The sequence below is a fragment of the Natronospirillum operosum genome (assembly GCF_004768465.1).
GTDB classification, from domain to species: Bacteria; Pseudomonadota; Gammaproteobacteria; order Pseudomonadales; family Natronospirillaceae; genus Natronospirillum; species Natronospirillum operosum.
On sequence record NZ_SRMF01000004.1, the window covers coordinates 226,245 to 283,019 of the forward strand.

54 protein-coding genes (2 of these 54 running past the window's edge) are annotated in these 56,775 nt (G+C 61.4%); 26 read left to right on the top strand and 28 right to left on the bottom strand.

Annotation, left to right across the window (positions count from 1 at the left end):
* The 7 genes from E4656_RS12330 to E4656_RS12360 all read right to left on the bottom strand — a co-directional run.
* A protein-coding gene (locus tag E4656_RS12330) for an ABC transporter substrate-binding protein (RefSeq protein ID WP_135483575.1) crosses the window boundary here: on the bottom strand, positions 1-1,208 show its 5' portion. Its footprint begins 55 nt before the window's first position; 1,208 of the gene's 1,263 nt are visible here — the first part of the coding sequence; it begins with the start codon at positions 1,206-1,208; its stop codon lies off the left edge, out of view.
* Positions 1,209-1,213: 5 nt separating this feature from the next.
* Complete coding sequence (locus E4656_RS12335) at positions 1,214-2,227, bottom strand: LacI family DNA-binding transcriptional regulator (protein WP_135483576.1); 1,014 nt, start codon at positions 2,225-2,227, stop codon at positions 1,214-1,216.
* A gap of 239 nt (positions 2,228-2,466) precedes the next feature.
* Entirely contained in the window at positions 2,467-2,871 is a 405-nt protein-coding gene (hepT, locus tag E4656_RS12340) for a type VII toxin-antitoxin system HepT family RNase toxin (RefSeq protein ID WP_135483577.1), read from the bottom strand.
* A 3-nt stretch (positions 2,872-2,874) separates the two neighbouring features.
* Positions 2,875-3,228 carry a DUF1801 domain-containing protein gene (locus E4656_RS12345; RefSeq protein ID WP_135483578.1) on the bottom strand — a complete coding sequence of 118 codons (354 nt, stop codon included), beginning with the start codon at positions 3,226-3,228 and terminating at the stop codon, positions 2,875-2,877.
* Positions 3,229-3,253: 25 nt separating this feature from the next.
* Positions 3,254-3,862, bottom strand: coding sequence for a DNA-3-methyladenine glycosylase I (locus tag E4656_RS12350; RefSeq protein ID WP_135483579.1), 609 nt, complete (start codon positions 3,860-3,862; stop codon positions 3,254-3,256).
* Positions 3,863-3,881: 19 nt separating this feature from the next.
* Positions 3,882-4,172, bottom strand: a complete 291-nt coding sequence (locus E4656_RS12355; RefSeq protein WP_135483580.1) for a YciI family protein — start codon at positions 4,170-4,172, stop codon at positions 3,882-3,884.
* A gap of 12 nt (positions 4,173-4,184) precedes the next feature.
* On the bottom strand, positions 4,185-4,748 hold the full coding sequence (locus tag E4656_RS12360) for a TetR/AcrR family transcriptional regulator (RefSeq protein ID WP_135483581.1): 564 nt from the start codon (positions 4,746-4,748) through the stop codon (positions 4,185-4,187).
* Between the two features lie 333 nt (positions 4,749-5,081).
* Between E4656_RS12360 and E4656_RS12365 the strand changes: the two genes are divergently transcribed.
* Positions 5,082-6,209, top strand: coding sequence for a Fic family protein (locus E4656_RS12365; protein WP_135483582.1), 1,128 nt, complete (start codon positions 5,082-5,084; stop codon positions 6,207-6,209).
* Here E4656_RS12365 and E4656_RS12370 read toward each other — a convergent pair.
* Positions 6,206-7,213 carry an AraC family transcriptional regulator gene (locus tag E4656_RS12370; protein ID WP_205849194.1) on the bottom strand — a complete coding sequence of 336 codons (1,008 nt, stop codon included), beginning with the start codon at positions 7,211-7,213 and terminating at the stop codon, positions 6,206-6,208. The genes E4656_RS12365 and E4656_RS12370 overlap by 4 nt on opposite strands.
* 113 nt (positions 7,214-7,326) lie before the next feature.
* On the opposite strand from E4656_RS12370, the gene E4656_RS12375 reads away from it, so the two are divergent.
* The 5 genes from E4656_RS12375 (at position 7,327) to E4656_RS12395 (ending at position 10,116) form a co-directional block, all read left to right on the top strand.
* Entirely contained in the window at positions 7,327-8,172 is an 846-nt protein-coding gene (locus tag E4656_RS12375; protein WP_135483583.1) for an NmrA family NAD(P)-binding protein, read from the top strand.
* The gene (locus E4656_RS12380; RefSeq protein WP_135483584.1) at positions 8,136-8,576 is read left to right on the top strand and encodes a DUF4345 family protein; all 441 of its coding nucleotides are present in this window, start codon (positions 8,136-8,138) and stop codon (positions 8,574-8,576) included. The genes E4656_RS12375 and E4656_RS12380 overlap by 37 nt, the downstream gene beginning before the upstream one ends.
* Positions 8,577-8,669: 93 nt before the next feature.
* Positions 8,670-9,065, top strand: a complete 396-nt coding sequence (locus tag E4656_RS12385; protein WP_135483585.1) for a DUF6463 family protein — start codon at positions 8,670-8,672, stop codon at positions 9,063-9,065.
* Entirely contained in the window at positions 9,062-9,598 is a 537-nt protein-coding gene (locus tag E4656_RS12390; protein ID WP_135483586.1) for a TetR/AcrR family transcriptional regulator, read from the top strand. The genes E4656_RS12385 and E4656_RS12390 overlap by 4 nt, the downstream gene beginning before the upstream one ends.
* A gap of 74 nt (positions 9,599-9,672) precedes the next feature.
* Positions 9,673-10,116 carry a DUF6455 family protein gene (locus E4656_RS12395; protein ID WP_135483587.1) on the top strand — a complete coding sequence of 148 codons (444 nt, stop codon included), beginning with the start codon at positions 9,673-9,675 and terminating at the stop codon, positions 10,114-10,116.
* Positions 10,117-10,228: 112 nt separating this feature from the next.
* On the opposite strand, the gene ipdC is transcribed toward E4656_RS12395, so the two are convergent.
* Complete coding sequence (gene ipdC / locus E4656_RS12400) at positions 10,229-11,878, bottom strand: indolepyruvate/phenylpyruvate decarboxylase (RefSeq protein WP_135483588.1); 1,650 nt, start codon at positions 11,876-11,878, stop codon at positions 10,229-10,231.
* 12 nt (positions 11,879-11,890) lie between these two features.
* A complete protein-coding gene (gene ubiT / locus E4656_RS12405) occupies positions 11,891-12,457 on the bottom strand; it encodes a ubiquinone anaerobic biosynthesis accessory factor UbiT (RefSeq protein ID WP_167856048.1) in 567 nt (188 codons plus the stop codon).
* A 141-nt stretch (positions 12,458-12,598) separates the two neighbouring features.
* On the opposite strand from ubiT, the gene ubiU reads away from it, so the two are divergent.
* Together ubiU and E4656_RS12415 are read left to right on the top strand one after the other, a co-directional pair.
* Complete coding sequence (ubiU, locus tag E4656_RS12410; RefSeq protein WP_135483590.1) at positions 12,599-13,603, top strand: ubiquinone anaerobic biosynthesis protein UbiU; 1,005 nt, start codon at positions 12,599-12,601, stop codon at positions 13,601-13,603.
* Between the two features lie 8 nt (positions 13,604-13,611).
* Positions 13,612-14,514 carry a U32 family peptidase gene (locus E4656_RS12415; RefSeq protein WP_205849195.1) on the top strand — a complete coding sequence of 301 codons (903 nt, stop codon included), beginning with the start codon at positions 13,612-13,614 and terminating at the stop codon, positions 14,512-14,514.
* A gap of 14 nt (positions 14,515-14,528) precedes the next feature.
* On the opposite strand, the gene E4656_RS12420 is transcribed toward E4656_RS12415, so the two are convergent.
* The 4 genes from E4656_RS12420 to E4656_RS12435 form a co-directional block, all read right to left on the bottom strand.
* The gene (locus E4656_RS12420; protein WP_135483591.1) at positions 14,529-14,807 is read right to left on the bottom strand and encodes a hypothetical protein; all 279 of its coding nucleotides are present in this window, start codon (positions 14,805-14,807) and stop codon (positions 14,529-14,531) included.
* 33 nt (positions 14,808-14,840) lie between these two features.
* On the bottom strand, positions 14,841-16,112 hold the full coding sequence (gene moeA, locus E4656_RS12425) for a molybdopterin molybdotransferase MoeA (RefSeq protein ID WP_205849196.1): 1,272 nt from the start codon (positions 16,110-16,112) through the stop codon (positions 14,841-14,843).
* Between the two features lie 32 nt (positions 16,113-16,144).
* Complete coding sequence (gene hemN / locus E4656_RS12430) at positions 16,145-17,554, bottom strand: oxygen-independent coproporphyrinogen III oxidase (protein WP_135483592.1); 1,410 nt, start codon at positions 17,552-17,554, stop codon at positions 16,145-16,147.
* Between the two features lie 79 nt (positions 17,555-17,633).
* Positions 17,634-18,386, bottom strand: coding sequence for a hypothetical protein (locus tag E4656_RS12435; protein ID WP_135483593.1), 753 nt, complete (start codon positions 18,384-18,386; stop codon positions 17,634-17,636).
* 99 nt (positions 18,387-18,485) lie between these two features.
* Between E4656_RS12435 and glnE the strand changes: the two genes are divergently transcribed.
* The 4 genes from glnE to E4656_RS12455 all read left to right on the top strand — a co-directional run bounded on the left by glnE (position 18,486) and on the right by E4656_RS12455 (position 24,137).
* Positions 18,486-21,332 carry a bifunctional [glutamate--ammonia ligase]-adenylyl-L-tyrosine phosphorylase/[glutamate--ammonia-ligase] adenylyltransferase gene (gene glnE, locus E4656_RS12440; RefSeq protein ID WP_167856049.1) on the top strand — a complete coding sequence of 949 codons (2,847 nt, stop codon included), beginning with the start codon at positions 18,486-18,488 and terminating at the stop codon, positions 21,330-21,332.
* Entirely contained in the window at positions 21,332-22,276 is a 945-nt protein-coding gene (locus E4656_RS12445) for an LpxL/LpxP family acyltransferase (protein ID WP_135483595.1), read from the top strand. The genes glnE and E4656_RS12445 overlap by 1 nt, the downstream gene beginning before the upstream one ends.
* Positions 22,273-22,776 carry a GNAT family N-acetyltransferase gene (locus E4656_RS12450; protein ID WP_167856050.1) on the top strand — a complete coding sequence of 168 codons (504 nt, stop codon included), beginning with the start codon at positions 22,273-22,275 and terminating at the stop codon, positions 22,774-22,776. The genes E4656_RS12445 and E4656_RS12450 overlap by 4 nt, the downstream gene beginning before the upstream one ends.
* A gap of 98 nt (positions 22,777-22,874) precedes the next feature.
* Entirely contained in the window at positions 22,875-24,137 is a 1,263-nt protein-coding gene (locus E4656_RS12455) for a 3-deoxy-D-manno-octulosonic acid transferase (RefSeq protein ID WP_135483597.1), read from the top strand.
* 105 nt (positions 24,138-24,242) lie between these two features.
* On the opposite strand, the gene E4656_RS12460 is transcribed toward E4656_RS12455, so the two are convergent.
* Positions 24,243-25,601, bottom strand: coding sequence for a TolC family outer membrane protein (locus E4656_RS12460; RefSeq protein ID WP_135483598.1), 1,359 nt, complete (start codon positions 25,599-25,601; stop codon positions 24,243-24,245).
* 223 nt (positions 25,602-25,824) lie between these two features.
* Between E4656_RS12460 and E4656_RS12465 the strand changes: the two genes are divergently transcribed.
* The 8 genes from E4656_RS12465 to E4656_RS12500 all read left to right on the top strand — a co-directional run bounded on the left by E4656_RS12465 (position 25,825) and on the right by E4656_RS12500 (position 35,039).
* Entirely contained in the window at positions 25,825-26,484 is a 660-nt protein-coding gene (locus tag E4656_RS12465; protein ID WP_135483599.1) for an NUDIX domain-containing protein, read from the top strand.
* A complete protein-coding gene (locus tag E4656_RS12470; RefSeq protein ID WP_135483600.1) occupies positions 26,481-26,930 on the top strand; it encodes a DUF1249 domain-containing protein in 450 nt (149 codons plus the stop codon). The genes E4656_RS12465 and E4656_RS12470 overlap by 4 nt, the downstream gene beginning before the upstream one ends.
* Positions 26,931-27,199: 269 nt before the next feature.
* Complete coding sequence (cpdA, locus tag E4656_RS12475) at positions 27,200-27,997, top strand: 3',5'-cyclic-AMP phosphodiesterase (RefSeq protein ID WP_135483601.1); 798 nt, start codon at positions 27,200-27,202, stop codon at positions 27,995-27,997.
* 46 nt (positions 27,998-28,043) lie between these two features.
* The gene (gene parE, locus E4656_RS12480; RefSeq protein WP_135483602.1) at positions 28,044-29,939 is read left to right on the top strand and encodes a DNA topoisomerase IV subunit B; all 1,896 of its coding nucleotides are present in this window, start codon (positions 28,044-28,046) and stop codon (positions 29,937-29,939) included.
* A gap of 298 nt (positions 29,940-30,237) precedes the next feature.
* Positions 30,238-31,713, top strand: coding sequence for an IMP dehydrogenase (gene guaB / locus E4656_RS12485; protein WP_135483603.1), 1,476 nt, complete (start codon positions 30,238-30,240; stop codon positions 31,711-31,713).
* Between the two features lie 27 nt (positions 31,714-31,740).
* Positions 31,741-33,315 carry a glutamine-hydrolyzing GMP synthase gene (guaA, locus tag E4656_RS12490; RefSeq protein WP_135483604.1) on the top strand — a complete coding sequence of 525 codons (1,575 nt, stop codon included), beginning with the start codon at positions 31,741-31,743 and terminating at the stop codon, positions 33,313-33,315.
* A complete protein-coding gene (gene tadA / locus E4656_RS12495) occupies positions 33,312-33,836 on the top strand; it encodes a tRNA adenosine(34) deaminase TadA (RefSeq protein WP_135483605.1) in 525 nt (174 codons plus the stop codon). The genes guaA and tadA overlap by 4 nt, the downstream gene beginning before the upstream one ends.
* Before the next feature lie 3 nt (positions 33,837-33,839).
* Positions 33,840-35,039: an MFS transporter gene (locus E4656_RS12500; protein ID WP_135483606.1), complete on the top strand. Its 1,200-nt coding sequence runs from the start codon at positions 33,840-33,842 to the stop codon at positions 35,037-35,039.
* On the opposite strand, the gene glgA is transcribed toward E4656_RS12500, so the two are convergent.
* From glgA to argF, 4 genes are all read right to left on the bottom strand, one after another.
* Complete coding sequence (gene glgA / locus E4656_RS12505) at positions 35,025-36,503, bottom strand: glycogen synthase GlgA (RefSeq protein WP_135483607.1); 1,479 nt, start codon at positions 36,501-36,503, stop codon at positions 35,025-35,027. The two genes, E4656_RS12500 and glgA, sit on opposite strands and share 15 nt — an antisense overlap.
* 7 nt (positions 36,504-36,510) lie before the next feature.
* Positions 36,511-37,740: a glucose-1-phosphate adenylyltransferase gene (gene glgC, locus E4656_RS12510; protein WP_135483608.1), complete on the bottom strand. Its 1,230-nt coding sequence runs from the start codon at positions 37,738-37,740 to the stop codon at positions 36,511-36,513.
* Positions 37,741-37,747: 7 nt separating this feature from the next.
* Positions 37,748-37,957 (bottom strand): hypothetical protein, encoded by a 210-nt coding sequence (locus E4656_RS12515; protein ID WP_135483609.1) that lies wholly within the window; start codon positions 37,955-37,957, stop codon positions 37,748-37,750.
* Between the two features lie 97 nt (positions 37,958-38,054).
* Positions 38,055-38,957 (bottom strand): ornithine carbamoyltransferase, encoded by a 903-nt coding sequence (argF, locus tag E4656_RS12520; RefSeq protein WP_135483610.1) that lies wholly within the window; start codon positions 38,955-38,957, stop codon positions 38,055-38,057.
* A gap of 280 nt (positions 38,958-39,237) precedes the next feature.
* Between argF and grxD the strand changes: the two genes are divergently transcribed.
* Both grxD and E4656_RS12530 read left to right on the top strand, forming a co-directional pair.
* A complete protein-coding gene (gene grxD / locus E4656_RS12525) occupies positions 39,238-39,567 on the top strand; it encodes a Grx4 family monothiol glutaredoxin (RefSeq protein WP_135483611.1) in 330 nt (109 codons plus the stop codon).
* Between the two features lie 10 nt (positions 39,568-39,577).
* Entirely contained in the window at positions 39,578-40,666 is a 1,089-nt protein-coding gene (locus E4656_RS12530) for a LacI family DNA-binding transcriptional regulator (RefSeq protein ID WP_135483612.1), read from the top strand.
* A gap of 5 nt (positions 40,667-40,671) precedes the next feature.
* Here the strand turns inward: E4656_RS12530 and E4656_RS12535 are convergent, their stop codons facing one another.
* The 8 genes from E4656_RS12535 to araD all read right to left on the bottom strand — a co-directional run bounded on the left by E4656_RS12535 (position 40,672) and on the right by araD (position 50,114).
* Positions 40,672-41,424, bottom strand: a complete 753-nt coding sequence (locus E4656_RS12535) for a sulfite exporter TauE/SafE family protein (protein ID WP_135483613.1) — start codon at positions 41,422-41,424, stop codon at positions 40,672-40,674.
* A gap of 2 nt (positions 41,425-41,426) precedes the next feature.
* Positions 41,427-43,457, bottom strand: coding sequence for an alpha-glucosidase (locus E4656_RS12540; protein WP_135483614.1), 2,031 nt, complete (start codon positions 43,455-43,457; stop codon positions 41,427-41,429).
* Positions 43,458-43,520: 63 nt separating this feature from the next.
* Positions 43,521-44,291, bottom strand: coding sequence for an SDR family NAD(P)-dependent oxidoreductase (locus E4656_RS12545; RefSeq protein ID WP_135483615.1), 771 nt, complete (start codon positions 44,289-44,291; stop codon positions 43,521-43,523).
* 11 nt (positions 44,292-44,302) lie between these two features.
* Positions 44,303-45,751 carry an NAD-dependent succinate-semialdehyde dehydrogenase gene (locus E4656_RS12550; protein WP_240753977.1) on the bottom strand — a complete coding sequence of 483 codons (1,449 nt, stop codon included), beginning with the start codon at positions 45,749-45,751 and terminating at the stop codon, positions 44,303-44,305.
* 26 nt (positions 45,752-45,777) lie between these two features.
* Complete coding sequence (locus tag E4656_RS12555; protein WP_135483616.1) at positions 45,778-46,671, bottom strand: SMP-30/gluconolactonase/LRE family protein; 894 nt, start codon at positions 46,669-46,671, stop codon at positions 45,778-45,780.
* Positions 46,668-47,573, bottom strand: a complete 906-nt coding sequence (locus tag E4656_RS12560) for an aldose 1-epimerase (RefSeq protein WP_135483617.1) — start codon at positions 47,571-47,573, stop codon at positions 46,668-46,670. The genes E4656_RS12555 and E4656_RS12560 overlap by 4 nt, the downstream gene beginning before the upstream one ends.
* Entirely contained in the window at positions 47,573-48,373 is an 801-nt protein-coding gene (locus tag E4656_RS12565) for an HpcH/HpaI aldolase family protein (RefSeq protein ID WP_135483618.1), read from the bottom strand. Before E4656_RS12565 ends, E4656_RS12560 begins: the two co-directional genes overlap by 1 nt.
* 10 nt (positions 48,374-48,383) lie before the next feature.
* Complete coding sequence (gene araD, locus E4656_RS12570; RefSeq protein ID WP_135483619.1) at positions 48,384-50,114, bottom strand: L-arabinonate dehydratase; 1,731 nt, start codon at positions 50,112-50,114, stop codon at positions 48,384-48,386.
* Between the two features lie 439 nt (positions 50,115-50,553).
* Here araD and E4656_RS12575 point away from each other — a divergent pair, with 439 nt between their 5' ends.
* The 4 genes from E4656_RS12575 (at position 50,554) to E4656_RS12590 (ending at position 55,773) form a co-directional block, all read left to right on the top strand.
* The gene (locus E4656_RS12575; RefSeq protein ID WP_135483620.1) at positions 50,554-51,105 is read left to right on the top strand and encodes a TRAP transporter small permease; all 552 of its coding nucleotides are present in this window, start codon (positions 50,554-50,556) and stop codon (positions 51,103-51,105) included.
* A 3-nt stretch (positions 51,106-51,108) separates the two neighbouring features.
* Positions 51,109-52,398 (top strand): TRAP transporter large permease, encoded by a 1,290-nt coding sequence (locus tag E4656_RS12580; RefSeq protein ID WP_135483621.1) that lies wholly within the window; start codon positions 51,109-51,111, stop codon positions 52,396-52,398.
* Between the two features lie 31 nt (positions 52,399-52,429).
* Positions 52,430-53,500 carry a TRAP transporter substrate-binding protein gene (locus tag E4656_RS12585; protein ID WP_135483622.1) on the top strand — a complete coding sequence of 357 codons (1,071 nt, stop codon included), beginning with the start codon at positions 52,430-52,432 and terminating at the stop codon, positions 53,498-53,500.
* Between the two features lie 248 nt (positions 53,501-53,748).
* On the top strand, positions 53,749-55,773 hold the full coding sequence (locus tag E4656_RS12590; protein WP_135483623.1) for a methyl-accepting chemotaxis protein: 2,025 nt from the start codon (positions 53,749-53,751) through the stop codon (positions 55,771-55,773).
* Here the strand turns inward: E4656_RS12590 and E4656_RS12595 are convergent, their stop codons facing one another.
* Positions 55,774-56,775: the 3' portion of an MFS transporter gene (locus E4656_RS12595; RefSeq protein ID WP_135483624.1), read on the bottom strand. The gene runs 210 nt beyond the window's last position; the window shows 1,002 of its 1,212 coding nt (coding positions 211-1,212); the start codon falls outside the window, past its right edge; its stop codon occupies positions 55,774-55,776.

Consider the following 56,775-nt stretch of genomic DNA (forward strand, 5'->3'; position numbering starts at 1 on the left):
GCTGCTCGATCCAGTGCCTGCTGCACATTGGCGCCATCCAGAATTCTCTGAATCGCCTGGCCATAGCTGTTGCTGATCACCGGGTAGGCCGGGTGCACCGGACGAACCACGGCAATATCGGACGCCTGTTGGGTCATGATTTCCAGTTCACCGCCCGGGGCGAAGGCCGGCACCAGTTCCAGTGATGAATGGCGGCTGGGAACATAGCCGGTGTATTCACCGTACTTCGCTACCTGCTCGGTGGACAGCACATGGTTCAGGAACAAGCTGAGCGCCTCGTTCTCGGTGCTGCTGCTGGGCACGGCCCAGGCCCAGCCACCATTGGGGGAGGCCGCACGGTCACCGAATTTCGGGGCCGGAATCACCACCAGGTCATCACCCAGACCTTCACGGTGGCTCGGCCACATCCAGTTGCCCACCCAGCTCAGGGCCGACGTCTTGGAACCGAAGAAGGAGTTGTCACCGGCCGAAGACGGCACGATCCAGCCATTTTGGGCCCAGGACTGCAGGCGCTCCAGAGACTCGACCGAAGCCTCCGAGTTCAGTGTGCCGTCGGCCGTCCAGGTGTCGCGGTCGATCAGGTCCGACCCGACGGACTGCAGGAAGGGCGCAAAACCATAGCTGAACCACTCGCCGTCATAGTTGCGTTTCAGGTCCAGCGGCCAGCGCACGCCGTCTACCTCGGCCAGGGCGGCCAGTGCCTCTTCGAATTCGTCATAGGTCCAGGCGTCATCGATGGACTCCGGAATGCGCACACCAGCGGCTTCCAGATAGGCGCGGTTGCCCCACAGCACCACCGAGGAATCATAGGGCCCCAGGGCGTAGATCTTGCCGTCCGGGCCGTAGGTGCCCTGGTCGATGATGGGCCGCAGCATGTCGTCCAGAATGCTGTTGTCGACCAGATCATCCAGTGGCTGCAACTGCCCGCCCCACACCATGGACGCCATGTTGGGACCGTCGACCATGATGATGTCGGGCAGGTCGTTGGAGCGGTAGGCTGATTGGATGGCATCGTTGTAGCCCGGAATCGGCACGATATCCACGCTGATGCCCTGCTCGGCATAGCGCTCGTTGAAGGTATCCTCGGCCTGGTTGAAGAAGGGCCGCTCGGCGGCACCATCGATTACCCAGGCGGTGATGGACGTGGCCTGTGCCAGGGGCGCCAGCATCAGGACGGAAATCAGGGGAAGGGTATGCACTGCTTTCATTGTTGTTATCCTCGATCTGAGTGAGCCACGGCGCTGTCACGCACGACCAGGCGTGGCATGAGCAGCAAGGGCTCGGTGGACATGTCATGGTGGTCGTGTTCAAGCGTCTTCAGCATCCGGGCACACGCCAGGCGACCCAGCTCGCGCATGGGCTGAGCGATACTGGTGAAATTCATCACCTTGGCCAGCACGGTATTGTCAAAACCGACCACCACCAGATCCTCGGGGATGCGGACACCCCGTGCGGACAGTATTTCGATGGCCAGTTGTGCCGAAAGATCGTTGAACACGAATAACGCGGTAAAAGGCAGTTCATCATGCTGTTGCAGGAAATCCTCCAGGCAGGACTGCACGTCCTGCCCCGGAGCCAGATCCAGTGTGGTCAGCCGTGACGGATGCAGACTCTGGGCATGTTCAAACAGGCGCTGTTGAAACCCGATGAACTTGTCCTCTGCAGCATCCGTCGGCCCCAGGTAGCCGATGCGTTCATGACCCAGGCTCACCAGGTGGTCCGCTGCGAGGCGGCCGCCTTCCCGGTGGTCCAGCGCGATGCTGGGTACGCCGGGGCGAATCTGGGTCAGTGAAAACACCGGAAAGGGCAGCCCGTCGCACAGACTCTGGTAATCCACGTCCGGTGTCGACGGCACTGCAAATACCCCGTCGACATCAAAGCGTGCGCACTCTTCCAGAAACTGGCGTTCCCATACTGGATTCGAGCGATGACTGAACACCAGCAGCGACCGACCGATATGGAATGCCTCGTGCTCCAGGCTGTCGAGTAACTCCGCAAAGTAGGGGTTAACCAGATCAGGCAGGATGACACCCAGCAGCCGTGAAGGCTTCAGTTTGGGCGCCAGGGCATGGCCCTTGCGTCGGCTGGGCGAATACCCCAGAGCATCGGCAGCGGCCCAGACCGCATCCCTTGTTTCCGGAGAAACAGAATCGGGCTGATTGAACACCCGGGACACGGTGGCTGTGGACACCTGTGCCTGCTCGGCCACTTTGCGAATGTTGGACATGATGTAACAAAACCCTTGTTGTTTTACCTTGTTACATGGCCAATTCTGCTCTTACCAGAAGGCTTTTCAACCATGAATGTCATGACTGAATGTATCACAGGGTTTTGTTACATTGCATGTTTCAGCCGTGCTGGCGGCTGCCGAAAATCAGCACGGCATTTGTTACATCTGATCTTTACACTTGGCAGGCAGCAGGCGGGAAGGTTGTCGTGAAGATAAGCCCTGGATCAGGGTTACCTTTAGGCAAACACTCGCGCAAAGGCTCTGAAGTCATCCAGGTGATAGCGGGCAATGTCATACACAATCGCCCAGTCTATCTCGTCATAGCTGTGAACCATGACATTGCGAAAACCGACTGACTTCTTCATTCGACTGGCAAGGCTCTGGTCGATGATGGCGGCCTGTGCCAGAGCATCGAATGACTGACCCATGGTGCGCGGGGCGTTGCCGTCCGCGTTCTCTGCCAGCCAATGCGCGCCCACAGCCACACACAATTGTGCGGCCCGGGTCAAATTGAGTGCAACAATATCCTGCGCATCCGAGTCATTCTGAAGTGCCTGTAATGACTCGGGCAACCGGCTCTCGACACGTTGGATACAGCGCCGCAGTGATTCAAGCTTTTGTTCAATGACAGTGTTGTTCATGGTTCAGCTCTGGTGACGGTACGCCGCCCTGACATACTCGCCGACCTGCTTCTGCTCGATGTCTGCCAGTGACTGCAGCTTGATATGGCGGCGGTGCTTGCCGCCGCCCTCCAGCACATTGTGCGGGTCGTCCAGGCGGGCGCCTTCGCTCAGTTCCACCGAAACATGGCGGGTGTAGGAGAAGACACCGGCGAAGTCCCGCTGCGAAGAAAACAGAAAACCGCCGTACTTGACCTCTTCTGTGACGTCATCACCTGCAGAGGCAATCATTTCGCGCAGGGCCTGCACCAGGGCATAGCGCTCCTCGCTCTGGTGGCGGATGTCTTCCAGCAGGCTGTTGATGCGATTGTTGCTCATGGTTGTATCTCCTTGTTGGGCTTCCTTAGACGGGGCGCTTGAACTGCTGCCGTGCCTGTTCGACCACCTCCCGGTAAACGCAGCCCTCGGCATGATCATTGATCAGCCCCATGGCCTGCATGAAGGCGTAGACGGTGGTCGGGCCGACAAATTTCCAGCCTCGCTTTTTCAGGTCTTTCGACAGGGCGACGGACTCTTTTGACGTGGTCGCTGTCTGCGGCTCTGGCAGGTCCTTGCTGTCCGGCTCGAAGCGCCAGAAGAACGCCGCCAGTGAGCCTTCATGCTGCACCATTTCCCGGGCACGACGGGCATTGTTGATGGTTGCTTCGATCTTGCCCCGGTGCCGCACGATGCCCTGGTCCGCCAGCAGCCGCGTGATGTCCGATGCATCAAAGTCGGCCACCCGGTTGAAATCGAAACCGGCAAAGGCGGCGCGAAAGTTCTCCCGCTTGGCCAGTATCGTGCGCCAACTCAAGCCGGACTGAAAGCTCTCCAGACAGACTTTCTCGAACAGCCGCACATCGTCATCAACGGGGAAGCCCCATTCATGGTCATGATACGGGAAGAACTCGGGTATGTTGCTGCACCAGAAGCAGCGGGGGCGGCCATCCGGGCCGGGAACGGTAGCGGTCATCAGTCATCTCCCTTGGTGATCAGGCTGGCAGCAGAAAACTCAGTCGATCATCTGCTTTTTTGGCGTCTATTTCGAGTATTTCTGCGGTGACGACGTCTTCTGCCACAAACGGATCGTCCTGCACGCGCTGCTCCAGCTCGGCCCGTGTTTCAGCATGTGCAATCACCGAACCGCCAAGACCGGGCTGGAGACTGCCAGCCAGCAGGAAGATGCCGTCATCAAAGCCGCGCTTGATCCACTGGTTGTGGCCCTCCATGAAGGCGCCGGCCTGGCTCTTGTTGTGCGAGAATTTCAGCAAAATGATGTACACAGGGTTCCCTCCTTATGGGGTGGCGGTGCAGGAGGTCAGCCAGTCATGCAGGCGGTCGACCTCCCGGTTGATAAAGGCTTCATCCTGGAAGGCGCTGGCCAGTGTGGCGATCCCCTGGCTCTGGGCCAGCAGGTGCATGGCCAGTTCATCAGCTTTCTCGGCGTGACCGAGTTGCACAAACTGCCGACTCAGCCAGGTCCTGAACAGAATGAACAGCTCCTTGGCATCGCCTTGTGCCGGGTGGTCCAGCTTGATCAGTTCACTGCAGAGCGTGCCTACCGGGCAGCCGAACCGTTTTATTTTGGCCCGGTTCATGATCAGTATGTTGATAAAGCTGCGGATGCGGTCGGAAGGTGTTTCACCCTCAACCTCCCAGTGTTCCAGCATGACGTTGGTGCGCTGCAGACGGTGGTTGATGACCGTGTCCAGAATGTCGTCTTTGGTGCGAAAATGGTAGTAGAAGTTGCCGCGCGAGATGCCGACGGCTTGCGCAATCTGCGCGAAAGAGGTGTGTTCGAACCCCTGTTCATAGAACAGCTGGTCGGCAGCTTCAATAATGCGCTCTCTTGTAGACATAGGGATCGCGGAATCATGTTTCGGTATCATTTTAGGACGTTTGTCCTAAAATGTAGCGTAGGACAAGTGTCCTAAGTTATCAACAGCTCCTGCATGAATTTTGGGCAGATTTGGCGGTATTCAATCGGATTTTGTTGGTCGCAGAACCTTTTTTGTGATCAACAAAAAGGTTTGTAGTGCACCAATGATCAACAAATCAGTTTGTTGATCATATTTTTTCCAAAATTAACAACAAAGTGTTTTGTGCTTCATCAATGACTATCTGGTTTGTTTGTTGATCATATTTTCTATAATGTGAGCAACAAGTTTGGGTAAAAAGAAATGTGAATAGGCATGACGCTTGATCTCAGTAAGGCTGTCCATTATCACACAGGCCAGTTCCCTCCTGCCGGACTGAACTATGAGGCGATACTGCAGCCCATGCTTGAGGCAACAGATGCACTGGCCCGGTATGATCAGATGCTTCAGGCTATGCACAACAGTGAAATATTTCTTGCACCGTTGCGTGGTCAGGAAGCGGTGGTGTCTTCTCGTATGGAGGGCACCATCAGCACCATGGATGAAATTCTTCAGCTCGAAGCCGAGTTCGGTGATGACGACGATGATGGGGCTGTACGCGAATTCCGTTCTGATGTGCTTGAGACCGCGCTTTACCGCCGCGCCATGACGACTGCCCAGCGCCAGTTGGAACAGGGGCACCCATTATCTGAGGCGCTGATTCGGGGAATGCATCAGCAGTTACTTTCCTTCGGTCGCGGGGCACGGAAGTCTCCCGGGCGTTACAAGCAGGAACAGAACTACGTTGGTGAAAAAGGGAGTCGAGCTGTCAGCTTTGTACCCGTATCACCAGAGCAACTGCCAGGGGGCATGGAGGCGTTGTTCAGTCTGATCGAAGACAAGGCCATGCCCATACTGATGCGAACAGCGCTCGCTCACGCCGAGTTCGAAGCTCTGCACCCTTTTGAAGATGGCAATGGCCGGGTAGGTCGCATGCTGATTACTCTGATGCTGTGGCGAGGTGGGGCAATTTCGGCGCCGCATTTCTATATCAGTCGTTACTTCGAAGACCACAAGGATGATTATATCGGGGGGCTGCGCAATGTCTCATCAACTGGAGATTGGCTGAACTGGTGCGGGTTCTTCTTCACTGCGGTAGCGGAGCAGGCCAGAGAGAATCTTGAGGTAGCACAGGATATTCGTGACTGCTACGAAGACATGAAGTCACGATTTGCCGATTTGCTGGCGTCCAAATATTCAGTAGCAGCTCTCGACTACCTGTTTACCCGGCCCATTTTCAGCAACAGCCGTTTTACGCGCGATGCGGGCATTCCGGCTCAGACAGCCGGCCGTTTTACTCGTGCACTTCTGGCAGAAGGGATGTTGGAAACCGTTCGAGAGGCCTCTGGCAGGCGTTCAGCCATCTATCGCTTCGAGCCTCTGATGGAAAAGGTACGGGTTTAACGAGCGCTTTGGTACCTGTACTCGCTGACCGACTCAACCTGCGTGCCACCCCTGCTTACCTGGCCGGGTGTCTGGCCGAACTGGCGCTTGAAGGCTCGACAGAAGGCGGCTTCTGACTGGTAGCCAAAGCGTTCGATCACGGCGGACAGGGGGGCAGAGGTTTCCATCAGGTGCTGGCGGGCCAGTTGCAGGCGCCAGTGTGCCAGATAGCGCATGGCCGGTTCGCCGACCATTTCGGTAAAGCGGGCTGAAAAGCCGGACCGGGACATGCCCACGGCCCGCGCAAGAGACTCTATGCTCCACTCCTGTTCCGGTGTTCTGTGCATCAGGGCCAGCGCACGGCCAATCTTCCTGTCGCGCAATGCGGCCAGCCAGCCCTGACGCGCTTCGGGCGCGGAATCCAGCCAGGCGCGGATGGCCTGAATAACCAGTATGTCGGCCAGGCGGGTGATGATGGTTTCGCCCCCGGGTTTCAGGGTGGCGGCTTCACTGGCAATCAACCGCAAGGTGCTTTGCAGCCAACTGGCGGCATCGGTGTCCAGGGCGTCGATATGCAGCAGCCGTGGCAACTGCGAAATCAGCCGCTCGCCGGCCACGTGGTCGAACCGCACCACACCATAGGTCACCTGGGTCACCGGCCCGCCACCACCATGGTACAGCCGTTCATAGCAGTCGCTGATCTGTTCGACGGGCAGATTGAACAGGGGCTGGCATTGCAGGCTGCGGTCACTGCTCAGCCGGTGCGGTGTACCGTGCGGTATCAGGGTGAGGCTGCCGGGACGCAACAGCAGCGGGTCGCTGCCTTCGACCTCGAGCCAGGCCTGACCGGCAGTGATGATCTGCAGCGTTATCAGGTCTTCCATGGCGGGCACCGCTACCCCCCAGGGCTGGGTGAGCTCGGCCTGGCAATAGAGAGTGCCCTGCAGACGAAGCAGGTGCAGCGCCTCGCCGAGGATATCCGCCGAGGATGAGGCGTCAGGGTGCAGATGGTTCTGCGGTATCACACTAATAATCCAGAATTGTGGATGAAAGGTATATTATTGTGGACTTGGCATCATAAAAAATCCAGACATAAAGAGCATAATGGCTTCCCATTCAGTGAAACGGAGAAGCCAACATGTCTCAATCAACCTTTCTTGTTATCGGTGCCACCGGCAAAACCGGTCGGCGCATCGTGCAGCGTCTGCAGGCTCAGGGAGAAGCTGTGCGGGCAGTGTCCCGGGGCTCAGCCCCTGCTTTTGACTGGGAGCAACCGGAGCACTGGTTGCCAGCGCTGAGCGGTATCGAGGTCGCCTATATCTCCTATTACCCGGATCTCGCTGCTCCGGGCTCGCAGGAGGCCATTGCGGAACTGATCAGGCAGGCAAAAACGGCCGGGGTCAGAAAGCTGGTGCTGCTGTCCGGCAGAGGCGAACAGAATGCCGAGCGTTGCGAGCAGCTGGTGCGCGACTCGGGTCTGGCGTTTACCCTGATCAGGGCCAGCTGGTTCTATCAGAACTTCAGTGAAGGCCATCTGCTGGAGTCGGTCAACAGCGGTCTGGTTGCCTTGCCGGCCGGTGAGGTCCGGGAGCCCTTTGTGGATGTGGACGACATCGCCGATGTGGCGGTGGCAGCCATGCGGGATGACCGGCACAACGGAGAACTGTACGAAGTCACCGGCCCGCGTCTGCTCACCTTTCATGAGGCAGTGGCAGAAATTGCGGCGGTGACCGGCAAGCCCCTGCAGTATGTTCCCATCACTCTGGCCCAGTTTCATGCCGGGCTCACGGCCAGTGTGGATGCGCCGACGGCCGACCTGCTGACCAGCCTCTGCGAGGAGGTATTTGATGGCCGAAACGAGGCCCTGGCCGACGGCGTAGGGCGGGCCCTGGGCCGGCCACCACTTGATTTCGGTGCGTTCTGTCGAGACCGTGCCGCCGCTGGGGTATGGCGCGCGACTGCAGCGCCGGCGGTGAACCCGTGATGGCGGCCAAGGGGCTGCAGGCCCTGATGCTTGTCGGCGGCCTTGTTCTGCTGGGTGTTGGCGGCGGCATCCTGTTCGCTCCCGGGGTCTTCTACGAGGCCTACGATATCGACCTGTTCGCTCAGACCGGGTTGTACAGTGAAGTGCGGGCAAACGGTGCCACACTGCTGATTGCCGGCACGCTGATGCTGGCCAGCCTGTTCAGGCGCGAGATACCCAGTGGCGTCATTCTGGTTGGGGCGGTCATATACCTGCCCCATGGTCTTGGTCGCCTGTTCAGCATGCTGGTCGATGGGTTGCCTGCCAGCGGGCTGATCATTGCTGCAGTGGCAGAGCTGCTGCTGGGGCTCCTGTTGCTGCGTGCACTGTGCTGGCGTCTTAAGCGGGGCACAGGCGCACACTGAGCCAGATATCAGGGCAGAAATCGCTTTCTTCATACCATACGGTATGGTATGTTCCCTTTCAGTCATTTTATGGAAAACCGAGAGGGAACACCTATGCGACTCTATCTGATCAGTGGCTGGTTGCTCGTCGCCATCGGCGTACTGCACAACAGCATCGGGCTGGTGATGGGCTGGCCGATACTGACGGCCATCGTGGCCGAGGGTGGCTGGAATACCATTGAAGCCGGCGGGCAGATGCATTTTGACCGCAGTGCCATTCTCTGGTTCTTGTTGACCGGTTGTTTCTGGATGCTGCTGGGCTATCTGATGCAAAGCTGGATTCGGGTGGTGCAGGCACCGCTGCCGAAAGTCATTGGCTGGGGGCTGCTGGCCGCTGGTGTGGTGGTGGCCTTCCTGTTGCCCGCCTCCGGGGCCTGGCTGTTCATTCCGCTCGGCCTGCTGGTGTTGCTGGGTGCGCCCAAACAGACGGGCTTTGCGAGCCCGGCATGAAGGTATCGCGCGAGCAGTGGCTGGCCGAGGGGTTCAGGCTCCTCGGTCAGCATGGGCCGGAGGTGCTGAAGATCGATCGTCTGTGCCAGCACCTGCAGGTGTCCAAGGGCTCGTTCTACCACCACTTCCGGGGTCGCGAAGCCTATGTCGAGGCGCTGCTGGCGTATTGGCAGGCGCGCGGTACCGAGGCCGTGATCGAGGCCCTGGGGTCACTCTCGACACCGGCTCAGCGCAGTCGGGAACTCAATGAACATCTGGCTCAGGCGGATCTCTGCCCCGAGATCGAACTGCGGGCCTGGGGGCACCAGAACCCGCAGGTGGCCGCAGTCGTGGCGCAGGTGGACCGGCGACGCATGGACTATGTGGCCGACCTGATCAGCGCCCGTACCGGCAACGCCGGGCGGGCCCGGATCATGGCTCGTATTGCCTATGCCCAGTTTGTCGGCAGTCAGTATCTGCAGCACAGCATCAGCCAGGAAGACTGGGCGCAGATGGATTGGCTGCTGCAGGATATGGCAGAGCAATACCTTTGAGATTGACGCAGGTCAATACGGCACGGATTTGAAAGGAGATACTGACACTACCATTCCCGCAGGAGGAAAGTGTCATGTCTGCGACCAAAATAAGATCCGAGAACCGGGCCGAACCGGGCTGGCTGGAGCGCTTCGGCGAATACTGCTACAAGGCATCCATGCCTCGGGTGGTGCAGTATTTCCGCAATGAAGCGACATTTGAATACGAGTCCATGATCAACGATCTCGACCGAGATCTGGCGCCGGAAATGGAAGACGTCATCGCGGCCCAGTTGCCGGTCGATCAGGGCTATCTGCTGCATGCCGATCGGGTACTGCTGCCCGCCATGGCGGAGCGGCTGAACGCTGATCTGTCTGTGGCCGGTCAGGCCACACATCGTCAGTTGAGTGGTACCTGTCAGGGCTGCACCCAGGTGGGCCGCTGCTGGCTGGCGCTGCGACGCGGCACCCGAGCAGCCGAGCTGGAACGTTTCTGTCCCAACTCACAGCAGTTGATCGCATTACAGCCAGCACAGTGACAGCCCGCCAGCCAGGGTGACGACTCCCGGATCTGGCGGCAGGATGCATCGCCCCGATTCCGCGGATATCCGGGAGTCTTCTCATGGCCTCTGCGAGTGGCTGTTACAGCGGTTAGGCTCCGGCTGCGGTTCGCTTCTGTTGCAGTGTCTCGGCAAAGCGCTGCAGTGCCGGTGATACCTCGCCGGAGGGCAGTACACATTCGATCAGCACAAACTGCCCGCGCGTGCTCAGCGCCTCGCGGATGGCGTAGCGGAAATGGCTGCGCGTGCGCACTCGAATACCCAGGCCGCCCAGGTCGTTGGCCAGCCGAGCATACTGCCAGTCGCCCAGATCACTGCACTGACTGGTCGGGGAAAACACCCGTATCATCTCCCAGCTCTGGTTGTTGAACAGAACCACTATGGGGTCGAGCCCCAGGCGGCGGCAGTTGCCCAGTTCCCAGCCAGTCATCTGGAAGGCGCCATCGCCGACCAGAATCAGTGGTCGCTGGCCGGTAGCCAGTTGGATACCCAGGCCGGCCGGCACACCGAACCCCATGGAGGCATAGTAGCCGGGCGCGACCAGCGGGGTATTGAGTACATCCAGCGTTGAAAACAGGCAGTCGCCGATATCGCTTGCCACCGGCATGGGCTCCCCGGCCTGAGCCAGCAGGTCGGCAATGCCCACCCCCATGTCGGCTGCGCTCAGTGTCTGGCTGTCGTCCAGCAGTGACAATCCGACTTGCACGCTCGGATGTGCTGTTCTGTTTTTTTTGGTCGGTCTTTGCGAGCTGGCAGGCAGCAGTTCCAGTAACTGGGCGACCAGGGCGGACAACGGGATGTCGTGATAGCTGTGGTAACCGATATGAACAGCACGATGGCTGGCCAGCATGGCCTTGCGTACATCAAAACGCTGGCTGCTGGGGCCGAAGTTGCTGTCCGACAGAATGACGCCCAGCAACAGCAGGCCGTCCGAAGTCTCCACCAGTCGGCTCAGTGTTGGATCACCGGCCTCGCCCAGATAGGTGCCGCTGACCTGAACCTCTGTCTCAGCCAGCAGCCCGCGCCCCATCAGGGTTGTCACCACGGGTATATTGAGGCGACGGGCCAGTTCGGCGACTTCGCTCTCCAACTGGTAACGACGGATTTCGACATCGACCACCAGCATGGGCTGGCGAGCCTGATGCAGGCGGGACAGAATTTCCCGCGCACAGGCATCCACGGCTGCTGGCTCAAAGGGCAGGGGTGGCAGACTGGGTACCGCGTCTATTTCCAGGTTGGCGAGATCGCGCGGCAGTTCCAGCAACACAGGCTGTGACCAGGTGATGCAGGAGCGAATCAGCCGCGCGATTATCGCCGGCGCCGTGGCTGCATCCGTGATGCGGCCCTGATCACAGGTGATTTCACGGAATATCTGGTACTGCGAGTCCAGCGTGCGGGCCTGGTGGTGCAACAGAAAACCGCTGCCGCGCTCGGCATCCGAGGGACAGCCAGCAATGACAAATACTGGTGACCGCTCGGCATAGGCCCCGGCAATGGCGTTGACAGCATTCAGGGCTCCGGCGCCATAGGTCACAGCCACCACAGAGGGGCGGCAACGCATGCGGGCGGCGGCGTCAGCGGCAAAACCGATGGCGGGCTCATGACTGAGGGTGACCAGCGGCAGTATCCCGCTCTGCTCCAACTGGCTGAAAAACGGCAGAATAAAATCACCAGGTATGCCGAAAACCTCACCGGCACCCTGATCTTTCAGGGCGCGGATCAGTGTCTGTGACAAGTTCATTGTGAATGCCTCTTAAGGTCGGCCGGGGCCAATGTCCTTGGCCTGGCTGACCGTTCCGTGGCCGCTGCCTTCGGCAGCAGGGGTCAACCCGGTCAGGGCTCGATACAGGGCAGCCAGAATGCGATATACCGGTTCCGGCAGCACTTCCGTGGCTTCCAGACCATGCATGAAGTTCTTGATCTCCAGACCCAGTTCGGTATTCCCCGACACCATCAGACGGCGGTTGAAGAACAGGGTATCCGGATCCTCCCACTGCAGGGTCAGCACCAGAAAACTCTCCAGCGGACCGCGAAAGGCCACGTCCGGTTCCTGCGGAGTACGCGTGACGACCAGCCGTTGATGCTGGCCCAGGGTCAGATAGAAGGTCATGGGGATATCGGTCAACGTGATTTCCCAGTGCTGACCCTGCAGAAACGCCAGTTCACCGTTTTGCAGTTGGGGCCGCAGGAGGCGGTTGGCGCTGTCGGCCAGCAGGCGGGTAAACAGCGGTACCGGCATGTGGCGCAGGCTCTGGCGCAGAATGCGATGGGTACAGCGGGCGACAGGTGAAGCGGCAATGGCGGCATCCGGAGTCGACATCGGAAACAGTCCCATTAAGATGAGTGTAATCTGCATTTTATGGTGACTGAATCGACTTCATCTTGCGCCAGATCAATTTCCGGGCATCCGGGAGCTGAAATAATGCCGCCATCAAGCATGACGTCGCAGAGGCGGGAAGTTATGGAGTTACTCTGTCCGGCGGGCAATCTGCCCGCCCTGAAGGCAGCCTTGAATGCGGGCGCCGATGCGGTCTATGTCGGCCTGAAAGGCGGCACCAATGCGCGTTTCTTTGCCGGCCTGAATCTCACCGAAAGTGATCTGGCACAGGCGGCAACACTGGCTCATCGGGCCGGTCGGCGTCTGCATGTGGCGTTGAATACGTTCTGCCACCCGGGGCAGGAGCACCGCTGGTTCAGTGCCGTGGACATGGCCGCGCGGGCCGGGGCCGATGTGCTGATCATTGCCGATCTGGCACTGCTGGACTATGCCGCCCGTGCCTGGCCCGGCGTGGAGCGTCATCTGTCGGTGCAGGCCTCGGCCACCAGCTTTGTCGCTGCTGATTTCTACCAGCGTCATTTCGGGGTCTCGCGGGTGGTTCTGCCGCGTGTGCTGTCCATGGCCCAGGTGTCGCAACTGGCGCGCCACCTGAGGGACCAGGAACTGGAGCTGGAGGTGTTTGCCTTCGGCAGCCTCTGCATCATGGCCGAAGGGCGATGCTACCTGAGTTCCTACCTGACCGGTGAGTCACCCAACACGGTCGGGGCCTGTTCTCCGGCGGCCCATGTGCGCTGGCAGGAAGACAACGGTGCCCTGGAATCCAGGCTCAACGGTGTGCTGATCGACCGCTTCGAGCCCGGCGAGCGGGCCGGCTACCCGACCCTGTGCAAGGGTCGGTTTGATGTGTCGGGGCAGCGCTATCACGTATTGGAGGAACCCACCAGCCTGAATACGCTGGCGCTGCTGCCGAAACTGCACCGGGAGGGTATCTCTGCGGTCAAGATCGAGGGCCGCCAGCGCAGCCCGGCCTATGTGGAGGCCGTTACCCGCGTCTGGCGCCAGGCGCTCGACAGTCTGCACACGGACCCGGAAGCCTATGCTGTCGAACCTGCCTGGGACCGTGTGCTGGCTGGTCTCTCCGAAGGCCACCAGACCACTCTGGGTGCCTACCACCGCAAATGGAGCTGACACCCATCATGCAGACGCCTACTTCAACGGATCAGCTGCGAACCGCACTGGGCCCCATCACCTATTTCTGGCCCCAGGCGCAGGTGCGACAGTTCTATCAGCAGGCCGCAGTCTGTTCGGCACCTGTGGTCTATCTGGGCGAAACGGTCTGCAGCAAGCGCCGTGAACTGAGGCTGCAGGACTGGCTGGCCATCGGTCAGGACCTGCAGCAGGCAGGCAAGGAAGTGGTGCTGTCCACCCTGACCCTGCTGGAGGCCCCGGGCGAAGTGCGGGAGCTGGAGCAGATCTGCGCCAATGGTCAGTTTCTGGTCGAGGCCAATGACATCAGTGCGGTGCAGCTGCTGCACGAACGGGGCCTGCCCTTTGTGGTCGGCCCGGCAGTGAATGTCTACAACGCCACCACGCTGGCCTGGCTGGTCGAGCGCGGCCTGCGGCGCTGGGTGATGCCGGTGGAGCTGTCACGCGACTGGCTGCTGCGCGTGCTGACCGACCCGGTGATCACGCCGTTGCGTGATCGCTTCGAGGTAGAGGTGTTCGCCTTTGGTCATCTGCCGCTGGCCTGGTCGGCGCGCTGTTTTACCGCCCGCTCGGAAGACCGGCCCAAGGATGACTGCCAGCTGTGCTGCAACAAGTACCCACAGGGCCGGCAGGTGCGCAGCCAGGATGGCCGCGAGGTGTTCACGCTCAATGGCATCCAGACCCAGTCCGGTCAGCGCTACAACCTGGTCGATGATATCGACAGCCTGCGCGGGCTGGTGGATGTCGTTCGGATCAGCCCGCAACCCGAGCAGACCTTCGACTGGCTGACCGCTTTCGAACAGGCCATCGGCGGTAACCCGGAGCGCCGGCAGCGCCCGGTGGGTGATGTGAACGGGTACTGGCATCAACTGGCGGGTATCACTCAGGTCTGAGCCGGGCAGGGCATTCAGGCCCTGTTGCGCAACAGGGTACGTGCCTGCGCCTGCAGCGATTTCCAGGAGGTTTCCCACTGCCCCTCCCGGGGCCGTGTCCAGGCCAGTTGCTGCAGCACATTCTGCTGCCGCTGCTGACGAGCCCGCAGGGCCCGGTAAGCCTGCAGCAGGGTGTCATAATCGATGGCGGATACCACTTCGACTTCTCGATCCTCGCAGACACCCATGCAGGGCTGGGGTGCTTCCAGCCGGCCACAGCCGATGCACTGGAGGGCAGGGATGCGTTCAGTCATGGCTACTCCTTTGTTCGGTTTGCAACTGGCGGCTTACAACGCCAGCCCGGTCAGGGTCTGCGGAAACGGCAGTACGGTGACCAGGTCACCTTCCGGAATGGACCCGGCGGCGCCCGGCAGAACCGCAAAGGCGTTGGCGGTCGCCAGCACAGAAAGCTGATGCGACCCCTGTGGTCCGCAGGGTGATACCAGCAAGTGGCCGTTGACACTGCGGTTCAGGCGCGCGCGCTGGTAGTCGGTACGGCCCGGTTTCTTGCGAAAAGGGGCGGTGGCCCGGGCACTGTACTGGGGCGGCTGGTGCCAGCCCTGGCCGGCCAGTTGGCGCAGGGCCGGCAGCATGAACAGATAGGCCGTGACCAGAGCCGATACCGGATTGCCGGGCAGGCCGAAGAACCAGGCCTGGTCCAGTTGGCCGAAAGCCAGCGGTTTGCCGGGTTTGATCGACAGCTTCCAGAACCCGATGTCGCCCAGCCGCTCCAGCACCTGGCGGGTATGGTCGGTATCGCCCACCGAGACGCCGCCGCTGGACAGAATCAGATCATGGCCGGCCGCAGCCTCGGTCAGCGTCTTGGCCAGTATGGCGGGGTCATCGGGCAGAATGCCGAAGTCGGTAATCTCCACCGGCAGGGTATGCAGCAGGCTGTGCAGCAGCGCGCGGTTGGTGTCGTAGATCTGACCGGCACCCAGGGGCTGGCCGGGTTCGCGCAGTTCATCGCCGGTGGACAGCAGGGCAATGCGGGGTCTGCGGTACACGGTAACAGTTGCCACGCCGGCCGCCGCCAGCAGCCCGATCTGGGCCGCACCAATGACTTCGCCCGGGGTCAGCAGTGCCTGCCCGGCCTGGACATCGTCACCGGCCGGTCGAATATTCTGCCCGGCCTCCGGATGATACTCGAGCAGGATGCGCTCGCCGTCCACGGCCACGTGTTCCTGCATCACCACAGCGTGGGTGCCGGCAGGCACCGGCGCACCGGTCATGATGCGTACGGCCTCGCCCGCTTTCAGGGTGCCGCCCCAGGGGTGACCGGCCAGGGCGCGGCCGACCACATTCAGGCAGTCATGGGCGGTCACGTCCGGTCCTATGGCATAGCCGTCCATGGCCGAGTTGGCAAAGGGTGGTACCTGAGCCAGTGCGCGTACCGGTCTGGCCAAGGTGCGTCCGGTGGCTGCATGCAAGGCGCAGGGTTCGGTCTCGGTCAAGGCCCGAACGCGCCGCTGCAGCAGCGCCCAGGCCTGTTGCGGCGCCATCAGTGCCGGGCCGCTGCAGCATTCCGGTGCAACTTCGGGTGTGATTGTGGTGTTCATGGCGGTAATCCTGGGCTGCTTGCGGTGCCGTCTCACATGACTCGTGAGTAACGAGCACTGGGGGTTTGGCTCAGATGGGCATCAAACACCATCAGTATGGCGCGCAGCAGCAGGCGTCCGGTGGCCGTCACGCGGACATGGGACTCCGTCAGCTCCAGCAGACCATCTGTCGCCAGTTCATTGAGTGCCGGCCACTCGCGCGCAAAATAGAGGCGGGCATTGATGTCGAAACGGGTTTCCAGCTCCGGCCACTGCAGCTCGCCCTGGCAGGCCAGGCGCATGATCACATGGCGCCGGATGTCGTCATCCCGGCTGGGGCTGTAGCCCTTGATCACTGCCGAGCCGGTCTGCACGGCCTGCTGGTAGTCGGCCAGGTCCTTGTGGTTCTGCAGATAGCTGCCACCCAGTTGGCTGATGGCGGACATGCCCAGGCCCAGCAGGTCGGTATCGGCCCGGGTCGAATAGCCCTGGAAGTTGCGTTGCAGGGTACCGCTGCGATAAGCCTGTACCAGCTCGTCTTCCGGCAGCGCGAAGTGGTCCATGCCGATGTACTGATAACCGGCTCTCTGCAGCGTCATGACGGTATCGCGCATGATGTCCAGCGTGGTGTCGGCCGCCGGCAGATCACTGCTGATGATGCGGCGCTGCGGGCTGAAACGGGAGGGCAGATGCGCATAGCGGTAGCTGGCGATGCGGTCCGGGCGCAGGGCTATGATCTTGGTCAGGGTTTCGTGGAAACGCTCGACGGTCTGCAGTGGCAGGCCATAGATCAGGTCCACATTGATGCTGCGGTAGCCGATCTCCCGGGCCGCCGCCATCAGGTCGGCTACCAGCGCAAAGGACTGTACCCGGTGGACGGCTTTCTGGGTGTCGATATTGAAGTCCTGCACGCCCAGTGACAGCCGGTTGAAGCCGCGCTCATGAAGCTGCTGCAGGCGTTCAGCCGAGGTCACCCTGGGGTCGACCTCGACCGAAAACTCCCGCCCCTCGGGGTCCGCGCCGAGGTTGAAATAGCGTTCCAGCAGGTCGCACAGGCGGTCGGTCTGCACATCGGTAAGGAAGGTCGGTGTACCGCCGCCCCAGTGCAACTGACTGACCGGGCGCTCCCGGTGCCAGGCGGAGTGGAACTGCATTTCCTCTTCCAGCGCATCCAGGTAGGCATCGGCCTTGCCGACATCACGCGTGACCACCTTGTTGCAGGCGCAGTAGTAACAGAGGTGGCGGCAGAACGGAATGTGCACATAGAGTGACAGCGGTGCTGCCGGATCAGTGCTGTCCATGATGCGTGCTGCCTGCTCCTGCGTGCAGTCCGCAAACGACAGCGCCGTGGGATAGGAGGTATAGCGTGGCCCGCTGAGGTTGTAGCGTTCAATCAGTTCCGTGGGCCAGGCCACCGGTGTCAGAGCCAGACGGTCGTCCGTTGTCTGCTGTGAGCCTTTCATGCGCGTTCACCCTGAATGTGTGCAGTCATGGTGAGACAGATTAAGGGTTTGGCGCTATGGCATATTGATTCAGGTCAGGCTAGCGGTCGGTTTTGGTGGTCCCTCTGTGTCGGTGTGCCCGCCAGCGCTGCACCAGCACCACCGGCAGGGCCAGCAGCCAGAACAGATCACCGGTGTAGGCAAAGGCATTGTGGCCGCTGAGCAGCCGCCAGTCGTAGCCCAGAGACAGCCCCACCACCACGGGCAGGGCCCAGTAGCGCCCCTGCAGACAGAGCAGAACGCAGAGCCCGGCGGCCAGCGGGGCCAGCCAGCTGGCATTCTCGCCGTGGAAATAGGGAAAGAGATCGATGCTGATCCACTGGCCGCCCACGGCCACCAGACTGAACAGGCCGATCAGCAGCCAGAACCAGAGTGGAAACAGCGGCGTGATGAGCCGCCGCCAGCGATAATCGAACAGGGCGATCAGCAGCAGGCCGAAGCTGGTTACCAGGCCAAATTCACCGACCAGCGCCAGGCTGTACTGGCCCAGCGGGGCGCCGGTGAACACCAGCGGCAGCACACTGATGCCGAGTGCCAGGCTGAAGGCCAGATGGGCCTCCAGACGCCAGCGCGCAGCCAGATAGAGCAGACAGAACAGTGTAATATGGTGCAGCACCATGCCGCCGTCCCAGATGATGGGAAAGGGCTGCCAGCGCTGCACGCCGAGAATCAGTCCCGCGCTGACCAGGAGCAACAGCCAGAAGTGCTTCTGGCCCAGACGTTGGCGCAGTCTGATCGATTGTGATTCGGGTGGCGCTGCTTGCGGTGCGCCCTGTGACTGTGGGTCAGACATGGTCGAAGGTTGATCCTGTGCCGGGGTCCGGGGAAGATAGCAACCGGTGTGGCGTTCGTACACCGGTGATAATTCGTTCACCATAGAACTGGAGAAATGATGAGTCAGCCAGTCGATGATTACCAGACCCTGCTGCAACAATGGCAGCATATGGCGGGTGAACAGGAGCGGGCCACCGCCTGGTCCGAGGATCTCCGGCAGTTGCTGGTGGCCAGTGATTTTGCCCGTCGCGTTCTGCTCGCCGAGCCGGAGCAGTTGCCGGTGCTGGCCGACGCGCTGGAACGGGCCGAAGATGATCCGCTGCCCCGGCTGGAGGCTCTGACTGCCGAGCTGGCGCCTGATGACGAAGCCGGCTTCATGCGCTGCCTGCGCCAGTGGCGCAACCGAGAGCAGGTGCGGCTGATCTGGCAGGAAGTGCGCAGCCAGCCAGCACTGCCCGAGCGCCTGGAAGCCATCACCCAACTGGCCGATGCGGCCATCAAGGCGGCGGCTGACTTTGCCACCGCGCAACTGGTGGCCCGCTTCGGTGAGCCCGCTGTTTGCCCGCATACCGGCAAGCCGCAGCGGCTGACCATTCTCGGCATGGGCAAGCTGGGGGCGCGGGAGCTGAACCTGAGCTCCGATATCGATCTGATCTTCGCCTTCCCGCAGGAGGGCGAAACCGATGGCGAGCGATCCCTGAGCCACAGTGAATTCTTTACCCGTCTGGGCCGCAAGATCATCCAGTTGCTGGATCAGCGCACTGAGGACGGCTTTGTCTATCGGGTGGACATGCGCCTGCGCCCCAACGGCCAGAGTGGCCCACTGGCGCTGAGTTTCCCCGCCGCCATCACCTATTATCAGGAGCAGGGCCGCGACTGGGAGCGTTACGCGTTGATCAAGGCGCGCCCGATCACGGCCGTGGACAGCGCCGAAGCCGATCTGATGCCGGCTCTGCAAAGCTTTGTGTTTCGCCGCTATGTGGACTATCAGGTGCTGACAGCACTGCGCGAGATGAAGCAACTGATCAGTGCCGAGAACCGGCGTCTGCAGCGGCAGCACAATATCAAGCTGGGCGCCGGTGGCATCCGCGAAGTGGAGTTCATAGTGCAGGCCCTGCAACTGATTCAGGGCGGCCAGAGCCCGGCGCTGACCGAGGCCAATATCTACCGGGTGCTCGCGGCCATAGAGACCGAAGGCCTGCTGCCGGATCAGGTCTGCCATGAGCTGCGCGACAGCTATGATCATCTGCGCCGGGTCGAGCACCTGCTGCAGGCCCAGGAAGACCGCCAGACCCAGTCGCTGCCGGACAGCGAAGACTGGCGGGCGCGGCTGATCGAGGTCGCCGGCTTTGTCGACTGGGCGTCTTTCGAGGCCTGGCTGGATCAGGTGCGGGCCCGTGTCAGCACGCATTTTGATGCCTTCATTGCGCCGTCGGAGCCGGTCGAGACGCCGGATCATCCCTGGGAACCCTATTGGCAGACCCCGGCCGAGGCCGACTGGGTGACGGATTTTGCCGAGGATGCCGATGCCCTGCGGGAGGCTGTCGAACAGTTGCAGGCCGATCTGGACAAGTACCATGTATCGGACGCCGGGCGGGAGCGCCTGGCGCGCTTCATGCCGCTGTTGCTGGCCGAGCTGGCGCGCCTGCAGCAGCCGGCGCAGGCGGTGCCCGGGGTGTTTCAGGTGGTGCGGGCGGTGCTGCGCCGCAGTGCCTACCTGATCATGCTGGTGGAGAACCCCTATGCCATCCGGGAACTGGTCAGGCTGACGGCGCTGAGCCCCTGGGTCGCCGCACAGCTGAGCGACAAGCCCTATCTGCTGGACGAACTGACCGACAGCCAGCAGCTGTATCGTTTGCCGGAACGGCGCGGCCTGCGTGATGATCTGCATCAGCGCCTGCTGCGCCTGCCGGACGAGGATCTGGAACAGCAGATGGAGCAACTGCGGCATTTCCGCCATAGCCGCGTGCTGCGCGCCGCTGCCTGTGAGCTGACCGGCAACCTGCCGCTGATGAAAATCAGTGATTATCTGACCTATACCGCCGAGGAAGTCCTGCAGCAGGTGTTCTGGCTGGCCTGGGAGCAGATGACCGAAAAGTACGGTACTCCGACGCGCGAAGACGGCAGCCTGTGTGATACCGACTTTGCCATTCTGGCCTATGGCAAACTGGGCGGCATAGAGCTGAGCTATGAGTCCGATCTGGATCTGGTGTTCGTGCATGACGGTGCCCCGCAGGGCACCACCAAAGGTGCCCGGTCGGTCGACAACAATGTCTTCTTCATGCGTCTCGGGCAGCGTATTATCCACCTGCTGACCACCCAGACCCCGTCAGGCATTCTCTATGAAGCCGACATGCGGCTGCGACCGTCCGGCAACTCCGGCCTGCTGGTGACCTCGCTGTCTGCCTTTGCCACCTATCAGCTGGAAGATGCCTGGACCTGGGAGCATCAGGCTCTGGTGCGGGCGCGCCCGGTGGCCGGCTGTCCGGACCTGTGTCAGCGCGTGGCCGAGGTGCGGGCCGAGGTTCTGGGGCGCCCGCGTGATACCGAGGCGCTGCGCCGTGAAGTGCTGAACATGCGCGAGAAGATGCGCGCCAATCTGGCCACACCGGCCAGCCATCGTGCTGCAGAGTTCCATATCAAGCAGGACCCGGGTGGTATCGTCGATATTGAGTTCATCGTGCAGTTTCTGCTGTTGCGTCATACCCATGCCCTGCCGGCGCTGGCACGCTGGTCGGACAACATGCGATTACTGGAGAGTCTGGAGAGTGAGCAGGTGATAGACAACGCAACCCGAGAGGCCCTGAGTCAGGCTTATCTGCACTGGCGGGGAGAAGTACACCGGCAGGCTCTGCAACAGGGCGATGGCCGCCTGCATGGTGCCGCGCAACTGGCCGAGTTCCAGCAGACCATTGATACCGTGAGCCACTGCTGGCAGCAGATCATGCAGCCGGAGAATGCCTGATGGGGCAGCGCAGGAAGAAGGCCGACCCGCTGCAGTTTCAGCGCCGCTGGCTGGCTCCGGATTACTGGCCTATCTGGGCTCTGGCGGGCCTGATGTGGTGCCTGGCGCACTTGCCGTGGCGCTGGCAGATGGCCTTCGGGGCCGGTCTGGGCCGGCTGCTGTACCATGTGGCCGCAGATCGCCGCCACGTCGCTGACACCAATATGGCGCGAGTGTTTCCGGAACTGGATGATGCGGCCCGCCGCGCGCGGGTCAAGGCCATTTTTGCCGAGACCGGCAAGGGCCTGCCCGAAACCTGCGTGGCCTGGTTTGGTGACCCGAGGCGGCTGCGCGTGGACTGGCAGGTGGAGCAGATAGAGCCGGCCATACAGGCGCTGCAGGACGGGCAGGGCGCACTGTTTGTCGGGGCGCACTTTTCCTGCATTGATATCTGCGGGGCCTACATGGGCACCCTGGCTGATTTCGACACCCTGCACCGGCCGCACAACAACCCCCTGCTGAACTATTTTCAGCACCGCGGGCGGCTGCGCTTTGTCGGTGGCCTGGTGGACCGGCGCGATATGCGCGGCATGGTGCGTCGCCTGCGTCAGGGGCGGGGCATCTTCTATGCCCCCGATCAGGATCTGGGCCGCAAGCGCGCCACTGCCTTTGTGCCGTTTTTCGGCATTCCGGCCGCGACCGTGGAGGCCACCTCACGGCTGGTCACTCTTTCGGAAGCCAAGCCCTTTCTGGTACTGACCCGGCGCCATGCCAGCGGGTACCACATTCGCCTGGAAGCGGCACCGCAGATCGCCACCGGCGATCTGGACACAGACCTGCGGGCCTATAATGAGTGGCTGGAAGCCCGCATTCGGGAAACCCCGGAGCAGTACCTGTGGCTGCACAAGCGCTTCAAGACCCGGCCGCCGGGAGAACCCGCCTTTTACGGGGTCAAGGGCAAGTGACACTGGCACTGCGCGTGGCCCGGCCTGCAGATGCCGCCGGCATTCACCGCGTGCTGTCCGCTATCATCCGTGAGGGTGATTATCTGATGAGCCATGAGCCGCCGACGCTGGCCGATTATAGCCACCACCTCGAGGGTGCACTGGCACTGGGGGCGCCGGTCTGGGTGGCCGTCAATGACGGTGCCGTCATCGGCTGGTGCGATCTGCACCCGCGTCCGGAAGCCGCTTTGCGGGACGTCGGGCGCATCGGTGTCGGGGTGGCGTTGATCTGGCGTCTCCAGGGGCTCGGGCGGCGTCTGATGCAGGCCGTGATCGAGCAGGCCGGCCTGACCGGCTTCCGGCGCATCGAACTGGAAGTCTTTGCCGACAACAGCGTCGCCATCGGGCTCTATCAGACGCTGGGTTTCATGATCGAGGGGCGTCACACGGCTGTGCGCCCGGCGCCAGATGGCTATCGGGATACGCTCAGCATGGCTTTGCTGCTGCCCGAGCAGCCCTGAGTCTGGTGCATTTTTCTACGCTGCGCGGCAAGATATTTTGACTGGGCGGCCCAGTCCGGCATAATGATCGACCCCTTTGGCAGCCAGATGTAGTCTTCATGCTCCGACTTGCCTACAGCTTTCTTCTTACCCTCATGTTACCCCTGCTGTTCATGCGCCTCTGGCGTCGCAGTGCCGACAATCCGGATTATCGGCGCCGCTGGCGCGAACGTCTGGGGCGGCCCGCAGTATCACCGGTGCGCAGCCAGCCGCTGATCTGGGTGCATGCGGTCTCTGTGGGTGAGTCCATGGCGGCCCGCTCGCTGATCAACCAGTGGCGCGAGACCATGCCGGATGTGCAGTTTCTCGTCACCACCACCACGCCGACCGGCTCCGAGCTGGTGCGCAGCTGGGAGCCGCATGTACTGCACCAGTACATGCCGTTCGATCTGACCAGCATGTATCGCTCTCTGTTTCTGCACTATCGACCCGGCCTGATCGTGCTGATGGAAACCGAGGTGTGGCCCAACCTGATTGCCCTGGCCAACCGCACCGAAACGCCCATTGCGCTGGTCAATGCACGCATGTCGATGCGCTCGGCCTGGGGCTATGAACGTTTCCGCTGGCTCAGCCGACCCGCCTTTGCCGGCCTGTCGCGCGTGCTGGCGCAGACGGAAACCGATGCCGATCGCCTGCGCAAGCTGGGTGCCAGACCAGAGCGCGTGGCGGTGACCGGGTCCATCAAATACGATATCCGCCTGACCGCCGAAGAAGAAACCGCCCTGTCTGGACTCAAGGAGCGGCTGGGCGACCGACCGGTGATTGTCGCCGGCAGCCTGCACCCGGGTGAAGAGGACGTGGTGATCAACGCCTATCGGTCCCTGCTGATGGTCTACCCGCGTCTGGTGCTGGTGGTGGCGCCACGCCATCAGGAACGCTTCGAGCCCATGGGCAAGAAACTCGAAGGGCTGAACCTCAAGTATGCGCGGCGCAGCCTGGACGAGGTGCCGGCGTCCGGTGATTCGGTCTGGCTGCTGGATACGCTGGGCGAACTGAAGGTCTTCTATGGTCTGGCCCGTGTCGCCCTGCTCGGTGGCAGCTGGGTCGACCGGGGCAGCCACAACCCGCTGGAACCGGCCATGCAGGGTGTACCCGTGATCACCGGGCCTTCGGTGTACAACTTCAGTGAGGCCAGTCAGTTGCTGAGCGATGCGGGTGCATTGCGGCAGACTTCGGCGCGGGACCTGTACAAGGTGCTGCTGGACTGGCTGGGCGATGATGATGCCCGAGCCCGTGACGGGGCGGCCGGCAAGGCGGTGGTGGCGGCCAATCAGGGCGCTACCGCGCGCCAGGTAGACAGTTTGCGCGAGTTGCTGCGTTAGCGCTGTGGCGGTGAGCAGTGAAAAAGCGGCTGCGGTGCCGTTGAGAGAAAATGACTGCCGGGGCCTGCTGGCCCCGGAAGTGTCTGTTGCTGTGACCGCTCTGGCTTAGCGCCGGGTCAGTTGGTTGTTGAGCCAGAGAATGTCGCGCTCGGCGAGATCCCCGGCCGCCTCCTTGAGCTGGAAGTAGTTGCTCAGGAAATCATGGCGGGCATTGGACAGATCCGTCTGCGCATTCAGCAGCGCCTGCTGCGCGTTCAGTACTTCCACCACATTGCGTGAACCTACCTCATAGCCGAGCTCTGTCGCTTCGGCAGCGCTTTCACGGCTGGAGACCACCTGACGCAGCGCCTGGATGCGGGACAGATCAGCCTGCAGTTGCTGGTGCAACTGGCGTACCGACAGTTCGATCTGCTGGGTCTGGCCATCCAGTTGCGCCTGCTGGGCGTCGATCTGGAAACCGGAGCGGTCCAGTCCGGCGCGGCGGCTGCCGCCATCATAGACCGGGAAGGAAATGGTGGCGGTCAGGGCCAGCGACAGGTTGCCGCCGTCCTGAAAATCATCGGGCATGGGGTTCTGCAATGAGCCCGGCCGGTCATCGATATAGGACGCATTGTAGCCGTAGCGGGCTTGCGCACTGACTACCGGGAACAGGTCCGCTTCATTGGCTCGGCGCTCCTCTTCGGAGGCGCGCAAACCCAGACGGCCGGAAACCAGACCGGGGTTCTGGCGTGACAGCCCGAGCCAGTCTTCCAGTTCGCCGATCTCCACCGAATTCGGATCAAAATCGCTCGCCAGCCGTGGCAATTGGTCGATTTCCATGCCGGTAATGCGGGACAGGTTCTGGCGCGCCAGCGTCAGCCCATTCTGGGCCTGCAGCAGGTCGGCGCGGGACTGATCCAGCGCCGCAGTCGCTTCCAGCACATCGGTGACGGCGACCAGACCGACATCATAGCGTTCCTGCGTCTGCTCCAGTTGGCGCTCCACGGTCTGGATGACGCGTTCAGCGAGGGTCACGCCTTCGCGGGCCTTGAGCACGTCCAGGTAGGCATCGACGACGCGCTGCAACAGGTCGGCGCGGGCGGCCTCGACCTCGGCATCACTCTGGCGTGCCAGCGACTGCACGGCCTGGTAGCCGTCTATGGCCTGGCGGTTGAAAATGTTCTGGGTCAGCACCAGGGCTGCCCCGGCTGTATATTCGGTCAACCCGTCACCATCGGCACCGGGGAAGCCGTCACCGCTGCGGCTGTATTCAGCGCCGGACTCACCTTCCAGCGTCAGCCTGGGCAGCAGGGCAGAACGCCCTTCAGTCACCCGGGTTTCGGTGGCCCGGGCATTGGACATGGCGGCGCTGAGCTGGGTATCGTTGCGCAGCGCGCTGCGATAAAGCTCCTCCAGACTCTGGGCTTGCAGGGGGAGGCTGACCAGACCGATGATACCGGCCAGTAACCATTTGTTCGCGTGCATAGTGTCTCCTTGGCAAATCCGGTTCAAGCCTGAACCGGAACATACGGATCTCCGGAAGATCTGGAGCTGTGGGCATGGTGCATGAGAATACAGATTGTGCGCCTGTTACCCCAGTGAGCTTTGTCATGCCCCGGCACCGTTGCTAGACTCACGGTTCGGCTCAGGGCCGTCGGACGCTGCAGCAGATGCAGCAGACCATGTCAATCAAGCGGGAGCGGCAACAGTGAAACGCCCACAGCAGTTTGATCTGGGTGATGTGGATATTACCCATACCGAGACCCTGTATCAGGGCTTTTACACTATGGAGGCGCTGACAGTGCGGCATGCGGCCTACCGAGGCGGTACAGTCGAGATTCGCCGCGAGCTGATGGTGCGCCCGAATGCGGTTGTGGTGCTGCTGTATGATCCGCGCCTTGATGAAGTGGTGCTGATCGAGCAATACCGGGTCGGGGCGCACAGCGGCCCAACCCCCTGGCTGATCGAGTGTGTGGCCGGCCTGATCGAGCCCGGCGAGAGCACCGACGGCGTGGCGCGACGGGAGGCGGAAGAAGAGGCTGGGCTGAGCGTCGGGCGGCTGCACTTTATCTGCGAGTATTTCCCCAGCCCCGGGGGCTCCACCGAGAAGATCACACTCTATGCGGGCGAAGTGGATGCAAGTTCTGCCGGCGGCGTACACGGGCTGGATGCCGACGGAGAGGATATACTGGTGCACAGGGTGACGGTGAAACAGGCACTGGCCTGGCTGTCCGCCGGGCATGTGAACAACGCCGCCAGCATTATCGGGTTGCAGTGGCTGGCACTGCATCATGATGAATTGCGGTCGCGCTGGCAGACGCCGGCAGCGTCAGGGCAGGAGCAGACCATCAGTGGAGTGTCTGGATGAAATCAGTCTATGTCCATGAGTTGCGTGAGCAGGGCGCTGTCTGCGAAGGCAACTTTCTGCGTCTGCGTCGGCTGCTGCGTGATTTTCCAGAAGGCCTGAGCCTGGACTATCAGGTACAGGCCGAACCGCATGTGGACGCGGACATCAGACTGCAGGTCACCGAGCGCTTTCGTTACACGGCCACCGTGGACATCATGCTGCACCAGCACCATCTGCCCGAGCCCTTCGCCCGCCAGACCTTTCGGGTGCGTGTCTATCTGGATGCCAATACCTCCGAGGTGATGACTCTGGAGCGGGTGGGCAGCCTGCAGGGCGTCTACAACTACCCCAACCCCAATATGTATCATGCTGACGAGCGTGCGCAGTTGAACCGCTGGCTGTCCGAATGGCTGCGGGTGCTGGCCGAGCATGGTCTCAGTCGCAAGGTGCCGGGTCTGGCGGATTGATTATCTGCGTTCTTTGACGGCCTTTTTTCCCGTTTTTTGTGAACAATTTCCGCTTGGAATGCACTGTATAGGGTCGAAGGCTGTTCATCTGCATCAAATTTTGCAAAACTGCAGGGCATTGAACAGAAAATCACCGGTGTGGGCTGTCACATGCAGTCCAGCAGTCAGCGGGTCAGGAGGGCTTGCACGCCGGTATAATAAAAAATAAAGACAATGATTCAGGGACAGGAAGCCGGCATGACCGGCGGCAGAGACAAGAGGCCTAGAGGATGGAACAGGCAGTGACGCCCTGGCGCGTAGTACAGATCACCGACACGCACTTGTTCGGTGACCCGACCCGGCGTCTGCAGGGCATGGATACACAGGCCAGTTTTGCCGCAGTCAACGATCTGGTGCGCGCCGAGCGCGAATCGATCGATCTGATACTCGGCACCGGCGATATCGCGCAGGACAATTCCGAAGAAGCCTATCGGCTTTTCCATGACGAAATGCTCAAGCTTGCACCGGACATGGTCTGGATTCCGGGCAACCACGACGAGGCCGCGCGTATGCGGGCGCTCCCGTTCGGGCGGGATGCCAACCGCAAGGTGGTCGACAATGAGCATTGGCGCATCATTCTGCTCGACTCTTCGGTCACCCGCAATGTGCATGGTTTCCTGGAAGAGGAGGAACTGGCCTTTCTGGAAGATGCGCTGAGCACCGCCGGCAAGAGGCATGTGCTGGTCACCCTGCATCACCACCCCATTCCCTGTGGCTCGGCCTGGCTCGACAACCATATTCTGCGCAACCCCGAACCCTTCCATCGACTGATTGCCGCCAGCAGTCAGGTCAAGGTGGTACTCTGGGGCCATATCCATCAGCATGTGGACAAGATAATCGATGGGGTCCACTATCTGGCCACACCGTCGACCTGCATCCAGTTTGCACCCCATCAGTTCGACTTCAAGCTGGACGACAAGCCGCCCGGGTATCGCTGGCTCAACCTGTACCCGGATGGTCATGTAGAGACCGATATCTCGCGGGTCAATGTGCATCTTGACGTTGATCTTGACGGAACCGGCTATTAGAGTGCGTGCTCGTTACCGTTTCGTTCACACTAGCTGAAGACGCCCTATGACCAGAACCGAATACTCTGCTGAGTCGATTGAAGTACTCAGTGGCCTGGAGCCCGTGCGCAAGCGGCCGGGCATGTATACCGATACCAGTCGTCCCAACCACCTGGCGCAGGAAGTCATCGACAACTCGGTGGATGAGGCGCTGTCCGGTTATGCCAAAAAGGTCAGCGTGATGCTGCATCGGGACGGTTCCCTGTCGGTCACGGATGACGGTCGGGGCATGCCGGTGGACATTCACCCGGAAGAGGGTGTGACCGGGGTCGAACTGATCATGACGCGCCTGCATGCGGGTGGCAAATTCTCCGGCGACAACTACCAGTACTCGGGCGGCCTGCACGGGGTCGGGGTTTCGGTGGTCAATGCGCTGTCGTCCTGGCTGGACGTGACCGTGTGGAAAAACGGTCAGGTGCACCAGATGCGCTACGAGAACAGCGAAAAGGCCAGTGAACTGACCGTGGTCGATACCTGCGGTCAGCGCCGTACCGGTACCTGCGTGCATTTCATGCCGGATGCCAGCTTCTTTGACAGTGGTCGCATTCTGCTCAGCCGCCTGCGCCATGTACTGCGCGCCAAGGCCGTGCTGTGCCCCGGCCTCACCGTGGTGCTGGAAGAGGAGGAAGAGGGCAGCCGGGACGAGTGGTATTACGAAGATGGTCTGCGCGATTATCTGAACGAGGCCACCCGGGTTTATGACCCGCTGCCGGCGGACCCCTTTGTCGGCTCCTTCGCCGGTGAAACCGAAGCCGTGGACTGGGCCGTGCAGTGGCTGCCGGAAGGCGGCGAAGGCCTGATGGAAAGCTATGTGAATTTGATTCCCACGGCCCTCGGCGGTACACACGTCAACGGGTTCCGCACCGGCCTGCTGGAAGCCCTGCGCGAATACTGCGAGTTTCGCAATCTGCTGCCGCGCGGGCTGCGCCTGACCCCGGAAGACATCTGGGACAAGTGCCACTATGTGCTGTCGGCCAAGATGCGGGACCCGCAGTTCTCCGGCCAGACCAAGGAGCGGCTGTCCTCCCGCGAGATGTCGTCCTTTGTATCCGGCGTGGTCAAGGACTCGTTCAGCCTGTGGCTGAACCAGCATACCGAACTGGGTGATCAGATCGCCGAACTGGTGATCAATACCGCCAACCGCCGCCTGCGCGCCGCCCGCAAGGTCACGCGCAAGAAGGTGACCCAGGGCCCCGCACTGCCGGGCAAACTGGCGGACTGTTCTGGCGTCGATGCCATGGCCAGCGAGCTGTTTCTGGTCGAGGGTGATTCGGCCGGGGGTTCGGCCAAGCAGGCGCGGGACCGGAACTTCCAGGCCATTCTGCCGCTGCGCGGCAAGATTCTGAACACCTGGGAAGTGGACAGTGGCGAGCTGCTGGCCTCCGAAGAGGTGCACAACATTGCCGTGGCGCTGGGCGTGGACCCGGATACCGACGACATTGCCGGCCTGCGCTATGGCAAGGTCTGCATCCTGGCCGACGCCGACAGCGACGGTCTGCATATTTCCGCCCTGCTGTGCGCGCTCTTTGTGCGGCACTTTCCGGCTCTGGTAAAGGGCGGTCATGTCTATGTGGCCATGCCGCCGCTGTACCGTATCGATATCGGCAAGGACACCTACTACGCCCTGGATGATGCCGAGCGTGAAGGCGTCATGGAGCGCATCAAGGCCGAAAAACGCAAGGGCAAGGTACAGGTCACCCGCTTCAAGGGGCTGGGTGAAATGAACCCGCTGCAACTGCGCGAAACCACCATGAACCCTGACACCCGACGCCTGGTCCAACTGAGCAATGATGACCTGGAAGAAACCCAGCTTATCATGGACATGCTGCTGGCCAAGAAGCGCAGCGGCGACCGCCGGGCCTGGCTGGAGTCCAAAGGGGATCTGGCGGATATCGTCGTGTAGGCTGTGGCCCTCGGCCACGCATGTTGATCAAGTCGAGGGAAGACAGTAGACGGTCGACAGTGGGTTGTAGTCGACAGATGACGGTCGACAGTAGACAGTGGGTTGTAGTCGACAGATGACGGTCGACAGTAGACAGTGAGGGTTTGACAACCCTTGGAGGTCGTTTAACGATTCTACCGTCTACCGAAGAAAACTGTTTTTGCTTTTTAACACAATGTGTTTATAATGCCGCGCCACCTTGTAGACGATGCCGCTTCAGTCGGCGTCATCAATCCCCCGCAACCAAAGGTAGGCATACATGTTACGAATCGCAGAAGAAGCACTCACTTTCGACGATGTTCTTCTGGTCCCTGGCTACTCTGAAGTACTGCCTCATCAGGTTTCCCTGAAAACCCGGCTCTCGCGCAATATCGAACTCAATATTCCCCTGATCTCTGCTGCAATGGATACTGTCACCGAAGCCAACCTGGCCATCGCCATGGCGCAGGAAGGCGGGATTGGTATCGTGCACAAGAACATGAGCCTGGAGCAACAGGCGCGGGAAGTGCGCAAGGTCAAGAAATACGAGAGCGGCGTGGTGCGTGACCCCATTACCATCGGCCCCAATGCCACCATCCGTGAGCTGATTGATCTGACCCTGACCAACAATATTTCCGGCGTGCCCGTGGTCGAAAACGACGACCTGCTCGGTATTGTCACGGCCCGGGATGTGCGCTTCGAGCGCAATCTGGATGCGCAGGTTGCCAGCATCATGACGGGCAAGGACAAGCTGGTCACCGTGCGCGAAGGCACGGACCCGGAAGTGATCATGAGCCTGCTGCACCGCCACCGCATCGAGAAGGTGCTGGTCACCAACGAGCAGGGGCAACTGGTCGGCCTGGTCACGGTCAAGGACATCACCAAGGCCCAGTCGCATCCCATGGCCTGCAAGGACTCGCAGGGTCGCCTGCGCGTCGGCGCTGCGGTCGGCACCGGTGCCGGTACCGAGGAGCGCATTGAAGCCCTGGTCAAGGCCGGGGTGGATGTGATCGTGGTCGATACGGCACATGGCCACACCGCGCACGAATTCGGTGTCATCAACCGCGTGGCCTGGGTCAAGAAGCATTTCCCGGAAGTCGACGTCATCGGCGGCAATATTGCCACTGCCGAGGCGGCGCTGGATCTGGTCAAGGCCGGCGCCGACGGCGTCAAGGTCGGTATCGGCCCGGGTTCCATCTGTACCACCCGGATCGTGGCCGGCGTTGGTGTACCGCAGATCACGGCCGTATCCAATGTGGCGGCAGCACTGAAGCCCCATGGCATACCCTTGGTGGCCGATGGCGGTGTCCGCTTCTCCGGTGATCTGGCCAAGGCCATAGCCGCCGGAGCCTATGCGATCATGGCCGGCGGCCTGTTTGCAGGTACCGATGAATCGCCGGGTGAAGTCGAACTGTTCCAGGGGCGGGCGTACAAATCCTATCGGGGCATGGGTTCCATGGGCGCCATGGGTCAGACCAAGGGTTCCAGTGACCGCTACTTCCAGAGTGGCAACGGAGTCGAAAAACTGGTGCCGGAAGGCATTGAAGGCCGGGTGGCGGTGAAAGGGCCGCTGGCCAATGTTGTGCATCAACTGATGGGCGGCGTGCGGGCCTCCATGGGTTATACCGGCTGCGCCTCCATCGAGGACATGCGGACCAAACCCCAGTTTGTGCGCATCAGCAACGCCGGCATGCGGGAATCACACGTGCATGACGTGCAGATTACCCGGGAAGCCCCGAACTATCGCGTCAACTGACAATACGACCACGGCAAAGGACCCTACATGCGGCAGAATATACACGCGGAAAAGATCCTCATTCTGGACTTCGGTTCCCAGTACACCCAGTTGATTGCACGCCGGGTCAGGGAGATCGGGGTCTATTGTGAAATCCGGGCTTTCGACATGACCCCGGAAGAAATCCGCGAGTTCAATCCGCAGGGCATCATATTGTCCGGCGGGCCGGAATCGGTCACGGCGGCCGATACCCCACGCGCGCCCGAGGCCGTGTTTGCCATGGACATCCCGCTGCTCGGCATCTGCTACGGCATGCAGACCATGGCTGAGCAACTGGGCGGTGCGGTCAAGAGCGTCGAGAAGCACGAGTTCGGCTATGCCGAGGTCGAGGTACTCAATGCTGGCCGCCTGCTGGACAGCATCGTCGACCACGCCACCGACACCGGCAACTGGCTGGATGTCTGGATGAGCCACGGTGATCAGGTCACCGGCCTGCCGGCCGGTTTCTCGGTCATGGCGCAGACGGATACCTGCCCCATCGCCGCCATGGCGGACGACGAGCGCCAGTTCTATGGTGTGCAGTTCCACCCCGAAGTGACCCATACACTGCAGGGCGAAGCCATACTGGAGCGTTTCGTGCGCACCATCTGTGGCTGCAATGCGCTGTGGACCGCCGAGAACATCATCGATGATCTGGTGGCGCGGGTGCGTGATCAGGTCGGAGACCGGAAGGTGTTGCTGGGGCTGTCCGGCGGTGTGGATTCGTCCGTGGTGGCGGCGCTGCTGCACAAGGCCATCGGCACCCAACTGACCTGTGTCTTTGTCGACAACGGCTTGCTGCGCAAGCAGGAAGGCGACCAGGTCATGGAAACCTTCGCCAGCAACATGGGCGTGCGCGTGATCCGGGTGGACGCCGAAGATCAGTTTCTGGATGCACTCAAGGGGGTCAGTGACCCGGAGCAGAAGCGCAAGATCATCGGCCGCACCTTTATCGAGGTGTTCGATGCCCAGGCCACTGAACTTAAGGATGTGAACTTCCTGGCGCAGGGTACCATTTACCCGGACGTGATCGAGTCCGCCGCGTCCAAGACCGGCAAGGCACACGTGATCAAGAGCCACCACAATGTGGGCGGCCTGCCGGCAGAAATGAAGATGGATCTGGTCGAGCCGCTGCGCGAGCTGTTCAAGGACGAAGTGCGCCGCATCGGGCTGGCCCTGGGCCTGCCCTATGACATGGTCTATCGGCATCCGTTCCCGGGGCCGGGCCTGGGTGTGCGCATTCTGGGCGAAGTCAAAAAGGAATATGCGGACATCCTGCGCGAGGCCGACGCCATCTTTATCGAGGAACTGCACAGGGCCGGCTGGTATCACAAGACCAACCAGGCCTTTGCCGTTTTCCTGCCGGTGCGTTCGGTCGGCGTGGTCGGCGATGCCCGGCGCTACGAGTGGGTCGTGGCCTTGCGCGCGGTGGAAACCATCGATTTCATGACGGCCCGCTGGGCTCATCTGCCTTATGAGCTGATCGAACGCGTATCCAATCGCATCATCAACAGTATCAGCGGCATTTCACGCGTAACCTATGATGTATCGAGCAAGCCGCCAGCAACCATTGAGTGGGAATGACAGCGGCGCGCACTGATTCCGACTGGATGCGGCTGGCGCTTGCCGCCGCAGCGGAGGGCGCGCGCCAGGGCGAGGTGCCGGTGGGCGCGGTCCTGGTCGGCACCGATGCCGACGGGCAGCCGGTGGAACTGGCTCGGGCGCACAATGCGCCGCTGACCACCCATGACCCGGCCGGCCATGCCGAGATACGGGCCCTGCGCCTGGCCGGCGAACGCTGCGCCAACTATCGCCTGCCGGAGACCACCCTGTACGTCACCATAGAACCCTGTGCCATGTGCGTGGGTGCCATCGTGCATGCGCGGGTGGCACGCGTGGTGTTTGGCGCGCGCGAACCCAAGGCGGGCGCCCTGGTCAGCCGGGAGCAACTGGCCGGCAAAGACTGGCTCAATCATCAGCCGGAGATCGTGGAAGGGGTGCTGGCAGATGAAGCCTCGACCCTGATCAGTGATTTTTTCCGCCAGCGCCGAGCTGCGCGCAAGGCTGCCCGTGCGCCTCTGACGCGCAACACCTCACAAGGATAGATCATGACCGCTTCGGTATCTCAGGGCCCGGTTGTGCCCCGACTGCGGCTTTCCACCTGCTATTTTTTCTACTTCGCCATCATGGGTGCCCTGGTGCCCTATCTGGCGCGCTATCTGCGTGTCGAGGGGTTTCCGCCGGACCGCATCGGTCAGGTTGCCGCAGTGCTGACACTGATGATGTCGATCGGGCCCTTTCTTTGGGCCTCGCTCAGTGATCGCACCGGTCGGCGCATGCTGTGGGCACGCATCAGTGCAGTGATTCTGGTGGTCAGCTTCATTCTGCTGATGCTGGCCGGCACCTTGCCGCTGCAGATGCTGTTTATCGCTCTGGTCGGGCTGTTTCTGTCCTCGATAGTGCCGCAGATGGAAGCCGTCACGCTGGAGTATCTGGGCCCGGGGTCCAGCCAGTATGGGCGTATCCGGCTGTGGGGCACCATGGGCTTTGCCGTGGTGGTACTGCTGATGGGGCCGCTGCTGGATGCGCTGGGCGCGCAGTGGCTGCCGGCCTGGATGGCACTGCTGGCACTGGCCTCGCTGCTGACCATGTTGCTGGTACAGGATGTGCCGGTGCAGGCCGATGCCCCGCGTGCGCTGGCGGCCTGGTCAGCCTTTCTCGAACGGCTGCGGCACTTTCCGATCTGGGGCCTGTATCTGGCGCTGTTCCTGTGGAATGTCAGCCTGGCGGCCTACAACACTTTTTTTGACCTCTATCTGCAGAAGGTGGGCTATGGCAGCCTGGCCATTGGCGGTTATCTTGCCATTGCGCCCCTGGCAGAGGTGCTGTTCTTTCTGATTCTCGGTGGCCTGCTGTTGCGCTGGGGTGCGCGGGCGGTACTGGTGGCGGCCTTGCTGGTGACGGCAGGGCGCTGGCTGCTCACCGCCTGGGCGGCCGATCTGTGGTGGGTGCTGCTGATCGCCCAGACGGGCCATGCGCTGACCTATGGCGCGCTGCACGGCTCCAGCATGTATCTGCTCTCGAAGCTGTTTCCGGGCAATCAGCAGGCGCGGGCACAGGCGTTCTATCTCGCGTTCAGTACCGGCCTGGGTCTGGTTGCCGGCAACCTGATGGCTGGTGCACTGTGGGAAGGCCCGCTGGGTCCGCAGTGGGTGTTCACGCTGAATGCCGGGTTCAGCCTGCTGTCCATGCTGATTGTTCTGTTTGCCCTCAAGGCCAGACGTCTGCAGCCCTTACTGCGCCATTAGACCGTCATAGAGCTGGAGATACTCTTGCGCCGCCTGGTCCCAGGTAAAGCGCTGGCGCATGGCATTCTGCTGTACCTGATTGAACAACTCACGCTGCTCCCGATACAGCTGCACCGCCTGCTCCATGGCCACCAGGGTATCTTCGATGGACGGGTTGTCGAAGGCCAGCCCGGTGGCGCTGTCCCGATTGCTGCCATTGGCTTGCAGAGGCACCACGGTGTCGCGCAGGCCACCGGTGCGACGCACTATGGGCAGGGTGCCATAACGCATGCTGTAGATCTGGTTCAGGCCGCAGGGTTCGAACAGGCTGGGCATCAGGAAGAAATCGCTGGCCGCTTCGATGCGGTGTGACAGCAGGTCACTGTAGCCTTCGGTAAAATGCACCTGACCCGGGTAGGCTGCAGCCAGATCCCGCAGCAGCCCGGCGAAATGGGCATCGCCACTGCCCAGCAGCGCCAGCTGTACCGGATGCTGCATCAGTTCGTGCAGAGCCGGAATCAGGTAGTGGAAGCCTTTCTGGTCGGTCAGACGGCTGATCAGCCCGAACAGCGGCACATCCGGTTCCGGGGCCAGGCCCAGAGCCGTCTGCAGTCGGGCCTTGCAGGCCGCCTTGCCGTCGAGATCGGCAGCACTGAAGCGGGCCGGCAGCAGGCGATCCGTCTCCGGATTCCACTGGCCATAGTCACAGCCGTTCAGAATACCCTGCAGGCGGTCCTGGTGCTGACGAAACAGCTGCCACAGGCCGTGTGATGTCTGCTCTTCCACCAGTTCTGCCGCATAGCCCGGGCTGACCGGGATGATGGCATCCGAGAAGGTGACACCAGCCTTGAGCAGGTTGATCTCACCGTGGTCCTCCAGGTGGTCGGCAGTGAAGTGACGCGGGTCAATGCCCAGCGGGCTGAGCCAGCGCGCATGACAGCGGCCCTGATAGGCGCCGTTGTGGACATTGAATGCCACCCGGGTGCCGGCAAAGAAGGGGTCATCACCATGGTGCACGCGGAGATAGTAGCCGGTCAGGGCCGTCTGCCAGTCATGGCTGTGCAGGATGTCGGGCCGGAAGTCCAGTTCCCGGCACAGCTCGAAGGCGGCCTTGGTCAGCAGCGCAAAGCGCAGCGGATTGTCTTCATAAGGCCAGCTTCCGTCATCATACAGACCGGCCCGGTCGTAGAAATCATTGTGTTCGAGCAGATAGACGGTGATGTTGCCGTCCTGCCATTCGCGCACGCTGCAGCCGTAGCGTTCGGTCAGATTGACCGGCACCGAAAGGCTGTGCAGGCGTTTGGGAAAGTTCCGCTCCAGCAGGGGCCGGTAACAGGGAATCAATACCCGTACATCGGTGTCGATATTGCTGAGCGCAGCGGGCAGGGCCCGCGCCACATCAGCCAGGCCGCCCGTCTTGACCAGGCCTTCATATTCGGAGGCCACATGCAGGATGCGGCGTGGCGTTGTCGTCGGTTGGCTCACTGTGCAGTCAGAATCCGATTCTTGAACCCTTGGGAATCACCACCACACCTTCCTTGGAGACATGGAACCGTTGCCGATCCTGTTCCGGGTCTTCGCCGATGACGGTGTTGGGAGCAATTTCCACGTTCTTGTCGATGATGGCCCGACGGATGCGCGAGCCCCGTCCGATATCGTTGCCGCCCATGATGACGCAGCTGTCCACATAGGCATGGCTGTGTATATGGCAGTTGTAGCCCAGAATCGACCGATACACGATGGACCCACTGACAATGCAGCCTCCGGACACCATGGAACTGATGGCCTGGCCGGTACGCTGGGCTTCGTCATGCACGAACTTGGCCGGCGGTACTGCGGGGTGGTAGCTGCGCAGCGGCCAGTAGCGGTTGTACAGATCGATCGGCGGGGTCACCGAAATCAGGTCCATATTGGCTTCGTAGTAGGAGTCGATGGTACCCACATCGCGCCAGTAGCCCTTGGACTGTTCGGGCTCGCCACGGATCTCGTTCTGCGAGAAATCATAGACGTAGACATCGCCGGCCTTGTAGAGATCCGGGATGATGTTGTGGCCGAAATCGTGTACCGAGTCCGGGTTTTCGGCATCGCGCAGCAGGCAGTCGGTCAGCGTGGCGGCGTCGAAGACATAGTTGCCCATGGACGCCAGCACCATGTTGGGGTTGCCGGGAATGGTCTTCGGGTTGGCCTTGGGCTTTTCCTGAAAACCGATCATCTTGTGGTTCTCGTCAATCTCGATCACACCGAACTGATGCGCCTGCTCCACCGGCACAGGAATGGCCGCAACAGTGAGCTTGGCCGGGTTGTCGTTGTGAAACTGGATCATCTGGCGCACATCCATCTTGTAGATGTGATCGCCGCCGAACACACAGACGACTTCCGGGTCGACCCCGTTGATCACTTCCAGGTTCTGGTAGATGGCGTCGGCCGTGCCCTGATACCAGTGTTTGCCGGTCTGCATCTGTGCCGGTATCGGGTCGATAAAGCGGTTGGTCAGCCCGGTGACGCGCCAGCGCCGGCTCATGTGCTTGAGCAGACTGTGCGACTTGAACTGTGTCAGCACGAAAATCTGCAGCAGATCGGAGTTGACGAAGTTGTTGAGTACAAAATCGATGATTCGGTAGTTGCCACCGAAGGGCACAGCGGGCTTGGCCCGGATGCCGGTCAAGGGGGCCAGGCGCGTACCTTCGCCCCCGGCCAGTATCATGGAAAGAATGCCGGACATGACTACCTCACTGATTCGAGTGGCTGGCCGCCAGCAGGCTGCGGGTATCCTGTCGAGAATATCTGAACAGACCCCACAGCAGGGGCAGGCCAATCATGTTGTTGAACATGGGCGCGTAGCTTGGATGGTCCCTGATCTGTTCCAGAAACAGCAGCCCTATAATGACCAGGGTCAGGACAATCAGGAACACGACAAACTTCAGGCGTGTGTGCTTCATGGGCAACCCCCTGCACCAATGATAACTTCATCATACATGGCTGCAGGGCCCTTGTAGAGCCCCTTTGGCTGGCTCCATACGGATGTCACAGGCGGTATCAGCGCAGCAGAAATTCCAGCAGCGCCTTCTGTGCATGCAGTCGATTACCGGCTTCTTCCCAGACCACAGAACGTGGATCATCCAGCATGTCATGGCTGACTTCCTCGCCCCGGTGGGCGGGCAGACAGTGCATGAACAGGGCTTGCGGGTCAGCCTTGTCCATCAGTTGCGGGCTGACCTGATAGGGGGCGAATATTCCCAGGCGCTGCGCTGATTCTTCCTCCTGGCCCATGGAGGCCCAGACGTCGGTAGCGACCAGATGGGCGCCCTGTACGGCATCTTCGGGGCGGCGCACGATCTGCACCCGGTCCTTGTTGGCCTGCACCAGCTCGGCATCGGGGTCGTAGCCTTCCGGGCAGGCAACGCGCAACTCAAAGCCCCACTGGCGGGCTGCATTGATGTAGCTGTGGCACATATTGTTGCCGTCCCCGATCCAGGCCACGGTCTTGCCCTGAATGCTGCCCCTGACCTCATGATAGGCCTGCATGTCGGCCAGCAGCTGGCAGGGGTGGTTGAAATCGGTCAGGGCATTGATGACCGGCACCTCGGAGTGGGCGGCAAAGGTTTCCACCGTGGCGTGCTCGAAGGTGCGAATCATGACTGCATCGACCATCTGTGACAGCACACGGGCCGAGTCTTCCACCGGTTCACCACGGCCCAACTGGGTATCGCGTGGGGACAGGAACAGGGCGCTGCCGCCAAGCTGGGTCATGCCGGCCTCGAAGGAGACCCGGGTGCGGGTGGACGACTTCTCGAAGATCATGGCCAGCACCCGGTTCTTGAGTGGTTCGTGGACCTCTCGGCGCTTGTGCATGGCTTTCAATTCAATCGCGCGATCGATCAGTTGCTGCAGCTCCTGCGGAGTCAGATCGAGCAGAGAAAGAAAGTGCCGTGTCGCCATGGTCGGTCTCCGTAAAACAGAACGGCCCCGAGATCATCGGGGCCGTCGCGTGGACTGTGTGATTTTTGAACCGGCAAGTGTAAACCGAAGCGAAAGGCTAGTCCAGAGTGCCGATTTCACCCCGCGCCGAGCGGCGACCGACCTGGTAAGGCCCCGACTGGACTGGCACCGACAGGACCAAAACGTTAAAATAACGGGTAATACCTGAGTGTTTTGCTCGGATTTAGCTTAACTGCAATTCGCGCAGATCGAACTGAACCAACCAAGCAGGAAACTGAAAATGGCCGAAACTCTGGATGTCATCAAACAGCAGATTGAAGAGAACCCGGTACTGCTGTACATGAAGGGCTCCCCGAACCAGCCCATGTGCGGCTTTTCGTCCCAGACAGTGCAGGCGGTCATGGCCTGTGGGCGTCGGTTTGCCTATGTCGATATCCTGCAGAACCCCGATATCCGCTCTGAACTGCCGAAGTACGCCAACTGGCCGACCTTCCCGCAGCTGTGGATCAACGGCGAGCTGGTCGGCGGCAATGACATCATTCTCGACCTGTTCGAGAAGGGCGAACTGCAGCCCCTGATCGAAGCGGCCGTGCCGGCAGAAGAGGAATAAGCGCCGGATCATGCCTTCCCGCCAGCGTCAGCGTCGCAGCACCCAGAGGGCCACCATGAGTGACGTGGCCCGGCTGGCCGAGGTGTCGGCCAGCACGGTGTCGCTCTATCTGCGCAAGCCCGATGAGGTCTCTGCCTCGTTGGGGGAGCGCATCCAGCATGCCATCGATACTTTGGGCTATGTGCCCAACCTGATGGCCGGTGCGCTGGCGGCGGCGAAGACCCGCGTCATCGGCGTGGTGGTGCCGTCCATGGTGAACTCCATTTTCGCCACTACAGTGAGTGCCATGCAGGCAACATTGCGGGCCCAGGGCTATCAGCTCCTGCTCGGCCACAGCGATTACTCGGAAGACGAGGAAGAAGCTCTGGTGCGCACCTTCCTGTCCTGGTCGCCCAGCGCCATGGTGGTGACCGGCCTGAAGCACAATCGCAAGACACGTCAGATGCTGAGCCAGTCCGACGTGCCGGTGGTCGAGATGTGGGAACTGGGATCCAACCCACTCGATATGCTGGTTGGTTTTTCGCACTATGACGTCGGCAAGGCACAGGCCCGCCACCTGATGGACAGGGGTTGTCGCCGCATTGCCTTTATCGGAGCCCGGTTGCAGGTAGACAGCCGCGCCAGCCAGCGTGCTGAAGGCTATCAGACGGTACTGGCCGATTTCCTGGCTGGTACGCAGCCGATCATCATAGATGTCGGCCCCAAGGCGTCAGCAGAAGTGTCCAGCCAGGCGTTTGGTCAACTGCTGGACGAGCATCCGGACATCGACGGGGTGATATTCTCCAACGATCTGCTGGCCCTGGGTGCAACCTTCGAGGCGCAACGACGGGGCATTGCCATCCCGCAGGATGTGGCAGTCATCGGTTTCGGCGATATGGACTTCAGCTCCAGCAGTCTGCCGCGCATTTCCACTGTGCGCCCGCCGCGTGAACAAATCGGTCGGGCTGTAGCGGAGGTGTTGCTGGCACGCATCAACGGACAGGATGCCGAGCAGGCACGACAGTCCGATTTCGGGTTTGATCTGGTGCAGCGTGAAAGTTCAGCCGTAGTGCCGGAGGGGCAGACCCGGGAAGAACACCATACCTCGGCGCTGCCCTGACCCCGTCAGCTTAACAGAGCTGACAGGCACAGACTCAGACCGGACAGCAGCAACAGGACAAAGGCCACGCGGCGCAGGGTGTGGTCCGATACCGGCGGCGGAAAGCGCCGGCCCAGCCAGGTAAACCCCAGCACGACGGGGATCGCCGTCAGTGCAATCAGCAGAATATCCAGCGCCAGATCACCCAGCCAGGCCACCACGGCGATACGCTGTACCGAGTTGATCGAGAAGATCAGCAGCAGGCTGTCGCGTATCACGCGCTGGGCCACCGGCTGGCGGTAGAAGTGAAACACCAGCGGCGGACCCGAGGTCGAGAACATGCCGCCCATGAACCCCGACAGGCCGCCAAAGAACAGAAACGACCCGGGCCCGGAGCGTACTGTCTGGGGGCTGGGGCGAAAGATCAGCATCAGGCTGCTCAGAATGATGGCCACACCGAGCATGATCTGCAGCCAGTGCACATAATGCTCACTGAGCACATTCAGCGCCCAGACCCCCAGAATCAGCGTGAAAAACCCGCTGACCGAACACAGCACCACCATCTGCCGGTCCAGATTGCCGTAGTTCCGATACAGTGCCACAAAGCAGTTGAACAGGCTCAGTATGCTGATCAGGATGGCCACCATGGCCACCGGTGCCAGATTCAGCAGCACTGCACTGCCCATCAGAATCAGACCGAAGGCGAAACCCGTGATGGTCTGGGCATAGGTCGCCAGTGCGACTACGCCCAGCAGCATCAGGGTTTCGGTCAGGCCCATGGTCAGTACAGGCCTTCCGGCTGCGGCAGCGTGCGGAACAGCTCTGTCCAGGCACTGTCGGCCCGATAGAACACGGGTGGCTGACCAAACGGGGCTGACACGGTGATGTCCTGGCCGCCAGCGTGGCGTTCGCCGGTCCAGCAGTGTACCCAGTCGGCTCCGGCGGGCAGATACAGCGTCCAGTCGGTGCGGCCGGCCTCATGCACCGGTGCTACCAGCAGGTCCGGCCCGTAGAGGTACTGGTCCTGGATGTCGTAGCATCTGGAGTCATCTTCGTGGTGCAGGAACAGCGGCCGCTGTACCGGTGTGCCGCGTTCCGCAGCCGCATCACCCAGCGCCTTCAGATAGGGCGCCAGATGGCGATAGACCCGGCTCATGTGCGCCAGATGTCGGGTCAGTTCCGGTTCGTCGAACCATTGCACATTGTCCGCCGGACGGTTCGATTCATGGGTGCGCATCATGGGGGTGAAGGCCGCCATCTCGGCCCAGCGCCTGAACAGTTCGGCATCGCGGGTGTTGCCGAACAGGCTCGTATAGCCGCCGATATCACTGTGATGATAGGCATTGCCCAGCAGACCGGAGGACAATGCAGCGCTGATCACGGTGACCAGGCCATCATGACGCGAGAAGTCGACCGATTGGTCACCGGCCCAGAGTTGCGCACAGTAACGCTGCACACCGGTGTAGCCGGCTCGCATGAAGAAGGTCACATCATCCGTCCTGCCGCGCTCGGCAATGGCTTCGGCATTGATCTGCGCCCAGCGCAAGGGCCAGCGGTTGTGCTCTTCCCGGGCCGACACCCCATTGTGCAGGTGCACGTCAATCGGCAGGTACTCGCCGAAATCGGCCATCCAGCCGCTGAGGCCGAAATCGATCATCTCCTGTTGCAGAATGCGCTCCTTGAACCACTGATAGGCTTCGGGGTTGGTGAAGTCTACCACGCCGCACTCGAACTCGCCGAAGTCCACTATGGCGGTCTCGCCGGCGTCATTGGTGGCAAAATAGCCCTGCTGCTCGGCAGTGGGGAAGAAGTCGCCGTCCACACAGAGGTAGGGGTTGGCATAGCCCAGAAAGCGTACGCCCTTCTGCTGCAGCTCTGCAATCAGTGAGTCCAGGCTGGGGTAGCGCTCGGGCTGCCATTTCCAGTCCCAGAACAGCCGGGTGCCGAAGCTGGTTTCCCGCACCCCGGCCCAGTCCTCGCACCAGATGGCCGAGACCGCCATGTCGCTGTCCAGAGCCAGTTGCAGTTTTTCCAGCGCATGGACTTCGCCCCGTTTCAGACCCAGCACGACGCCGTTGTACTGCCATTCAGGCAGGCGGGGCTGGCGGCCGAAGTGGGCGCTGATCCTGTCCACCAGATCGATATAGGTAGGCGCGCTGCGCAGCAGAATCTGCGCCGGAACTTCCCAGACCTGCAGCTCATGGAACTCCGCGTTGCGGAAGTCGAAGTCGGCATAACAGGTGGTGTCCACATGGCAGAAATAGCGTTGGGAGGACACAAAGGTCGGCTGCGGGTAGTTGGTGTGATAGTAGTCGCCACCGGCCTTGTTGACGACGTCCGACTGCCAGGTCACATAGGTACTCTTGTCACGGCCCACGCCGGGTTCGGAGGTCCACAGCGGGAAGTGGCGCCCGCGCAGGTTGAAATAGGACATCTGCTCGCCGCCGCCCCAGACCTTCTCGTCTGCCGAAGCGGTCAGGCGTACCCAGAAGCGATTCAGCGTGCTGTTGTGCGATTCCAGGTTCAGCTCGGCACCGTCGGCCAGTTCACGCACCCTTAGGGTAAGCTGCGGCTCATCGCCCGGGTGACGGCGCAGGTCGATGCTGATGCTGTTGCCATCATCACTGAGGCGGGCATGCGTGAGCGCTGTCCGCGCTTCCACATAGTCTTCGATGGCAAAGTTGCCCCGGTACATGTCCATGGTTTCCCGGCCGGTGCCGACAAAGAAGGCTGGCTGGTCGGGGCTGTGGTGCAGCAGGGGTTGGCCGTTGGCTTCAAGGCGAAACCCGTTGTCGAGCAGAATGATATTCATAAATGTCTCTGTGCTGATGGCACGCTGCCTGAGCGCGCCGTGACAATTCAGGGTCGGGCCGCCTCAGTTCAGTGTCAGGCCGCCATCGACAATAAAGTTCTGGCCGGTGCAGGCGGCACTGTCGTCTGCGCCCAGAAACAGGGCCATGCGGGCCACGTGCTCCGGCAGCAGACGGAATTTCAGTGCCTGCAGGTCCAGAAACTGCTGGTTCAGTTCCGGTGTCAGCCATTTCTCCTGCTGGCGTTCGGTCAGTATGGCGCCCGGTACCAGCGCATTGACCCGCACGCCGTGCAGGCCGATTTCCTGTGCCAGGGAGCGGGTCAGACCGTTGATAGCCGCTTTCGAGGTGGTGTAGCCGATCATGCCCGGGCGTCCGCGCATCCAGGAAATCGAGCCCAGATTGATGATGGATCCGCCGCCGTTCTGCTTCATGCCGGGCAATACGGCCTGTGCCGCAAACACATGATGCCGCAGGTTGATGGCCAGGCAGTTGTCCCAGTACTCCGGGGTCAGGTCTTCCACCCGATGACGGTCATCCAGACCGGCATTGTTGACCAGTACCTGCACCGGCCCCAGGGACCGCTCGACGTCGTTCAGCACCGAGCGCAGCCGGTCGATGTCGCGTACATCGCATGCGTGAAAGTGCACTTCGGCTGGCGCCAGCTCGGCCACCAGCTGTTCGGAGGCGGTGCGGTTGATGTCGATGAACGCCACGCGGGCACCCTGGGCGGCGAACGCCGTCACCAGCTCGGCGCCAATACCCGAGCCACCACCCGAGATGAAGACGACCCGGTCGCGCAGCGAGGCGTACCGGACATTGCTGTAGTCGGCCATGGTGTGTCTCCTCAATCCACCGTCATGCACAGGTATTTGGTTTCGACATAGTCGTCAATGCCGTATTTCGAACCTTCACGGCCCAGACCGGAGTCCTTGATGCCACCAAACGGGGCCTCGCAGGTCGACACATGGCCGTTGTTGATGCCCACCATGCCGTATTCCAGAGCCTCGGAAACCCGCCAAGTACGACCCAGATCCCGGGTGTAGAAGTAGGCCGCCAGTCCGAACTCGGTGTCATTGGCCAGCCGGATTGCCTCTTCTTCGGTACTGAAGCGAAACAGGGGTGCCATGGGGCCGAAGGTTTCCTCGCGGAAGCACAGCATGTCGGGCGTGGCCCGGGCGATCACCGACGGCGTCATGAAGTTGCCTTCCAGGCGTTCACCGCCGCAGACCAGACGGCCGCCCCTAGCCTGCGCATCCTGCAGCTGTTTTTCCACCTTGTCCACGGCACGCTGGTCGATCAGCGGGCCGACCTGGGTGTCGTCCTTGTGCCCCGGGCCCACCTTCAACGCTGCGACGCGGGCCGCGAATTTCTCGGCAAAGGCATCATGCACGCTGTCCTGCACGAAGATGCGGTTGGCGCACACACAGGTCTGGCCGGCGTTGCGGTACTTGGCCACCATCAGCCCTTCCACGGCCTTGTCCAGATCGGCATCCTCGAAGACAATGAAGGGTGCATTGCCGCCCAGCTCCATGGATACCTTTTTCATGGTCTGGGCCGACTGGCTCATCAGCAGCTTGCCGACCGGCGTGGAGCCGGTGAAGGTCAGTTTGCGCACCACCGGGCTGTCGGTAATGGCCTTGCCGATGGCCGGGGCGTCACCAGTCACCACATTGATCACACCGGCCGGAATGCCGGCACGTTCGGCCAGGTCGGCCATGGCCAGTGCAGAGTAGGGTGTCTGCTGTGCCGGCTTGATCACAATGGTGCAGCCGGCCGCCAGTGCCGGACCGGCCTTGCGGGCGATCATGGCACTGGGAAAGTTCCACGGTGTGATGGCTGCGCAGACACCGACCGGCTGCTTGATCACCAGCAGCCGGTTGGCCGGATTGGGCGAGGGAATCACGTCGCCGTACAGGCGTCTGGCTTCCTCGGCGAACCACTCCAGAAAGCTGGCGGCGAAGCCGATCTCGCCCCGGGCTTCGGCCAGCGGCTTGCCCTGCTCTGCCGTCATCAGCCGGGCCAGATCTTCCTGATGGGTCAGCATCAGGTCATGCCAGCGCCGCAGTGCCGCGGCTCTTTCCTTGGCCGGACGCGCGCGCCACTCGGGCAGCGCCTGTTCGGCGGCGCTGATGGCGCGCGCGGTTTCTGCTGTGCCGGCCCGGGGCACAGTGCCGATGATCTCACCGGTTGCCGGGTTGTCGATGTTGTCAGTCTGGCCGTTGTCGGCGTCGACCCATTGGCCGCCGATCAGGCACTGGCTGTGAAACAGGGATGAATCGTTCAGGTTCAGCATGTTGAAGCTCCGTTGGTGGGGTCGAGTCAGCCCTGAAACCGGGGTTCAGGCCGGCCGGGCACCTCGACCGGCAGCGCGAAAATATTGCCGGATTCGGGCCAGCGAGCCAGCTCCTCCGGGGTACGGTTTTCGCGTGCGGTGGTGATATACAGGGTTTTCAGATCGGCACCGCCAAAGGCCACCATGGTCGGGCAGGGCGCGGGCAGCGGGTATTCGGCCAGCAGTTCGCCTGCAGGTGACAGACGGGCCACCCGACCGCCTTCGAACAGGGCCGTCCAGTAGCAGCCTTCACTGTCCACGGCGGCGCCATCGGGGCGGCCATTGCCGAACGGAAACTGATGGAAGACTTCGCGCTCGCCAACCATGTTGCCGCTGTCCGGGTCCAGCGGATAGCGATAGATGACATGATTGGGCGTGTCGGAATGATAGGCCCAGCGCCGGTCAGGACTGAAGGCAACGCCATTGGAGACCTTGATGTCACCGGCCATGTGCTCACACTGGAGCCGGCTGTCGACACGAAACAGGCTGGCGGCGGGGCGGTCGCGCGGCTCGTGGATGGTGCCGGCCCAGAAGCGGCCCCAGGGGTCAACGCGGCCATCATTGAAACGGCTGACAGAGGTATCTGCCACCGGCCGGGCAATACATTGGGTGGGTCGCGCCTGTGCATCCAGCAGCCACAGCCCGGAACGCAGGCCGGCAATGAACCCACCGCCGGTGCGTCGGCCAAAACAGCCTATGTGCTCGGGCAGCGTCCAGCTCCGATTGGTGCCGGTGGCCGGGTCGAAGCGGTTCAGCGTCGGGGCGAGAATGTCCACCCAGTACAGCACTTGTTCATCCTCGGCCCAGACCGGGCACTCTGCCAGTGTGGCCTGGGCGTTCAGAACGCTCTGTGCTGCTCGGTGTGTTGTCTGTGTCGTCATGATGGGGTCTCGCTTTGCTGCGGTTCAACAAGCAACTGCAGGGTTCGGGTGATGCGTGCACCCGGGGGCAGCGTCTGCAGGCCCAGGTGTTCCGGTTGTGGCCAATTGATGGCGTTGTTGACATGAGTCACCGGCTCGATGGCCACAAAGTTGCGCTGCTCCGGGGTGAAGACCACCAGATGGCCGAATTCGGGGGCCAGCAGGCGGACCTCCAGGCCATGTTCCGGCCAGTATAGTCTGGCCTCGCCCGGCCAGCCGGAAAAGCAGTGGTCCAGGCCCGGCCAGCCCAGCGAGCGTGCCTGGCTGAAGTCGGCATTCGAAGGCACCGGGATGGCCTGGTCCGGCAGATGGTATTCGTTCATGGTCCACTGGCGCCGCGCACTGAACTGCAGGGTCATCTGCTCGGTGCGCAGGAAATAGGGATGCCAGCCGAGCCCGGCCGGCATGTCAGTCCGGTCCTGATTGTTCAGGCTCAGCGTCAGGGTCAGGCCCTGTGCGTCCAGACTCAGGTGCTGTTCGGCCGTGCAGTTCCAGGGCCAGTTGCCGTCGGCACTGTGTGTCAGTGTCATCAGGGCCGCATGGCTGCCTTGCTGTGTCAGTGTCCAGGGGCGCTGCCAGCCGAAGCCGTGCAGGCTGTGCGGATGCTTGCCGAAATTGCGTTGCAGCTCGTAGTGTCTGCCCTGCCATTCGAAGCGCGCGTCCGCGATGCGATTGGAATAGGGCACCAGCGGGTAGGCAGCGCTGATCCGTTCCGGGGTTGGATGCCGCCCCGCACCCTCTGGCAGCGGCCGCAGCAGGTCCGTGCCCTGCCAGCGCAGCCAGGCCAGGGCGCCGCCGAACTGCGGCGCCAGACCGACACTCAGCGGGCCGGCGGTCAGCACAGGCTGTTGTGCCACCGCCATCAGTAGACTCCGCTGTTCTCGTTCCCGGCTGCCTGACCCTTGACCGCGCCAATGAATTCGGCCGCCCGGCCCATCATCAGGCTGACATCGGAGCCCATGGCGACAAAGCGGAAACCGCGGCGTGCATAGTCGCTGACCAGCTCCGGGTCGGCGCCGACAATGCCGCAGGGCTTGTTCAGGGCATTGGCCTGCTGTACGGCAGCGCTGATGGCAGTCTGTACCTCGGGGTGACGGATATCGCCGATATGACCCATGGCCGCCGACAGGTCGCCCGGGCCGATAAACAGGGCATCCACGCCGTCCACTGCCGCAATGTCGGCCATCCGGCCAACGGCTTCCGGGGTTTCCAGTTGCAGAATGACGGCGATTTCCTCGTCAGCCCGGCGCAGGTAGTCGGCCACGGTGCCATAGCGGCTGGCCCGGTGCACGGCCGCTACGCCGCGCAGGCCGCGGGTGGGGTAGCGGGTCGAGGTCACGGCCTGCTGCGCTTCTGCAGCCGACTGAATATAGGGGAACATCAGGGTCTGGGCACCACTGTCGAGCACCCGCTTGGCCATGACCGGGTCGTTCCAGGGCAAACGCACCACCAGCTCGGCCGGTGTGCCGGCGACGGCCTGCATGATGGCGATGGCCTGAGGCACATCCACCGGTACATGTTCCATGTCCAGCACCAGATAGTCGAAGCCGGCACAGCCCATGGCCTCGGCCACGTTGGGGCTGGCACTCATCAGCCAGCTGCCCAGCGGGGCAGGGCCGGTCTCTGTGAGCCAGCGCTTGAAGTGATTGCTTGGCAGTTCCATAACGGAGTCCTCAGAAGATTTGGGGTTCACCCTGATTCTGGCCATTCTGCAGGATGTCGAAATCACAGCCCTGATCGGCCTGGGTGACATGTTCCTGGAAGATGGCCGTGTAGCCGCGGTCAATGCGCGGACTGGGTGCTTGCCAGTCGGCGCGCCGACGGGCCAGTTCGTCATCGCTCACACAGAGCTGCAGGCGCCGGGCGTCCACATCCAGCTCGATTTCGTCACCGTCACGGACCAGCGCCAGCGGACCGCCAACGGCGGATTCCGGGGCCACATGCAGGACACAGGTGCCATAGTGGGTGCCGCTCATGCGGGCATCGGAGATGCGCAGCATGTCGCGCACACCCTGAGCCAGCAGCTTCCTGGGAATGGGCAGTGCACCCCATTCCGGCATGCCCGGAGCGCCCTTGGGGCCGGCATTGCGCAGCACCAGAACGCTGTCGGCGGTTACCTCCAGGGCCGGGTCGTCAATGCGGTCCACCAGGTCCTGATGATTGTCGAACACAATGGCCTTGCCCCGGTGGCGCGCCAGCTTCGGGTCGGCCGCACTGTGCTTGATAACGGCACCGTTGGGCGCCAGATTGCCCTTCAGTACGGCCAGTGCGGCGCCGGCGCAGATGGGCTTGTCGAACGGCCGGATCACATCGTCGTTGTAGCACTCGGCACCGGCTATGTCTTCTTCCAGGGTACGGCCGGTGACCGTGCGGGCGTTCAGGGCCAGTTTGCTCTTCAGGCGCTGCAGCAGTGCGCCCAGACCACCGGCATAGTAGAAATCCTCCATCAGGTATTCGCCCGACGGAAAGATATTGCTGAGCACCGGTATTTCGCGTGCTACCGCATCCAGGTCGTCCAGAGTCAGTTCAACGTTGGCGCGGCGGGCCAGGGCGATCAGATGGACGGCGGCATTGGTGGAACCGCCGAGGGCCATATAGGTGCGCGCACCATTCAGAAAGCTGTCGCGGGTCAGAATGTCGGACGGTTTCAGGTCTTCCCAAATCATCTCGATAATGCGGCTGCCGCAGGCCGAGGCCATGCGGGTATGCGCTGAGTCGGCTGCCGGCAGACTGGACGCACCGGGCAGTGTCAGCCCCATGGCGTCCACTATGGAGGTCATGGTGGATGCCGTACCCATGGTGTTGCAGGTACCGTTGGAGCGGGTCATGCGTGATTCGAGGTCCACCCATTCTTCCTGCGTGATATTGCCGCTGCGCAGTTCATCCCAGTATTTGCGGGTATGGGTGCCGGCGCCCAGGGTCTTGCCCTTCCATTTGCCGTTCAGCATGGGGCCGGCAGGGCAGAAAATGGCCGGAATGTTCATGCTGATGGCGCCCATCAGCAGGCCCGGGGAGGTCTTGTCACAGCCACCGAGCAGGACTGCGCCGTCTATGGGGTGAGAGCGCAGCAGTTCTTCTGTTTCCATGGCCAGAAAATTGCGATAGAGCATGGTGGTCGGCTTGACCAGTACTTCTCCGAGTGACATCGCCGGCAGCTCCACGGGAAACCCGCCGGCGGTCCAGACAGCGCGCTTGACGGCTTCCGCCCGGTTGCGCAGATGCGCATGGCAGGGGCTCAGTTCACTCCAGGTATTGATGATGCCAACCACCGGCTTGTGCATGAATTCTTCCCGGCGCAACCCCATCTGCTGGGTTCGTTGCCGGTGAGCGAAACCGCGCATGTCCTGTGAGTCATACCAGCGTTGGCTGCGCAGGCTGTCCAGCGGTCGGTGAGTGCTGTTCATGATGTTGTTCTCGTACCCCAGGCGGTGTCAGTTACCCGCTGCGCTGAGGTCTCGAGCCGTCTCTCCGAGCCTCCGCAGCGGTACGATCACTACTGAATCTATAATCAATTCGTAGCGCTACGAAACTATAGACTTTGTCGCCTTCTGGTGTCAATAAAAGGTATTGGGGGCGTTAATTGACAATTATGGCCTTGTGATCGCGTGGTGTTGACATGGATCACAAGGCTGAATAATATCTATCGCAGCGCTACGAAATAGAGTCAAGACTCGACAGATTATAGAATCAGGACTCTGCCGTTGCCGGGTTCGACAACAGAATACTGACAAAGAAGCGCGAACAGGCTCGAAACCGAGTGTAAAACCGACCCAAATGGCAGGCACGTGCATGCGGCCGGGGGTAGTCTACGCGCTTTCCCGTTCGCTGATTCGGAGGCACATCATGCCGAAAGTGATTCACTGGCTGGATCTGTTCAATACCTGGACGTCCAGGCTTGCAGGTTACGGCGCTACTTTGTTGCTGGCCGGGATGCTCGGCATCATGGTGACACACGTATTCTTCCGCTATGTCCTTGGTGACAGCTTCGGCTGGACCGAGGAACTGGCGCGTTTCATGATGGTCTGGATGGCCTTCCTCTATTTCCCGGCCGCCCACAAGCAGGGCCTGAATGTCAGCCTTGAAGTGCTGACGAGCTGGTTCAAGGGGTCGCTGGTCTGGCGCCTGCTGCAGATCGCAATCGAGATTCTGATTTTCATCATGCTGCTCTGGTGCGTGAAGCTCGGTTTCGACCGTATCGAGCGTGCGGGCAGCTCGGTCAGTCTGTCGCTGGGTATTCAGATGGCCAAGGTGTACTGGATTCTGCCGGTCAGTTTCTCCCTGACCGCCATCAGTTCTTTCGAACGCATCATTAGGCTTACCGCGAGCCTGTTCAATCCGGACTATTACCCGCTTGCCGACAATGAACCCGACCCCGAAAACAAGGTGGAGGTCTGAACCATGGCGTTTGCTTACCTGTGGATATTCCTCGCCCTGTTGCTGGTCGGGATGCCCATCGTCTTTGTCATGCTGATTGCCCCCGGTATCAGCATGCTGCTGGAAGGCCGAGAAACCTTTCTTAATCTGCTGTTCCAGCGCCTGTTTGCGGGCATCGACAGTTTCCCGCTGATGGCGCTGCCGTTCTTTATTCTGGCCGGTGAACTGATGACTGCCGGCGGGGTGACCACCCGCATCGTGCGCTTTGCCGAAACCCTGATCGGTCATCGCAAGGCCGGTCTGGGGCAGGTGTCGGTGACCTCGTCACTGATGCTGGCCGGTGGCTCGGGCTCTGCAGTGGCAGATGCCTCGGCCCTGGGGTCGGTGATGATTCCGGCGATGAAAAAATCCGGCTATACCAACCGCTTTTCGGCGGCTATAACGGCGGCCTCGGCAGTTATTGCCAGCATCATTCCGCCCAGCGGCCTGTTCATTCTCTATGCCTTCATCATGAATGTTTCGGTTGCGGGCATGTTCGCCGGCGGCATTGTGCCTGGCATCCTGATCGGTATCGGCCTGATGATTGCCATTGCGGTGATGACGAAGTTTCGTGAGTTTCCTCCGACCCTGCCCAAGGCCAGCGCAAGAGAAAAATGGACAGCCTTTGTGTCCGCGTTTCTGCCCCTGCTGACCCCGGTCATTCTGATTGGCGGTATCGTGGGTGGTATTTTTACGCCCACCGAGGGTGCGGCCATTGCAGCCTTCTATGCGCTGATTCTGGGGGTGTTCATCACCCGCGAGATCAAGCTGACCGATCTGCCCAAGCTGTTCGGCAAGGCGGCCCTGAGTTCGGCGGTTATTCTGCTGCTGGTGGGTGCGGCGGTGGCCTTTGCCTCGCTGGTCAGCCTCAAGGGCACACCGCAGCTGGTCAGCGGCTTTATTCTGGGCATTACCGACAATCCCAAACTGTTGTTCCTGATTGTCGTTCTGTTCCTGCTGGCGGTCGGCACCATCATGGATGCCGGGCCGGCCATACTGATTCTGGGGCCAATTCTGGCACCAGTCATGATCGGTGTGGGTGTCGACCCGATTCATTTTGCGGTCGTCATGAGCATCACACTGATCATGGGCCTGATCACACCGCCCCTGGGGCTGGTGTTGTTCGTGGTCAGCAGCATAAGCCGCGAGCGCATTGAGCGTATCGCGTGGGAGATGCTGCCCCTGTTCCTGGTGGAAATCGCCATCCTGTTCGCCCTGGTGTACATACCGGATTTGGTGCTGGCTCTGCCCCGTGCCCTGGGTTATGTCGCCTGAACGAAAACAACCCCCCTGAGGAGATATTACAATGACAAACACTCTGTCCAAGTTGAAAAGAGCGGCTGTAGCCAGCCTGCTGAGTGCGGGTATCGCACTGTCCGGAGCGGCCCAGGCCACTGAACTGAATCTGGTGTTCCTGGCCAATGAAGAAGACCAGGAGTATGACGCAGCCCTGGTGTTCAAGAACTACGTGGAAAGCCGCACCGGTGGTGAGGTTTCCGTCAATATTTTTGTCGGGGCACAGCTCTGTGGCTCTGCCAACGAATGCTTTGATGCCATGCGTGCCGGCGTGGTCGACGTCTACACCGCTACTGCCGGCGGTGTTGCGGGTATCTATCCGCCCATTCAGGGCATGGACATTCCCTATTCGTTCTCCGATGACCGCACGGCTGAAGCCATTCTGACTGACCCGGAGTTTGCGGGTTTCCTGCGGGAAGAAATTCTGGATGCCACCAACAATGGCATTCGTCTGATGTCGATGACACAGACCGGTGGCTGGCGCAACTTTGCCAATGGCACCCGTGAGATCCGTTCTCCGGCGGATGTCGAAGGCCTGCGTTTCCGTACCATCGAGTCTGAAATTCAGCAGCGTCTGGTGCGTGAGATGGGCGGTTCACCGACCCCTCTGCCCTGGCTGGAAGTCTACACCGCCCTGCAGACCGGTGTGGTTGATGGCACCAAGAACTCCATTTCCGACATTGCGAACATGAACTTCCAGGAAACCATCAACTACCTGACTCTTGACGGCCACGCCTACATGGCTTCCATGTGGTTCATGGGCAACGAGAAGTTCCAGTCCCTGACCCCGGAACAGCAGCAGGTAGTGGCTGATGGCGCTGCCATGATGTCCATGGTCCAGTTCGGTATACAGCCGCGCAAGGAACTGGATGCGTATGCCAAGTGGATCGAATCCGGTGGCGAGATCTACACCCCGACCGAAGACGAGATGGCCGAGTTCCGTTCCTTTGCCGAGCCGATCCGCGACTGGTATCTCGACAATTTCGGTGCTGATGGAGAGCGTTTCCTGGCCGAGTTCGAAGCCGCTCAGGCGCGTGCTGAAGAGCGGGTAGGCGCCGACCGGGCTTCTGCCTTGCGTTAACCCGCCGGGTATCGATTCGAAGCCTGATAGAAGCGGCCAGCTGTCTGGCCGCTTTTTTTTGGTTCGCCGTTGGGCGAGAATGGTGCAGTTAAAGTTAGCATTGCCTGTGCCGACAAACTTGTGAGCCAAGAGACAACACAACAACGACCTCTCGAGGCGATGCATCAGACCCGCCAGAATGTGCCTGACGATGGCGCACTGGGCGGGTAAAGTTAGACCTACCCTCAACGCCGTAGATGTGAGAACCCATGAACAACCTCAGCTTTCGCCTCAAACTGATGATTGTGCTGGTCGCCACTGTAGCTGGCCTGGTCATCCTGACTGCTGTTGCTTTGAATGGACTGCGTATGCAGCAGGCCACGAACAATGAAGTGCAGCGGTTGACGCTGGTCAGCGGTCAACTGGATACCATGGCGGTGAACGCACTGCAGTTTCGCGAAAGGATGCGTGATTTGTCCGATGATAATATGGGAGAGTTTGTCGCCGACGTAGAAGAAGATCAGGCCCTGATTGCCGAGCAGCGCGATATTGATCTGGAACGGGTCGATGATGCCGCAGCTGCCGGCGAACTGGAGGCGTTCTACGATGTATACAGCGATTTCCTGACTACGGCTCTGACCGCTACCGAGACGGAGCAGCGGGTTGGTTTTTCCCGCTCGTCAGGCATCCGCGGTGAGTTGAACCGGGCGGGTAACACCCTGGCAGAAGAGGTGTCCTTCCTGTCCATGGTGCGCAATGAACTGTCGGCCCTGCGCGACGCCGAGGTCAACTTTCTGCTGGAAGCGAGTGACGAGAACCGCGAGGGGCTCAATGATGCCTATGATGCCTTCTTTGACCTGTTGCGCGGACTTAACCTGGAAGACCGTTTCAGTACCGAGCTGACCAACTACACGGAAGCCGTGAGTGCCTATGCTACGGCCAGTTCTGAACTGTCAGCGCAGCGTGATGAACTGGGTGCCATCATGGTGGACCTGGATCAGCAGCAGACGGTAGTCAATGAAGTGTTGGGGCAATTGACGGCCGATGCCCGATCCGCAGCCGATGACAGTTCTGCCGCTGCCATGGCAGCGCTGCTGGTCGGCAGCCTGGCTATTGGCGCCATTGTTGTGGCCGTGGTGCTGTGGATTACCTTCAGCGTGCGCGGCACCTTGCAGCAGATCATGCGGGACCTGAAGAAAGTACAGGGCGGTGATTTGACCGCCCGACTGCATGTGAACCGCAAGCGCAATGACGAATTCGATCAGCTCAGTGATGCCGTCAATGGCATGACTGAAGGCCTGGGCGAACTGGTTGCGGATGTGGTGCAGTCTGCCGGTACGTCTGCGCGCATGATTCAGGAACTGGCAGGAGAAATCACCAGCCTGAACGAGAGCAACCAGCACGTGAACGAGCAGACCGGCTCGGTAGCCACCAGTACCGAGGAGATCTCTGCCACCATCTCTGATATTGCCGAGACCACGCGTACGCTGTCCGAACAGGCCGAGAAGACCTATGGCTCTGCAACCAGTGGTGCCAAGACTCTGAAGGACGCCCTGAACAGCCTGCGCGAAACCGGTGTGGTGGTGCGTGAAACCGGTGACAAGCTGAACCAGCTGGGCGAACTGTCGGCAGATATCGACAGTGTGATCGACATGATCAACGAACTGGCCAGCCAGACCAACCTGCTGGCCCTCAATGCGGCCATCGAGGCCGCCCGTGCGGGTGATGCGGGCCGTGGTTTCTCTGTAGTGGCAGAAGAGGTGCGGTCGCTGGCTGAACGTACCGTGGATGCCACCGGTCGCATCACCAAGATAGTGGATACGATCCAGGCGTCGTCGCAGTCGGCTATCGATACCATGTCATCGGGCAAGAAGCACCTGGAAGCTGTCGAAACCTACAGTGCCGAAGCCGAGAATGCGATGCACGGCATCGAGGCCGATGCTCGGGAAAGCGCTACCGCAGCCGAGCAGATGTCGCATTCGGTGCAGGAAGTGTCCAAGGCTGCCCGCCAGATCAGCAAAGACATGGATGCCGTGGCACAGCGTGTGCGCCATGACACCTCATCAATCCGCACGGTCAATGACAATGCGGCGCAGATCGAGCACATGCTGACCGATCTGGATCACAAGGCCGGCGCCTTTGTCGTTGAGCAGAGAGATAATGGCTTGGCTGACAGTCCGCGCTTGCCTGATGCGCAGGCGCGGTTTGACAGTGACAGTACAGATTGGGAAGAGCAGGGCAATGCCGACGCTTCGGCCTACGGCGAGGAGCCGGCTGAAAGCTATTCCCGCTGATCAGGGGGCTTGATCCGGGGCCTCGGCAGGTGAATCCGGCAGCCAGCGGATCAGGCCGTAAAGCCCGACCAGCAGCAGGCCCACACAGGCCAGAAACGGACTGATGGCCTCCAGGCTGGTGCGGGCGGCAATAGCTCCGGCCAGCGCGGGCAGGACTGCGGCGCCCAGACCAGCCCCGGACATCTGCATGCCGATGGTGTTGGTGATATGGGTCGGGGCGACCCGCATGCGGGTGCCGGAGACCATGGCCGGGAAGATCGGCGCGTAAGCCAGCCCGGCCAGCCCCAGCGCGGCCAGCCCGATCCAGGGCAGGGGGTTCCACCACAGCAGCAGCGCCGCCAGCAGGGCCAGTGTCAGGCCGCCATAGACCATTGCATCCACCCCCAGCCGCCGTGCATAGAGGCCAGCCGTGGCCCGTCCGACGGTAAACATGGCCCAGTAGACGGCAACCCAGAAACCGGCCCGTTCGGTGGTGATTTCCCGGCTTTCCGTAAGCAGCGAGAAGGCCCAAAAACCTACCGTCAGCTCCAGCCCCGAATAGAGAAAGAACAGCATCATGCTGAGCCAGGCTTTCAGCTCGCCAAAGGTGGCCCGGAAGGTGGATTCCACCACCGGCGCCGGGCGCTGTTTGGCCTCGGCAGCATCAGCCGCCTTGCCCTTGTCCCAATAGCGGGCCGTGAGCAGAAAACAGAGCGCCAGAGCAAGCTGACCGCCGCCGACAATCCAGTAGCCGATGCGCCAGCTGTCGCCCAGTGTCAGGCCCAGCGTCATGATCATGGGGCCCAGAGTGACGCCCACCCCAAAGCTGGCGTGCAGCCATTGCATCACGCCATCACTGTGGTTGGCCGCCACATAGTTGTTCAGCCCGGCATCTATGGCGCCGGCACCCGCGCCGAGCAGGCTGCTCAGCGGGATGATCAGCCACCAGGCCGGCGCTGCGGTAAAGCCAAGCAGAGCAATGGCCGTGGCCGCGATACTGGCGGCCAGCAACAGCCCGATGCC

Excerpts from the sequence above, each read along its gene's own strand:
- E4656_RS12435 (WP_135483593.1), bottom strand. The coding sequence starts at position 18,386 with ATGTCTGACCCACAGTCACAGGGCGCACCGCAAGCAGCGCCACCCGAA.
- grxD (WP_135483611.1), top strand. The coding sequence starts at position 39,238 with ATGGCCGAAACTCTGGATGTCATCAAACAGCAGATTGAAGAGAACCCG.
- E4656_RS12540 (WP_135483614.1), bottom strand. The coding sequence starts at position 43,457 with ATGAATATCATTCTGCTCGACAACGGGTTTCGCCTTGAAGCCAACGGC.
- E4656_RS12545 (WP_135483615.1), bottom strand. The coding sequence starts at position 44,291 with ATGGCCGACTACAGCAATGTCCGGTACGCCTCGCTGCGCGACCGGGTC.
- E4656_RS12445 (WP_135483595.1), top strand. The coding sequence starts at position 21,332 with ATGGGGCAGCGCAGGAAGAAGGCCGACCCGCTGCAGTTTCAGCGCCGC.
- E4656_RS12350 (WP_135483579.1), bottom strand. The coding sequence starts at position 3,862 with ATGACCGCTACCGTTCCCGGCCCGGATGGCCGCCCCCGCTGCTTCTGG.
- glgC (WP_135483608.1), bottom strand. The coding sequence starts at position 37,740 with ATGTCCGGCATTCTTTCCATGATACTGGCCGGGGGCGAAGGTACGCGC.
- E4656_RS12470 (WP_135483600.1), top strand. The coding sequence starts at position 26,481 with ATGAAATCAGTCTATGTCCATGAGTTGCGTGAGCAGGGCGCTGTCTGC.
- E4656_RS12590 (WP_135483623.1), top strand. The coding sequence starts at position 53,749 with ATGAACAACCTCAGCTTTCGCCTCAAACTGATGATTGTGCTGGTCGCC.
- E4656_RS12375 (WP_135483583.1), top strand. The coding sequence starts at position 7,327 with ATGTCTCAATCAACCTTTCTTGTTATCGGTGCCACCGGCAAAACCGGT.
- E4656_RS12385 (WP_135483585.1), top strand. The coding sequence starts at position 8,670 with ATGCGACTCTATCTGATCAGTGGCTGGTTGCTCGTCGCCATCGGCGTA.
- E4656_RS12575 (WP_135483620.1), top strand. The coding sequence starts at position 50,554 with ATGCCGAAAGTGATTCACTGGCTGGATCTGTTCAATACCTGGACGTCC.
- E4656_RS12535 (WP_135483613.1), bottom strand. The coding sequence starts at position 41,424 with ATGGGCCTGACCGAAACCCTGATGCTGCTGGGCGTAGTCGCACTGGCG.
- E4656_RS12345 (WP_135483578.1), bottom strand. The coding sequence starts at position 3,228 with ATGAGCAACAATCGCATCAACAGCCTGCTGGAAGACATCCGCCACCAG.
- E4656_RS12555 (WP_135483616.1), bottom strand. The coding sequence starts at position 46,671 with ATGACGACACAGACAACACACCGAGCAGCACAGAGCGTTCTGAACGCC.
- hepT (WP_135483577.1), bottom strand. The coding sequence starts at position 2,871 with ATGAACAACACTGTCATTGAACAAAAGCTTGAATCACTGCGGCGCTGT.
- guaA (WP_135483604.1), top strand. The coding sequence starts at position 31,741 with ATGCGGCAGAATATACACGCGGAAAAGATCCTCATTCTGGACTTCGGT.
- E4656_RS12565 (WP_135483618.1), bottom strand. The coding sequence starts at position 48,373 with ATGGAACTGCCAAGCAATCACTTCAAGCGCTGGCTCACAGAGACCGGC.
- E4656_RS12365 (WP_135483582.1), top strand. The coding sequence starts at position 5,082 with ATGACGCTTGATCTCAGTAAGGCTGTCCATTATCACACAGGCCAGTTC.
- ipdC (WP_135483588.1), bottom strand. The coding sequence starts at position 11,878 with ATGAACTTGTCACAGACACTGATCCGCGCCCTGAAAGATCAGGGTGCC.
- araD (WP_135483619.1), bottom strand. The coding sequence starts at position 50,114 with ATGAACAGCACTCACCGACCGCTGGACAGCCTGCGCAGCCAACGCTGG.
- E4656_RS12360 (WP_135483581.1), bottom strand. The coding sequence starts at position 4,748 with ATGTCTACAAGAGAGCGCATTATTGAAGCTGCCGACCAGCTGTTCTAT.
- E4656_RS12530 (WP_135483612.1), top strand. The coding sequence starts at position 39,578 with ATGCCTTCCCGCCAGCGTCAGCGTCGCAGCACCCAGAGGGCCACCATG.
- ubiT (WP_167856048.1), bottom strand. The coding sequence starts at position 12,457 with ATGTCGACTCCGGATGCCGCCATTGCCGCTTCACCTGTCGCCCGCTGT.
- E4656_RS12455 (WP_135483597.1), top strand. The coding sequence starts at position 22,875 with ATGCTCCGACTTGCCTACAGCTTTCTTCTTACCCTCATGTTACCCCTG.
- E4656_RS12460 (WP_135483598.1), bottom strand. The coding sequence starts at position 25,601 with ATGCACGCGAACAAATGGTTACTGGCCGGTATCATCGGTCTGGTCAGC.
- E4656_RS12335 (WP_135483576.1), bottom strand. The coding sequence starts at position 2,227 with ATGTCCAACATTCGCAAAGTGGCCGAGCAGGCACAGGTGTCCACAGCC.
- argF (WP_135483610.1), bottom strand. The coding sequence starts at position 38,957 with ATGGCGACACGGCACTTTCTTTCTCTGCTCGATCTGACTCCGCAGGAG.
- guaB (WP_135483603.1), top strand. The coding sequence starts at position 30,238 with ATGTTACGAATCGCAGAAGAAGCACTCACTTTCGACGATGTTCTTCTG.
- E4656_RS12415 (WP_205849195.1), top strand. The coding sequence starts at position 13,612 with ATGCAGACGCCTACTTCAACGGATCAGCTGCGAACCGCACTGGGCCCC.
- tadA (WP_135483605.1), top strand. The coding sequence starts at position 33,312 with ATGACAGCGGCGCGCACTGATTCCGACTGGATGCGGCTGGCGCTTGCC.
- moeA (WP_205849196.1), bottom strand. The coding sequence starts at position 16,112 with ATGAACACCACAATCACACCCGAAGTTGCACCGGAATGCTGCAGCGGC.
- parE (WP_135483602.1), top strand. The coding sequence starts at position 28,044 with ATGACCAGAACCGAATACTCTGCTGAGTCGATTGAAGTACTCAGTGGC.
- ubiU (WP_135483590.1), top strand. The coding sequence starts at position 12,599 with ATGGAGTTACTCTGTCCGGCGGGCAATCTGCCCGCCCTGAAGGCAGCC.
- E4656_RS12395 (WP_135483587.1), top strand. The coding sequence starts at position 9,673 with ATGTCTGCGACCAAAATAAGATCCGAGAACCGGGCCGAACCGGGCTGG.
- E4656_RS12585 (WP_135483622.1), top strand. The coding sequence starts at position 52,430 with ATGACAAACACTCTGTCCAAGTTGAAAAGAGCGGCTGTAGCCAGCCTG.
- E4656_RS12560 (WP_135483617.1), bottom strand. The coding sequence starts at position 47,573 with ATGGCGGTGGCACAACAGCCTGTGCTGACCGCCGGCCCGCTGAGTGTC.
- cpdA (WP_135483601.1), top strand. The coding sequence starts at position 27,200 with ATGGAACAGGCAGTGACGCCCTGGCGCGTAGTACAGATCACCGACACG.
- E4656_RS12390 (WP_135483586.1), top strand. The coding sequence starts at position 9,062 with ATGAAGGTATCGCGCGAGCAGTGGCTGGCCGAGGGGTTCAGGCTCCTC.
- E4656_RS12515 (WP_135483609.1), bottom strand. The coding sequence starts at position 37,957 with ATGAAGCACACACGCCTGAAGTTTGTCGTGTTCCTGATTGTCCTGACC.
- hemN (WP_135483592.1), bottom strand. The coding sequence starts at position 17,554 with ATGAAAGGCTCACAGCAGACAACGGACGACCGTCTGGCTCTGACACCG.
- glnE (WP_167856049.1), top strand. The coding sequence starts at position 18,486 with ATGAGTCAGCCAGTCGATGATTACCAGACCCTGCTGCAACAATGGCAG.
- E4656_RS12500 (WP_135483606.1), top strand. The coding sequence starts at position 33,840 with ATGACCGCTTCGGTATCTCAGGGCCCGGTTGTGCCCCGACTGCGGCTT.
- E4656_RS12420 (WP_135483591.1), bottom strand. The coding sequence starts at position 14,807 with ATGACTGAACGCATCCCTGCCCTCCAGTGCATCGGCTGTGGCCGGCTG.
- E4656_RS12380 (WP_135483584.1), top strand. The coding sequence starts at position 8,136 with ATGGCGCGCGACTGCAGCGCCGGCGGTGAACCCGTGATGGCGGCCAAG.
- E4656_RS12580 (WP_135483621.1), top strand. The coding sequence starts at position 51,109 with ATGGCGTTTGCTTACCTGTGGATATTCCTCGCCCTGTTGCTGGTCGGG.
- E4656_RS12550 (WP_240753977.1), bottom strand. The coding sequence starts at position 45,751 with ATGCTGAACCTGAACGATTCATCCCTGTTTCACAGCCAGTGCCTGATC.